At 59.5% G+C, this 56,194-nt stretch carries 59 protein-coding genes and 1 tRNA gene (1 of these 60 cut by a window edge); 24 read left to right on the top strand and 36 right to left on the bottom strand.

Annotated elements, in window-relative coordinates; translation table 11 throughout:
- Positions 1–332 carry the 3' portion of a rhodanese-like domain-containing protein gene (locus IBX59_RS03535; RefSeq protein WP_296372466.1) on the top strand. 259 nt of this gene lie to the left of the window's left edge, so 332 of the gene's 591 nt are visible here — the last part of the coding sequence; its start codon lies beyond the left edge, outside the window; it ends in the stop codon at positions 330–332.
- A gap of 58 nt (positions 333–390) precedes the next feature.
- On the opposite strand, the gene IBX59_RS03530 is transcribed toward IBX59_RS03535, so the two are convergent.
- The 4 genes from IBX59_RS03530 to IBX59_RS03515 all read right to left on the bottom strand — a co-directional run bounded on the left by IBX59_RS03530 (position 391) and on the right by IBX59_RS03515 (position 4,744).
- A complete protein-coding gene (locus IBX59_RS03530; protein ID WP_296372464.1) occupies positions 391–1,848 on the bottom strand; it encodes a nucleobase:cation symporter-2 family protein in 1,458 nt (485 codons plus the stop codon).
- A gap of 37 nt (positions 1,849–1,885) precedes the next feature.
- Positions 1,886–2,365 (bottom strand): ureidoglycolate lyase, encoded by a 480-nt coding sequence (locus IBX59_RS03525; RefSeq protein ID WP_296372462.1) that lies wholly within the window; start codon positions 2,363–2,365, stop codon positions 1,886–1,888.
- The gene (puuE, locus tag IBX59_RS03520; RefSeq protein ID WP_367119354.1) at positions 2,362–3,762 is read right to left on the bottom strand and encodes an allantoinase PuuE; all 1,401 of its coding nucleotides are present in this window, start codon (positions 3,760–3,762) and stop codon (positions 2,362–2,364) included. Before puuE ends, IBX59_RS03525 begins: the two co-directional genes overlap by 4 nt.
- A 61-nt stretch (positions 3,763–3,823) precedes the next feature.
- Positions 3,824–4,744, bottom strand: coding sequence for a LysR family transcriptional regulator (locus tag IBX59_RS03515; RefSeq protein WP_296372461.1), 921 nt, complete (start codon positions 4,742–4,744; stop codon positions 3,824–3,826).
- A 90-nt stretch (positions 4,745–4,834) separates the two neighbouring features.
- On the opposite strand from IBX59_RS03515, the gene IBX59_RS03510 reads away from it, so the two are divergent.
- Positions 4,835–6,055, top strand: coding sequence for a urate hydroxylase PuuD (locus IBX59_RS03510; protein ID WP_296372459.1), 1,221 nt, complete (start codon positions 4,835–4,837; stop codon positions 6,053–6,055).
- A gap of 91 nt (positions 6,056–6,146) precedes the next feature.
- Positions 6,147–7,769 carry an alpha-glucosidase gene (locus tag IBX59_RS03505; protein WP_296372457.1) on the top strand — a complete coding sequence of 541 codons (1,623 nt, stop codon included), beginning with the start codon at positions 6,147–6,149 and terminating at the stop codon, positions 7,767–7,769.
- A gap of 63 nt (positions 7,770–7,832) precedes the next feature.
- Here the strand turns inward: IBX59_RS03505 and rpe are convergent, their stop codons facing one another.
- The gene (gene rpe, locus IBX59_RS03500; RefSeq protein WP_296372455.1) at positions 7,833–8,513 is read right to left on the bottom strand and encodes a ribulose-phosphate 3-epimerase; all 681 of its coding nucleotides are present in this window, start codon (positions 8,511–8,513) and stop codon (positions 7,833–7,835) included.
- Between the two features lie 153 nt (positions 8,514–8,666).
- Between rpe and IBX59_RS03495 the strand changes: the two genes are divergently transcribed.
- The 3 genes from IBX59_RS03495 to IBX59_RS03485 all read left to right on the top strand — a co-directional run bounded on the left by IBX59_RS03495 (position 8,667) and on the right by IBX59_RS03485 (position 12,868).
- Positions 8,667–9,500, top strand: a complete 834-nt coding sequence (locus IBX59_RS03495) for an AraC family transcriptional regulator (protein ID WP_296372453.1) — start codon at positions 8,667–8,669, stop codon at positions 9,498–9,500.
- 61 nt (positions 9,501–9,561) lie between these two features.
- A complete protein-coding gene (deoC, locus tag IBX59_RS03490; RefSeq protein WP_296372451.1) occupies positions 9,562–10,545 on the top strand; it encodes a deoxyribose-phosphate aldolase in 984 nt (327 codons plus the stop codon).
- Positions 10,546–10,549: 4 nt separating this feature from the next.
- On the top strand, positions 10,550–12,868 hold the full coding sequence (locus IBX59_RS03485) for an aldehyde dehydrogenase family protein (RefSeq protein ID WP_296372450.1): 2,319 nt from the start codon (positions 10,550–10,552) through the stop codon (positions 12,866–12,868).
- A gap of 94 nt (positions 12,869–12,962) precedes the next feature.
- Here IBX59_RS03485 and IBX59_RS03480 read toward each other — a convergent pair whose 3' ends face one another.
- From IBX59_RS03480 to def (IBX59_RS03450), 7 genes are all read right to left on the bottom strand, one after another.
- Positions 12,963–13,628 carry a DUF1523 family protein gene (locus IBX59_RS03480; protein ID WP_296372448.1) on the bottom strand — a complete coding sequence of 222 codons (666 nt, stop codon included), beginning with the start codon at positions 13,626–13,628 and terminating at the stop codon, positions 12,963–12,965.
- A gap of 259 nt (positions 13,629–13,887) precedes the next feature.
- Entirely contained in the window at positions 13,888–14,679 is a 792-nt protein-coding gene (locus IBX59_RS03475) for a L,D-transpeptidase (protein ID WP_296372446.1), read from the bottom strand.
- A 141-nt stretch (positions 14,680–14,820) separates the two neighbouring features.
- Positions 14,821–16,026, bottom strand: coding sequence for an aminopeptidase P family protein (locus IBX59_RS03470; RefSeq protein WP_296372445.1), 1,206 nt, complete (start codon positions 16,024–16,026; stop codon positions 14,821–14,823).
- Positions 16,027–16,132: 106 nt separating this feature from the next.
- Positions 16,133–17,038, bottom strand: coding sequence for a methionyl-tRNA formyltransferase (gene fmt / locus IBX59_RS03465; protein WP_296372561.1), 906 nt, complete (start codon positions 17,036–17,038; stop codon positions 16,133–16,135).
- Positions 17,039–17,104: 66 nt separating this feature from the next.
- The gene (gene def / locus IBX59_RS03460; protein WP_296372443.1) at positions 17,105–17,602 is read right to left on the bottom strand and encodes a peptide deformylase; all 498 of its coding nucleotides are present in this window, start codon (positions 17,600–17,602) and stop codon (positions 17,105–17,107) included.
- Positions 17,599–18,054 carry a peptide deformylase gene (gene def, locus IBX59_RS03455; RefSeq protein ID WP_296372560.1) on the bottom strand — a complete coding sequence of 152 codons (456 nt, stop codon included), beginning with the start codon at positions 18,052–18,054 and terminating at the stop codon, positions 17,599–17,601. Before def (IBX59_RS03455) ends, def (IBX59_RS03460) begins: the two co-directional genes overlap by 4 nt.
- A gap of 10 nt (positions 18,055–18,064) precedes the next feature.
- Positions 18,065–18,586 (bottom strand): peptide deformylase, encoded by a 522-nt coding sequence (gene def, locus IBX59_RS03450; RefSeq protein ID WP_296372441.1) that lies wholly within the window; start codon positions 18,584–18,586, stop codon positions 18,065–18,067.
- A gap of 109 nt (positions 18,587–18,695) precedes the next feature.
- Here def (IBX59_RS03450) and IBX59_RS03445 point away from each other — a divergent pair, with 109 nt between their 5' ends.
- Complete coding sequence (locus IBX59_RS03445) at positions 18,696–19,865, top strand: MalY/PatB family protein (protein WP_296372439.1); 1,170 nt, start codon at positions 18,696–18,698, stop codon at positions 19,863–19,865.
- 14 nt (positions 19,866–19,879) lie between these two features.
- Here the strand turns inward: IBX59_RS03445 and IBX59_RS03440 are convergent, their stop codons facing one another.
- The 8 genes from IBX59_RS03440 to IBX59_RS03405 all read right to left on the bottom strand — a co-directional run bounded on the left by IBX59_RS03440 (position 19,880) and on the right by IBX59_RS03405 (position 26,981).
- The gene (locus IBX59_RS03440; RefSeq protein ID WP_296372436.1) at positions 19,880–20,227 is read right to left on the bottom strand and encodes a hypothetical protein; all 348 of its coding nucleotides are present in this window, start codon (positions 20,225–20,227) and stop codon (positions 19,880–19,882) included.
- An 83-nt stretch (positions 20,228–20,310) separates the two neighbouring features.
- Entirely contained in the window at positions 20,311–21,084 is a 774-nt protein-coding gene (cobM, locus tag IBX59_RS03435) for a precorrin-4 C(11)-methyltransferase (protein WP_296372434.1), read from the bottom strand.
- A gap of 51 nt (positions 21,085–21,135) precedes the next feature.
- Positions 21,136–22,947, bottom strand: coding sequence for a precorrin-3B C(17)-methyltransferase (cobJ, locus tag IBX59_RS03430; RefSeq protein ID WP_296372431.1), 1,812 nt, complete (start codon positions 22,945–22,947; stop codon positions 21,136–21,138).
- Complete coding sequence (gene cobI, locus IBX59_RS03425; protein WP_296372429.1) at positions 22,938–23,681, bottom strand: precorrin-2 C(20)-methyltransferase; 744 nt, start codon at positions 23,679–23,681, stop codon at positions 22,938–22,940. Before cobI ends, cobJ begins: the two co-directional genes overlap by 10 nt.
- Positions 23,678–24,880, bottom strand: coding sequence for a precorrin-6y C5,15-methyltransferase (decarboxylating) subunit CbiE (gene cbiE, locus IBX59_RS03420; RefSeq protein WP_296372426.1), 1,203 nt, complete (start codon positions 24,878–24,880; stop codon positions 23,678–23,680). Before cbiE ends, cobI begins: the two co-directional genes overlap by 4 nt.
- Entirely contained in the window at positions 24,873–25,508 is a 636-nt protein-coding gene (locus IBX59_RS03415) for a precorrin-8X methylmutase (protein WP_296372424.1), read from the bottom strand. The genes cbiE and IBX59_RS03415 overlap by 8 nt, the downstream gene beginning before the upstream one ends.
- A gap of 67 nt (positions 25,509–25,575) precedes the next feature.
- Positions 25,576–26,772, bottom strand: coding sequence for a sirohydrochlorin chelatase (locus tag IBX59_RS03410; RefSeq protein ID WP_296372422.1), 1,197 nt, complete (start codon positions 26,770–26,772; stop codon positions 25,576–25,578).
- Positions 26,769–26,981, bottom strand: coding sequence for a DUF6732 family protein (locus IBX59_RS03405; RefSeq protein WP_296372420.1), 213 nt, complete (start codon positions 26,979–26,981; stop codon positions 26,769–26,771). Before IBX59_RS03405 ends, IBX59_RS03410 begins: the two co-directional genes overlap by 4 nt.
- A 274-nt stretch (positions 26,982–27,255) precedes the next feature.
- Here IBX59_RS03405 and IBX59_RS03400 point away from each other — a divergent pair, with 274 nt between their 5' ends.
- Positions 27,256–28,098: a hypothetical protein gene (locus IBX59_RS03400; protein WP_296372418.1), complete on the top strand. Its 843-nt coding sequence runs from the start codon at positions 27,256–27,258 to the stop codon at positions 28,096–28,098.
- Positions 28,099–28,213: 115 nt separating this feature from the next.
- Complete coding sequence (locus tag IBX59_RS03395; RefSeq protein ID WP_296372417.1) at positions 28,214–29,188, top strand: glutathione S-transferase family protein; 975 nt, start codon at positions 28,214–28,216, stop codon at positions 29,186–29,188.
- Here the strand turns inward: IBX59_RS03395 and IBX59_RS03390 are convergent.
- Positions 29,145–29,543, bottom strand: coding sequence for a response regulator (locus IBX59_RS03390; protein ID WP_296372415.1), 399 nt, complete (start codon positions 29,541–29,543; stop codon positions 29,145–29,147). The genes IBX59_RS03395 and IBX59_RS03390 overlap by 44 nt on opposite strands.
- Positions 29,544–29,740: 197 nt before the next feature.
- Here IBX59_RS03390 and IBX59_RS03385 point away from each other — a divergent pair, with 197 nt between their 5' ends.
- The 6 genes from IBX59_RS03385 to IBX59_RS03360 are packed head-to-tail and all read left to right on the top strand — an operon-like array spanning position 29,741 to position 34,164.
- The gene (locus IBX59_RS03385) at positions 29,741–30,115 is read left to right on the top strand and encodes a DUF1636 domain-containing protein (RefSeq protein ID WP_296372413.1); all 375 of its coding nucleotides are present in this window, start codon (positions 29,741–29,743) and stop codon (positions 30,113–30,115) included.
- Positions 30,112–31,047, top strand: coding sequence for a threonine-phosphate decarboxylase (locus tag IBX59_RS03380; protein WP_296372411.1), 936 nt, complete (start codon positions 30,112–30,114; stop codon positions 31,045–31,047). The genes IBX59_RS03385 and IBX59_RS03380 overlap by 4 nt, the downstream gene beginning before the upstream one ends.
- Positions 31,044–31,946 carry an adenosylcobinamide-phosphate synthase CbiB gene (gene cbiB / locus IBX59_RS03375; RefSeq protein ID WP_296372409.1) on the top strand — a complete coding sequence of 301 codons (903 nt, stop codon included), beginning with the start codon at positions 31,044–31,046 and terminating at the stop codon, positions 31,944–31,946. The genes IBX59_RS03380 and cbiB overlap by 4 nt, the downstream gene beginning before the upstream one ends.
- 36 nt (positions 31,947–31,982) lie before the next feature.
- The gene (locus tag IBX59_RS03370; RefSeq protein ID WP_296372406.1) at positions 31,983–32,348 is read left to right on the top strand and encodes a hypothetical protein; all 366 of its coding nucleotides are present in this window, start codon (positions 31,983–31,985) and stop codon (positions 32,346–32,348) included.
- Entirely contained in the window at positions 32,341–32,940 is a 600-nt protein-coding gene (locus IBX59_RS03365; RefSeq protein WP_296372404.1) for a VTT domain-containing protein, read from the top strand. The genes IBX59_RS03370 and IBX59_RS03365 overlap by 8 nt, the downstream gene beginning before the upstream one ends.
- Before the next feature lie 60 nt (positions 32,941–33,000).
- On the top strand, positions 33,001–34,164 hold the full coding sequence (locus tag IBX59_RS03360) for a lytic murein transglycosylase (protein ID WP_296372402.1): 1,164 nt from the start codon (positions 33,001–33,003) through the stop codon (positions 34,162–34,164).
- A 131-nt stretch (positions 34,165–34,295) separates the two neighbouring features.
- On the opposite strand, the gene IBX59_RS03355 is transcribed toward IBX59_RS03360, so the two are convergent.
- The 5 genes from IBX59_RS03355 to IBX59_RS03335 all read right to left on the bottom strand — a co-directional run bounded on the left by IBX59_RS03355 (position 34,296) and on the right by IBX59_RS03335 (position 39,128).
- A complete protein-coding gene (locus IBX59_RS03355; RefSeq protein ID WP_296372557.1) occupies positions 34,296–34,802 on the bottom strand; it encodes a CarD family transcriptional regulator in 507 nt (168 codons plus the stop codon).
- Between the two features lie 214 nt (positions 34,803–35,016).
- Positions 35,017–35,352: a ferredoxin FdxA gene (gene fdxA, locus IBX59_RS03350; protein ID WP_296372400.1), complete on the bottom strand. Its 336-nt coding sequence runs from the start codon at positions 35,350–35,352 to the stop codon at positions 35,017–35,019.
- Between the two features lie 49 nt (positions 35,353–35,401).
- On the bottom strand, positions 35,402–35,788 hold the full coding sequence (locus IBX59_RS03345) for an RNA-binding S4 domain-containing protein (RefSeq protein ID WP_296372399.1): 387 nt from the start codon (positions 35,786–35,788) through the stop codon (positions 35,402–35,404).
- Positions 35,785–38,541 carry a helicase-related protein gene (locus IBX59_RS03340; protein WP_296372398.1) on the bottom strand — a complete coding sequence of 919 codons (2,757 nt, stop codon included), beginning with the start codon at positions 38,539–38,541 and terminating at the stop codon, positions 35,785–35,787. The genes IBX59_RS03345 and IBX59_RS03340 overlap by 4 nt, the downstream gene beginning before the upstream one ends.
- A 26-nt stretch (positions 38,542–38,567) precedes the next feature.
- Complete coding sequence (locus tag IBX59_RS03335) at positions 38,568–39,128, bottom strand: tetratricopeptide repeat protein (RefSeq protein WP_296372396.1); 561 nt, start codon at positions 39,126–39,128, stop codon at positions 38,568–38,570.
- Between the two features lie 72 nt (positions 39,129–39,200).
- Here IBX59_RS03335 and IBX59_RS03330 point away from each other — a divergent pair, with 72 nt between their 5' ends.
- The 5 genes from IBX59_RS03330 (at position 39,201) to IBX59_RS03310 (ending at position 45,003) form a co-directional block, all read left to right on the top strand.
- A complete protein-coding gene (locus IBX59_RS03330) occupies positions 39,201–39,491 on the top strand; it encodes an SCP2 sterol-binding domain-containing protein (RefSeq protein WP_296372394.1) in 291 nt (96 codons plus the stop codon).
- A 3-nt stretch (positions 39,492–39,494) separates the two neighbouring features.
- Entirely contained in the window at positions 39,495–40,430 is a 936-nt protein-coding gene (locus IBX59_RS03325) for an alpha/beta hydrolase (protein WP_296372392.1), read from the top strand.
- A gap of 58 nt (positions 40,431–40,488) precedes the next feature.
- Positions 40,489–41,502 (top strand): ligase-associated DNA damage response exonuclease, encoded by a 1,014-nt coding sequence (locus IBX59_RS03320; RefSeq protein WP_296372390.1) that lies wholly within the window; start codon positions 40,489–40,491, stop codon positions 41,500–41,502.
- Positions 41,499–43,088, top strand: a complete 1,590-nt coding sequence (locus IBX59_RS03315) for an ATP-dependent DNA ligase (protein WP_296372388.1) — start codon at positions 41,499–41,501, stop codon at positions 43,086–43,088. Before IBX59_RS03320 ends, IBX59_RS03315 begins: the two co-directional genes overlap by 4 nt.
- Positions 43,089–43,182: 94 nt before the next feature.
- Positions 43,183–45,003, top strand: coding sequence for a M3 family oligoendopeptidase (locus IBX59_RS03310; RefSeq protein WP_296372385.1), 1,821 nt, complete (start codon positions 43,183–43,185; stop codon positions 45,001–45,003).
- A gap of 18 nt (positions 45,004–45,021) precedes the next feature.
- On the opposite strand, the gene IBX59_RS03305 is transcribed toward IBX59_RS03310, so the two are convergent.
- From IBX59_RS03305 to IBX59_RS03290, 4 genes are all read right to left on the bottom strand, one after another.
- Complete coding sequence (locus IBX59_RS03305; protein ID WP_296372384.1) at positions 45,022–46,014, bottom strand: Gfo/Idh/MocA family oxidoreductase; 993 nt, start codon at positions 46,012–46,014, stop codon at positions 45,022–45,024.
- Between the two features lie 128 nt (positions 46,015–46,142).
- On the bottom strand, positions 46,143–47,039 hold the full coding sequence (gene rpoH, locus IBX59_RS03300; RefSeq protein WP_296372382.1) for an RNA polymerase sigma factor RpoH: 897 nt from the start codon (positions 47,037–47,039) through the stop codon (positions 46,143–46,145).
- A gap of 163 nt (positions 47,040–47,202) precedes the next feature.
- Positions 47,203–48,231, bottom strand: a complete 1,029-nt coding sequence (locus tag IBX59_RS03295; RefSeq protein ID WP_296372379.1) for an RluA family pseudouridine synthase — start codon at positions 48,229–48,231, stop codon at positions 47,203–47,205.
- A 77-nt stretch (positions 48,232–48,308) separates the two neighbouring features.
- Positions 48,309–48,385, bottom strand: a tRNA-His gene (locus tag IBX59_RS03290).
- Between the two features lie 127 nt (positions 48,386–48,512).
- Here IBX59_RS03290 and IBX59_RS03285 point away from each other — a divergent pair.
- Positions 48,513–48,704, top strand: a complete 192-nt coding sequence (locus tag IBX59_RS03285; protein WP_296372377.1) for a DUF6324 family protein — start codon at positions 48,513–48,515, stop codon at positions 48,702–48,704.
- Here the strand turns inward: IBX59_RS03285 and IBX59_RS03280 are convergent.
- Positions 48,691–49,149, bottom strand: a complete 459-nt coding sequence (locus tag IBX59_RS03280; protein WP_296372375.1) for an MmcB family DNA repair protein — start codon at positions 49,147–49,149, stop codon at positions 48,691–48,693. The genes IBX59_RS03285 and IBX59_RS03280 overlap by 14 nt on opposite strands.
- A 195-nt stretch (positions 49,150–49,344) precedes the next feature.
- Between IBX59_RS03280 and IBX59_RS03275 the strand changes: the two genes are divergently transcribed.
- Positions 49,345–49,491 carry a hypothetical protein gene (locus IBX59_RS03275; RefSeq protein ID WP_296372373.1) on the top strand — a complete coding sequence of 49 codons (147 nt, stop codon included), beginning with the start codon at positions 49,345–49,347 and terminating at the stop codon, positions 49,489–49,491.
- Positions 49,492–49,742: 251 nt separating this feature from the next.
- Here IBX59_RS03275 and IBX59_RS03270 read toward each other — a convergent pair whose 3' ends face one another.
- The 5 genes from IBX59_RS03270 to IBX59_RS03250 all read right to left on the bottom strand — a co-directional run bounded on the left by IBX59_RS03270 (position 49,743) and on the right by IBX59_RS03250 (position 52,883).
- A complete protein-coding gene (locus IBX59_RS03270; protein WP_296372371.1) occupies positions 49,743–50,045 on the bottom strand; it encodes a hypothetical protein in 303 nt (100 codons plus the stop codon).
- 38 nt (positions 50,046–50,083) lie between these two features.
- Complete coding sequence (gene nusB / locus IBX59_RS03265) at positions 50,084–50,551, bottom strand: transcription antitermination factor NusB (protein WP_296372370.1); 468 nt, start codon at positions 50,549–50,551, stop codon at positions 50,084–50,086.
- Positions 50,548–51,087: a 6,7-dimethyl-8-ribityllumazine synthase gene (locus IBX59_RS03260; protein ID WP_296372369.1), complete on the bottom strand. Its 540-nt coding sequence runs from the start codon at positions 51,085–51,087 to the stop codon at positions 50,548–50,550. The genes nusB and IBX59_RS03260 overlap by 4 nt, the downstream gene beginning before the upstream one ends.
- Entirely contained in the window at positions 51,087–52,217 is a 1,131-nt protein-coding gene (gene ribB / locus IBX59_RS03255) for a 3,4-dihydroxy-2-butanone-4-phosphate synthase (RefSeq protein ID WP_296372366.1), read from the bottom strand. The genes IBX59_RS03260 and ribB overlap by 1 nt, the downstream gene beginning before the upstream one ends.
- Positions 52,218–52,286: 69 nt before the next feature.
- On the bottom strand, positions 52,287–52,883 hold the full coding sequence (locus IBX59_RS03250; protein ID WP_296372364.1) for a riboflavin synthase: 597 nt from the start codon (positions 52,881–52,883) through the stop codon (positions 52,287–52,289).
- A 136-nt stretch (positions 52,884–53,019) separates the two neighbouring features.
- On the opposite strand from IBX59_RS03250, the gene IBX59_RS03245 reads away from it, so the two are divergent.
- Both IBX59_RS03245 and IBX59_RS03240 read left to right on the top strand, forming a co-directional pair.
- Complete coding sequence (locus tag IBX59_RS03245) at positions 53,020–54,306, top strand: capsular biosynthesis protein (RefSeq protein WP_296372362.1); 1,287 nt, start codon at positions 53,020–53,022, stop codon at positions 54,304–54,306.
- Positions 54,303–56,194, top strand: a 1,892-nt coding sequence (locus tag IBX59_RS03240) for a capsular polysaccharide biosynthesis protein (protein WP_296372360.1), incomplete at its 3' end; no start/stop codon positions are given. The genes IBX59_RS03245 and IBX59_RS03240, both read left to right, overlap by 4 nt.

The raw sequence follows: 56,194 nt of genomic DNA, 5'->3' as shown, positions 1-56,194 counted from the left end.
TCGAAATGCTGCAAGACCCCGACGCGATAGTTTTGGACAGCCGCACACCGGATTGGTTTGCTGGCGGCACGATTCCCGGATCGGTGAACATCCCCTATACCTTTATTCTGGATAAACTGGCCCAACTGGGCTGCGAGGCTGATTTCGACGGCTGGGATTGCACCGATGCGAAAGAGGTCGCGCTGTTCTGCAACGGCATCTGGTGCGGCCAGTCACCCACCGCGATCCGCAACATGATCGGCGCAGGGTACCCGGCCGAACGCATTTCCTATTATCGTGGGGGCATACAGGTATGGCGGGTGCTGGGCCTGACAGTCACGGACCCTTCATAACAAAAAATGCTGGCCGCAAGACGGCCAGCATTCATTCCGATCAGTGGCGGATCACCTGTTACTTGCGGCTGGCATGCCCGCCCGAGATTTCGCCCGCACCGTCGATATCCTCTGGCAGGATCAGGTTCAGGATGATCGCAATCACCGCCGCAGGCAAAATACCCGACGCCGCCAGCACCCGCAGCCCGTCGGGCAAAAATTGCAGCGCGTTTGGCGCATCCGGCGCAAGGTTCAGCACCTCAAGTTGCAGGCCCAGACCAATTGACAGGGCAATCGCAAAGATCACCATGTTCCGCTTATTCCATGTCACATCAGACAGCATCGACACACCCGCCGCGACAACCATGCCGAACATCACGATCACACCGCCGCCCAGCACCTCGATCGGCATGGCGCGCACGATTCCGCCAACCTTTGGGATCAACCCGCACAGGATCAGGAAAATCGCGCCGATGGTCACCACATGGCGGCTCATCACGCCGGTCATGGCGATCAACCCGACGTTCTGGCTGAACGAGGTATTGGGCAGACCGCCAAAGATCCCGCCAATCGCTGTGCCGAAACCGTCCGCATAGGTCGCGCCCTGAATCTCCTTGTCGGTCGCCTCGCGGCCCGCGCCGCCCTTGGTAATTCCCGACACGTCGCCTACGGTTTCAACTGCAGAAACAAATGCCATCAGACAAAAACCAACCAATGCCGCAAACGTAAATTCGAACCCGTATTTAAACGGCGTCGGCACCATGAACCATGCCGCGTTGTTCCATTGCTGGGCGACAAAAGCCGTGGTTTGCACCGGCGTTTCCCAAAAAATCGGCGTAATGAACAGCGCATAGAAATAGCCCACGATGATCCCGACCAGCACAGCCGACACCGACAGCATCCCATGCGTAAAGAATTTAAGCCCCAGCGTGACAAAGACCACGACCAAGGCGGCAGACCAGTTCATCCAAGACCCGTATTCGGGGTTGTTGAACGTCTTGGCAGGCACCCCGCCAGCGGCATATTCAATGCCCACCTTAACCAGCGCCAGACCAATCATCGTGACCACCAAGCCGGTGACCAGCGGCGGCAGCGCAAAGCGGATCTTGCCAATTACCGTGCCCAGCAGGGCGTGAAAAATTCCGCCCAACAGAACGCCTGTCAACAGCGCGCCCATCGCCTCTGGCCCCTTGCCGGCGACCAACGGGATCATGATTGGGATAAAGGCAAATGACGTGCCCTGCACAATCGGCAGGCGCGCGCCAACAGGCCCCATGCCGATGGTCTGGAACAGGGTGGCGATACCGGCAAACAACATCGACATCTGGATCAGATAGGTCATGTCGGGAAAGCCCAGCGCGCCCTGATCCGACCCGAAACCGAAACCGGCCGCCCCTGCGATGATGATCGCAGGTGTCACGTTGGATACGAACATCGCCAGCACATGCTGAATGCCCAAGGGGACCGCGCGAACGACCCCCGGAAAATAATTCGGATCACGAAGCTGCTCCGGCGTGCCAATGCTGGCGTTACTCATGGTCTTGTCCCCTGTTGTTGTGCCGGTCTTTTGCCGGTCAGTCGTCGTTAATCACCCTGTAGGGTGTGTCGAAATGATGTTCCTGCAGGTTCGGTCCTTCGCCAATCCGGTCAATTACGGCGAACAGCCCCGGCCCTGACAGCGGCGTCAGCACACCGTGCCAGACGCCGCGGTGGAAATTGATCGCCTCGCCCGGTGCGGTGATAAACGCCTGCGGGCGCAGATCGTCGTCAGCAACCACCACCAGAAACGGCTCCATGCTCATCGGGATAAACGCCTGCGATCCTTCAGGATGCCGTTCGACCATATCCAGCAGGTAAGGCAGGCGCCGCAATTCCGACCGGAACAGGCTGATGCCCACACGCCCGTCGCCCACATCGACCTTGGCGCGGTCATGAAACCGGCCACACAGCCCTGCATTAATGATCTTGTCAGGGTCGCCCGCGCAGTTCAGCACATCGCCAAAGGGCGCAAAGGCCTGCGCGGTCAGGGGCGATATGCGGATGTCGCGGGTCATCTTGGCAACATGTCTTTCAGGCGGTGCAGCGCGATGCGTTCGACCTGATGGCAGGCTTCGGCAAACTCTGAATTCCGGTCATTCTGTAACCGCGCAGCAAAGGCCGCCTTGATCGACGCCTTGTCATGGTCACGCACGGCAATGATGAAAGGAAAGCCGAATTTTTCCGTATATGCCGCATTCTGCGCCGCAAATTCTGCGCGTTCTGCATCGGTCAAAGCGTCCAGACCGGCGCTTGCCTGCTCTGCCGTGCTTTCCGCTGTCAGCCGTTTCGCCGCCGCCAGCTTGCCCGCCAGATCGGGGTGGGCGGTCAGAACGCCCAGCCGCTCTGGCTCTGACGCGGACCGGAACATGCGGCACAGCGCATTGTGCATCCCCACGGCGGTGTCATGCGCAGGGCCCAGTTCCAGCCCATGTGCGCGGTCGGCAATCCAAGCGGAATGTTCAAACACCCCGCCATAGGCCGCGACAAAGGCGTCATGATCCATCTCCGACGGGCGATCAAACCGCTGATGCGGATGCATTGCCGCCCAATGATCGGCAATCTGTTCACGGGTCGCGAACCACACACCGTCATGCCCTTGCGCGTATTCAATGAACTGGCGAAGCGCCTCGACCCGGCCGGGACGGCCGATCAGACGGCAATGCAGGCCGATCGACATCATCCGCCCGCCTTCGCGATACAGCGCGTCGAAACTGGCCCTCAGGTAGTCGAAAAACTGGCCCCCCGCGTTGAACCCCTGCGGCGTGGCAAAACGCATATCGTTGGCATCCAGCGTATAAGGCACGATCAGCTGGTCGTGACAGCCAAATTCGGACCAATAGGGCAGATCATCGGCATAGGTATCTGCGACATAGGCAAACTGGCCGGTTTCAGCTGCCAGCCGCACGGTATTCACCGAACAACGCCCCGTATACCAGCCGCGCGGGGGCGCGCCCACGACCTCGGCATGCAGGCGAATCGCCTCTGCCATATGGGCGCGTTCCAGATCCTCGGGCGCGTCTTTGTATTCGATCCATTTCAGACCATGGCTGGCGATTTCCCAATCCGCATCTTTCATCGCGGCCACCTGTTCGGGCGACCGTGCCAGCGCTGTGGCCACGCCGTAAACCGTGACCGGCAGTTCAGACATCAGACGATGCAAGCGCCAGAAACCCGCACGCGCCCCGTATTCGTAGATGCTTTCCATGTTCCAGTGCCGCTGGCCGGGCCATGCGGCGGCCCCCACGATTTCGGACAGAAACGCCTCTGACGCGGCATCGCCGTGCAGGATGTTATTTTCGCCGCCTTCTTCGTAGTTCAACACGATCTGCACGGCGATCCGCGCGCCACCGGGCCAAGCCGGATCAGGCGGGGTGGCACCGTGGCCAATCATGTCACGCGGATATCTTTGCACGAGGGTGTCTCCTGTTTGTTACAAAGCTATTGCAAAACAATCGCCGTGTTTTTCAAATAAATCACGAAGCACTTTCGGCAGATCGCACGGCATCATTGATCCGGGCGATCATGAACTCCATGAACAACCGCGTCTTGGGGTCCTGATGCCGCCTATGCGTGTAAAGACAGGCCATTTGCACGGGCGTCGGCGGGGTTGCAGCCGCCACGACGATCAGCGCGCCGGATGCCAGATGCTCTGCCACTTCGAAAAGTGGTTTCATCGCCACGCCCTGCCCTGCCAGCGCCCAATCGGTCAGCACGTCGCCATCGTCGCTTTCCAGTCTGCCCGTCACACGAAACCGCTGCGGGCCATCGGGGGTGTGCAACAACCACTGGAATTCCTGCGCACCGGGAAACCGCAGGTTCAGGCATTCATGCTTGTCGCGCACCAGTGCCGCCCCATCCATAGGATGCCCGCGCCGCACCAGATAATCAGGTGCGGCGACCAGCACGCGCGCCACATCAGCGATCTTGCGGATCCGCAGGTTGCTGTCGGCAGGCTGGCCAAGGTGAAACGCCACATCCAACCCTTCGGCGGTCAGATCCACGTTGCGATCTGTCAGCCGCAGGCGCACGTCGATCAGCGGATATTTCGCCGCAAAATCAGGTACATGCGGTGCGATTAATCGCCGCCCCACGCCCAAGGGGGCGGCGACATGCAACTGCCCCTTGGGGTTTTCGGTCAGGTCCATCACCTGCGCCTCGGCATAGGCGACGGAATCCAGCACGCTGCACGCCCCGCCATAAAACGCCTTGCCCTGCGCCGTGGGTGTCAGGCTGCGGGTCGTGCGCTGGAACAGACGGACCGACAAATGATCCTCAAGCTGGGAAATCCGCGCTGATGTGACCGCAGGCGAAATCCGCAGATCACGGCCTGCCGCAGACATTGACCCCAACTCGTAAACGCGCACAAAGGTTTTGATGTTATCAAGATAAGACATTGTTCCGCTTTTTTTGAGAGAGCTTGGCAATATCAGGGAATACAAGGCAACACTGTCGCTGGCTAGACTGTTCGGCAAAGGGGGACCGACATGCATGATATCGCAATTTTATGGGACTGGCTGGCCTTTGCGGTGCGCTGGCTGCATGTGATCACGGCGATCGCATGGATCGGGTCATCGTTCTATTTCATCGCACTTGATCTGTCGCTGAACCGCCACATCGACGGGCCTGCCGATGGCGAGGAATGGCAGGTTCATGGCGGTGGCTTTTATCATATCCAGAAATATCTGGTGGCGCCTGCGGCGATGCCCGAACACCTGACTTGGTTCAAATGGGAAAGCTATTGGACATGGCTGTCCGGTGCGGCCATGCTTGCCATCGTGTATTGGGCCGGGGCGGAATTGTATCTGATCGACCCGGCCAAAGCGGATCTGGCGATCTGGCAGGGTATCCTGATCTCGGCGGCATCATTAACCGTGGGCTGGATCATCTATGACCAGCTGTGCAAATCGCCGCTTGGCAACCAGCCGACCACGCTGATGCTGCTTTTGTTCATCCTGCTGGTGGCGATGTCTTGGGGCTATAACCAGGTTTTCACAGGCCGCGCCGCCCTGCTGCACCTTGGGGCGTTCACCGCCACGATCATGACGGCCAATGTGTTTTTCATCATCATGCCGAACCAGCGCATCGTGGTGGCCGACCTCAAGGCCGGACGCACGCCCGACCCGAAATACGGGAAAATCGCCAAACTGCGGTCAACGCATAATAACTACCTTACGCTGCCGGTCATTTTCCTGATGCTGTCCAACCACTACCCGCTGGCCTTCGGCACGCAATACGCGTGGATCATTGCCGCACTGGTGTTCCTGATGGGGGTTACGATCCGGCACTACTTCAACTCCATGCACGCCCGCAAAGGTAAACCAACCTGGACATGGGCGATTACCGTCATCCTGTTCATCGTGATCGCATGGCTGTCCACCGTGCCGGGCCATGACACATACGAGGAAGCCGAGGCCCGCGTGCTGACCCCCTATGAACAACGTTTCGCCAGCGCAAACGGGTTCGAAGATGCACACCAGATCGTGACCGGGCGCTGCTCTATGTGCCACGCCCGCGAACCCGTTTGGGACGGGATGCACCGGGCCCCCAAGGGCGTATTTCTGGAAACCGAAAGTGACGTGGCCAAATACGCCCGGCAAATCTACCTGCAAGCAGGGATCAGCCACGCCATGCCCCCCGCCAATATTACCGACATCCCGCCCGAGGACCGTGCAAAAATTGCCGCTTGGTATCGCGCCGGATCGTAGGATGGGTGATTTCACCCATCTTCCCCTTGGGTTCCCCCTTCCATCCACCGCCCCATTTGTTAGCGTCAACAAAACCCAAGGGAGCCGCAGGATGCGCGAATGGTGGCGTGACGCCGTAATCTACCAGATTTACCCCCGGTCGTTTCAGGACGACAACGGCGACGGCATCGGCGACCTGAAAGGGATCACACGGCGGTTGGATCATGTGGCATCGCTGGGCGTGGATTGCATCTGGCTGTCACCGATCTTTCCCTCTCCGCAAAAGGACATGGGCTATGACGTGTCTGATTACACCGATATCGACCCGCTGTTCGGCACGCTGGATGATTTCGACGCCCTGATCGCGCGGGCGCACGAACTGGGGTTGAAAGTCATTACCGATCAGGTGCTGTCGCACACATCCGACCAGCACCCGTGGTTCACACAATCCCGGCTAAGCCGCGACAACGCCAAATCGGACTGGTATGTCTGGGCCGATCCCTTGCCCGATGGATCCCCCCCCACCAACTGGCACAGCCATTTCGGCGGGCCGGCATGGGAATTCGACCCCCAGCGCGGGCAATATTACCTGCACCATTTTCTGGCCAGCCAGCCCGACCTGAATTTCCATAACCCCGATGTTGTGAATGCAATCCTCGACACCTGCAAATTCTGGCTTGATCGCGGGCTGGACGGGTTTCGGCTGGATACCGTGAACTATTATTTCCACGATCAGAAACTGCGGTCGAACCCGCCTGCACAAACGCGGCCACAGGTCATGGCGACCGATCTTTATGGGATGCAGGAAAATCTTTATAATAAAACGCGTCCTGAAAACCTTGGCTTTCTGGAAAAGCTGCGCGCGCTGACCGACCGCTATGACAACATCATGATGGTCGGCGAAGTGGGCGAAATGGGCGGCAAATCCATCCGCATCATGGGCGACTACACCGCCGGAACCAACCGGCTGCATATGGCCTACAGCTTTGCCATGCTTGGGCCGGATTACAGCCCCGACCATTTTCGCAGTTGCATCGAAGGATTCCAGCAAGGCGCGCCCGACGGGCACCCGAAATGGTCGTTTTCGAACCATGACGTGCCCCGCCATGTCAGCCGCTGGGCCGACCACGCGGTATCGGATGACCATATGGCGCGCCTGTCCTGCGCGATGCTGATGGCCTTTGAAGGCACGATCGGCATCTATCAGGGCGAGGAACTGGGCCAGATCGAAACCGAACTCACCTATGACGAACTGACCGACCCGCCCGCGCTGCGGTTCTGGCCTGCGGTCAAGGGGCGTGACGGCTGCCGCACCCCGATGGTCTGGGAAAGGGATGCATCCCATGCAGGTTTCAGCATCGGCACGCCGTGGCTGCCCGTGAAAGCCCCGCAAATCATGCGCGCCGTCGATACGCTGGATGCTGCGGAACACAGCATCCTGCATTTCTATCGCAAGGTAATTGCCTTTCGCAAAGCCAGCGCGGCGCTGACGCGCGGCAAGACACGGTTCATCGACCTGCCTGACCCGCTGCTGGCCTTTACACGCACCGCTGAAACGCAAACCCTGACCTGCATTTTCAACCTGTCCAAGGACGATCAGCGCATCCATCTTGACGACACGGCCACATTAACCGGCCCGCAGAACGCCACACTGACGGGGCAAGACCTCCACTTGCCGGGTAACGGCTTTGCCTATCTTGAACATACCGGCCCCTTGTCTCTTTTGACAGACTGACGCCCCCAAAACCCGCGTTTTCCGCGCATGAATATCCGCTGGGGGGCAGCCCCCTATTACAGCTCAGCCTGCTGCCGCGTCACGAATTGCGCGGATATTCGCGCCATATGGGGCTGGATCACTGACGGACCCGCCGCGAAAGACAGCCGATCCGGCCACCAGCACATCCGCGCCCGCAGCCGCGACCATCGGCGCAGTCACAGGATCTACACCGCCGTCAATTTCAATATGGATGGGGCGGTCGCCAATCATGCTGCGCAAGGTGCGCACCTTGCCGGTCATGTCGATAAACTTTTGCCCGCCAAAACCGGGATTCACCGTCATCACGCAGACCAGATCAACCATATCCAGCAATTCTTCAACTGCACCGGCAGGGGTGCCGGGGTTCAGCGCGACACCGGCCTTGGCCCCAACGGCGCGGATCGCCTGCAAGGTCCGGTGAATATGCGGTCCCGCCTCGACATGGGCGGTGATGATATCGGCACCGGCCTGCGCAAAGGCATCGATAAAGGGATCGACGGGCGAAATCATCAGATGCACATCCATCACGCCCTTGATATGGGGCCGGATCGCCGCGCACATCGCCGGACCAAAGGTGATGTTGGGCACGAAATGCCCGTCCATCACATCCACGTGCACCCAGTCAGCGCCCTGCGCCTCGATTGCTGCGCATTCCGCGCCAAAATTGGCGAAATCAGCCGACAGGATCGACGGCGCAATCTTGATGGAACGATCAAAGGACATGAGCACACCTCTTGCTTGTTTGCCTGCGCTTTAACGCGCTGGCGGGCTATTGTCACGCGGCAACAGGCTGTCGCTGCGGACCCGACGCGATCAAATTTCATCCGGCATGACGAAAAATGCTGCGATGCAGAAAATTCTGTGGTATTTTGACTTATGGGCAAAACACTTTTTCACCACGACATCCTGCAAAACGGCGCGCAGGTCCATCTGACCCGCGCCACACTGACGCCCGCGCGGCCCAAGGCGCTGCACGATCACGACTTTTACGAGCTTTTCTGGGTGCAGAACGGCAAGGTTCAGCATCATTTGCCCAACGGCAGCACAACACTGGACGAAGGCAGCGTCATTTTCCTGCGACCCGGGCAAGCCCACGCCGTGCAAGGGCGCGGCGAACAGGCGTTGATCGTGTCGCTGTGTATTCATCCACAGATCGTCACATCACTGGCCCAGCGACACCCCGCCCTTGCCGGGCGTCTATTCTGGAAAGACGGCCCACCGGCGCAACACCACCGCGATATTCGGCAGTTGGCTGCGCTGAACCACGCGGCTGTCCTGCTGGAACGCAGTCAGCGTAACACCCTTGCGCTTGAAGCTTTCCTGCTGCCGCTTTGCGCCGATCTGACCGCGCAAAACTTTCCCCCCGACATGCCTGCATGGCTGGCCGCAGCCTGCACCGCGGCACATGATCCTGCCGTGTTCCGTGATGGGGCTGCCGGATTGGTCGCGTTGACCGGCAAGGCACACCCACATGTCAGCCGGAGCATGCGCAAATATCTGGCGCAAACGCCATCCGACTACATCAACCAGATCCGCATGGATCACGCCGCCCGCGCCCTGACCACCGATGCCGACCCGGTTGCGCAGATTGCGGCAGAGTGTGGCATTCCGAACATGTCGCATTTTCACAAACTGTTCCGCGCCGCCCACAGCCTGACACCGCTGCAATACCGGCAGAAATTCCAGCGCCAGATCGTGCAGCCGACCTGACGGCATCGCTTGCCAATGCAAGCGCAAAATGGCAATTTGCCCCTAACCGCAGGAGGCTGCCTTGCAGACAACGCTTTCCCCCACGCAATTGCCGCAAGTGCAAGACCCGCGCAACAACGGCACGCCGCTTGATCTTGATTGGATCATGGCAGTGCAGGCCAACACATCCGCCATCGAACGGCGCGCAGCGACCCTGCCGGGGCGGCGCAGCGTGAAGAAAGACCATCAGGCGGCGTGGCTGTGCAAGGCCATCAGCCTGATCGACCTGACCACCCTGTCCGGTGACGACAGCGCCGGGCGTGTGCGCCGCCTGTGCGCCAAGGCCCGTCAACCCGTGCGTGCCGATCTGCTGGCGGCATTGGGGATGCAAGGGCTAACCACGGGGGCCGTCTGCGTTTATCACGACATGGTTGCCACCGCTGTGGATGCGCTGGCAGGTTCCGGTATTCCCGTTGCGGCTGTTTCTACCGGCTTTCCTGCTGGCCTGTCGCCGTTTCATTTGCGCATTGCCGAAATCGGCGAAAGCGTCAAAGCGGGTGCGCAGGAAATCGACATCGTGATCAGCCGCCGCCACGTGCTGACAGGCAACTGGCAGGCGCTTTATGGTGAAATGCGTGATATGCGCGCCGCCTGCGGCGATGCCCACGTCAAAGCGATCCTTGCAACAGGCGAACTGGGCACGCTGCGCAATGTGGCGCGGGCAAGTCTCGTCTGCATGATGGCGGGGGCAGATTTCATCAAGACATCGACCGGCAAGGAACCCGTCAACGCCACCCTGCCCGTGACCCTGACAATGATCCGCGCGATCCGCGACTATCACGACCGGACCGGCATACGCGTCGGCTACAAACCCGCAGGCGGGATCAGCAAAGCCAAAGATGCGCTGGTTTACTTGTCGATGATCAAGGACGAACTGGGCGACCGCTGGCTGCATCCTGATCTTTTGCGTTTCGGCGCGTCGTCGCTGCTGGGCGACATCGAACGGCAACTCGAACACCATGTCACAGGCGCCTATTCCGCTCAGTGGCGGCACCCGATTGGATAATCCCATGACCATCAAGGAAATATTCGACACCATGGAATACGGCCCCGCCCGCGAAAGCAGCGCCGAGGCGCTGCAATGGCTGTCCGATCATGGCGGGATTGCAGGCCATTATATCAACGGCAAATGGGGCGTGGTGCGCGACGATTTCGCCACCAACAACCCGGCGACGGGTGAAAAACTGGCTGGTGTCACCAATGGCACCGCTGACGAAGTCGCCCAGGCTGTGAAAGCTGCGCGCAAGGCACAACCCGCCTGGTCCAAATCCGGCCATAAACGCGCCCGTGTTTTATATGCCATCGCGCGGCTGATGCAGAAACATGCGCGCCTTCTGGCGGTGATGGAAACGCTCGACAATGGCAAACCGATCCGCGAATCCCGCGACATCGACGTGCCGTTGGCGATCCGGCACTTTTACTTTCACGCAGGCATGGCGCAGTTGATGAAAGACGCACTGCCCGACCGCGAAGCCTTGGGGGTTTGCGGCCAGATCATCCCGTGGAACTTCCCCCTGCTGATGCTGGCATGGAAAATCGCGCCCGCCTTGGCCATGGGCAACACTGTCGTGCTGAAACCCGCCGAATACACCCCACTGACCGCGATGGTCTTTGCCGATATCTGCACACAGGCCGGCGTGCCCCCCGGCGTTATCAACATCGTCACCGGCGACGGCGAAACCGGCGCGGCACTGGTCACTGCGGATGTGGACAAAATCGCCTTTACCGGATCAACCGAGGTCGGGCGCAAGATCCGCGAAGCGACCGCAGGGTCCGGCAAGGCGCTATCGCTCGAACTGGGGGGCAAATCCCCCTATATCGTGTGCGACGACGCCGACATTGACTCGGCGGTCGAGGGCCTTGTCGATGCGATCTGGTTCAATCAGGGTCAGGTCTGTTGCGCGGGTTCGCGACTACTGGTGCAAGAAGGCATCAGCGATCGGTTCTACACCAAGCTGAGGGCGCGAATGGACGGGTTGCGCATCGGTGACCCGCTGGACAAATGCATCGACATGGGCGCCATCGTGGACCCGATCCAATTGGCGCAGATCACGAAGATGGTCAGCGACAACACCGAAGGCAACATCTATCAGACCAAGGCACCCGAAGGCTGCTTTTACCCCCCCACGCTGATCACCGGCCTATCGCCCGCATCGCATCTGATGCAGGAAGAAATCTTTGGCCCCGTGCTGGCCGCCACAACCTTTCGCACCCCTGCAGAGGCGGTCGAAATCGCCAACAACAGCCGTTACGGGCTGGCCGCATCTGTCTGGTCGGAAAACATCAACCTTGCGCTGGATATCGCGCCGAAACTGGCGGCTGGGATCGTCTGGATCAACGGCACCAACATGATGGACGCCGCCGCCGGTTTCGGTGGCGTGCGCGAAAGCGGCTTTGGCCGCGAAGGCGGCTGGGAAGGGCTGACAGGCTATACCCGACCCAAAGGCACAGCCAAGGCTCTCAAGAAAATCGCCGCTTTCAGCACAGATGACGGGCACCCCGCCGACCCGCTGGACCGCACTGCAAAACTCTATATCGGCGGCAAACAGGCGCGGCCCGATGGTGGCTATTCCACCCCGGTCTTTACCCCCAAGGGCAAGCTCTTGGGCCATGTATCAGCGGCCAACCGCAAGGATATCCGCAATGCAGTCGAAGCCTGCAATGCCGCCAAGGGCTGGTCGAAAACCACCGGCCATCTGCGCGCACAGATTCTGTATTACATCGCAGAAAACCTGTCTGCGCGAGAAGATGAATTTGCCAAACGCATCAACACGATGACCGGCGGAAAATCCGGCGCCGATGAGGTTGAAACCTGCATCCGCACCCTGTTCACCTATGCCGCCTGGGCCGACAAATACGACGGGCAGGTCCATGGCGTGCCAATCCGGGGTGTCGCCCTCGCGATGAAGGAACCCGTCGGCACGATCGGCGTATTTTGCGATGAAGCCGCACCATTGGCAGGGCTGATCAACGCCATGGCCCCGGCCATCGCCATGGGCAACCGCTGTATCCTGATTGCCAGCGAACCCTTCCCCTTGGCAGCGACAGATTTCATCCAGGTGCTGGAAACATCCGACGTGCCCGGCGGCGTGGTCAACATCCTGACTGGTAACCACATGGAACTGGCCGCGCCATTGGCCAGCCACATGGATATTGATGCGGTCTGGTCATTTTCTTCCAGCGATATTTCCTCGGCTATCGAAATGGCAAGCGCAGGCAACCTCAAACGCACATGGGTGAACAACGGTATGGCTGTAACACCAGACACCCAGGCCTATCTGTCCGCCGCAACCGAAGTAAAAAACATCTGGATCCCTTACGGCGCCTAAGCTTCTTCCGCGTATTAATCTTCTGAGTGGGGGAAAAGGGGCGGGGCAAAACCCCCACCCGATCAGATCAGCGCCACAATGCGCCTTTGGCGCATTATTTCCGCCAACTCTCAATCCACCGCGCCAACCGGCCCTTGCGCGCGGCAATTCCGGCCTGTGCTTCATCCAGTTGGTGGCCTGCACTGTCCAGCATCGGGTCAACCGTGCCTTCGCGAAATTGGCGCCACATCCGGCGCAGGAACACGATGGCGATCATCAAAAAGATGAAGAACCCTATATTGAACCAAGGGATGATCGTCACATCGGGCCCTGACACAGTGCGCAAACTGACCGCATTGGGATAAATGCTGGCCCAGCGAATACGCCAGCCGTAATGGGTGATTACTGCCCAGTCTTCGCCACGGGCGATGTTTGCGGCTTCGGCCTGCAAGTCGGAACTGTCGAATTTGAAATACGGCGGCCAGATCCAACCGGTATCCTCGTTGCGGTAGACCATCACGGCCGTGCTGTCGCGCGGCACAAAACCCAAAAGAAACGTCTTGCGCTTGTTGGTATTGATCAACCGCAAATCACGTGTTGGCTGCTGGGCACCCCCGCTATCGCCCTGCGCATAAAACAATCTGTTGTAGGGGCTGAAATCAGTGCGTATCACCTCAGTCGAGGTGACTTGCACCACATCATGCTGCGGTAAAACATAGTGAAAGAACGCACCGACAATCAACGCAGCCGTAACGCGGACAATGATTTTAAAACGACGCATAACTGACCCTCAATTCATCTTGATCAACAAAGATATAGGGCAAAACAACCCGGATTGACATGAAATACGCCGCTCGAACGATCAGGCAGACACCGTCACATGATCAACGATATCGACATCGTATCATTCTTGCGACGACGTTTCATTTCCCCATTCGTGCGTGTAATGCACCGGTCAACAGCAATACAGCGGGAAAACGCGTTAAACGAAACAAGGGCGTGGTTGAGATTTTACACATCCGCGCCCCTTTGTTGTCAGTCTAAGCCTCATCAATAGTCGGTCCACTGTCATTGGCAACAGCCTCCGGGCCTAACAAATCCTCGGCGGGGATGATCATGGGGGGCAATTCGACCCCGCGTTCATAGTTTTCTGGATCAACACGCAGCGATTCCTCGGGCGATCGGATCAACACCTGCATCGGAACGTCAATCTGATCATACAGGTGAATCACATCCTGGTTGAACATGCGAATACATCCCGCAGAGCCGGAATTTCCGATCGATCCCAGATCATTGGTGCCATGGATCCGGTAATAGGTGTCACGGTTGCCCCGATACAGATACAGCGCCCGCGCGCCCAATGGGCTGCGCAAACCACCGGGTACGCCAGCACGAAAAGGTTCGTAAACCTCCGGTTCGGTGCGCAACATGTTCTGGGTGGGTGTCCAGCCGGGCCATTCACGTTTCAGCCTGATCGTCGCCGTCCCACGGATAGATTTGCCTGCGCGCCCCACGCCAACAGGGTATCGGGTCGCAGTGCCATCAGCGCGAACATGATACAGAAACTTTGCGTAAGGATCGACGTCAATCGAATTTGGCGGCGCCTCACCATTATAAATTCCCGACATGCGGCGATTGACGCCGCGCAAATACCGCGACGGAATACCGGGCAGATTATAGCCCGCGTCGGTTATCGGCCCGTAACCTTCAACGAAACCTTGCGGCAAAGGCGTCGGCGGCAATGTCGCAGGCTCCGGGCGCGCGCAAGCCGCCGCAGTCCCAAGCATCATCGCTCCAAAAGCGCGCCGTGTCATCTGTGTGGCCATTGTCATTCAAACCCCAATTTATCGAATCTTGTCTTAACACCCTGTTGGGGATTGGTGAAACCCGCACCGGCGGGTTCCCGCACAGACGTGACAAAACGTGACAATCAGGCCGATAAACCCGCGAAAAGTCAGGTTCCCCGGTGCGCATTACCCCACAACGTTGAAATCCGGACCGTAAGGATAGCGGGTGACATCCTCGTTCCCCTCTGCGGTGATGAACAGGATATCGTGTTCGCGGTATCCACCCGCCCCCGGCTGCGCCTCGGGAATGGTCAGCATCGGCTCCATGCTGATCACCATGCCGGGTTCAAGCACCGTGTCGATATCTTCTCGCAGCTCCAGCCCCGCCTCGCGGCCATAGTAATGCGACAGAACCCCAAAGGAATGGCCATAGCCAAAGGTGCGGTATTGCAGCAGATCACGCGCCTCGAAAAACGCGTTGATCTTTGCAGTGACATCAGAACACTTTGCCCCCGGCACCAGCAAGGACATACCGTATTCATGGGCAGCGACGTTTGCTTCCCAGATCGCGCGCGATGCATTATCCACCGCGCCCACGAACAAAGTGCGTTCCAAGGCTGTGTAATAGCCGCTGATCATCGGGAATGCGTTCAGCGACAGGATATCGCCGTGTTCAAGCACCCGCGACGTGACCGGGTTATGCGCCCCATCGGTGTTGATACCGGATTGGAACCAGACCCAAGTATCGCGATATTCGGCACCGGGAAAGCGTTTCGCAATTTCCAGCTCCATCGCATCACGGCCCGCCATGGCCACGTCAATTTCGCGCACGCCGGGCTTGATGGCGTCGCGCATGGCGTAGCCACCCACATCGGCCACCGCCGCACCGGCGCGGATCAGGTCCAGTTCGGCTGGCGATTTATGCATCCGCTGCGTCATGGTCTGCGCTGCAACATCCACCAACCGGGCCGGTTGCAAATCGTCACGCAGGGCCATGCGGGTGGCAACGGTCATGTGATCGGATTCGTAACCAATCACCTTGCCCAGCCCCGTCACCGACCGGATCGCGCGCCAGTAATTGCCGCGCTGCCAGTCGGTATAGGTTATATTGTCGCCATGCGACCGGCGCCAAGGCTGGGCAGCATCAATGCCCGCCGAAATCGTCACGCTTTCGGTCGGTGTCACCACAAGCCCGTAAGGGCGACCAAAACTGCAATAAAGGAAACCCGCATAATAGGCGATATTATGCATCGAGGTGAAAACGACAGCCTCGATCCCCTTGTCGGCCATAATCGCCCGCAGGCCAGCCAGACGCGCATCATATTCCGACGCGGCAAAGGGCAAAACCTTGTCACCCTGATGAAAACGATAGAATTGCAGACGTGCAGTCATGTCAGACCCTTTTGAAAAAGGTCCCGGCGTTCAGGACATGGAAAACAGGGAAATGCGCGACGACGCCATCGCCACAGCGCGATCCTATCTATGACTGCGCGGCGGATCAATCACCATCCAGCATCGACGGCAAGTTCAGGCCGCGCAATGCCTCGGACGCTTCCATCGGCCTTTTGCCCGCGCGCTGCACCTGCGTGATTTCAACAGCGCCATTCCCACTGGCGATGGTAAAGCCACCCAGCACCTGACCCGGCGCACCGGCCCCATCCACCAAACGCGACCGCAGCAGCTTCACACGCTCACCCGCGACAACGCACCACGCACCGGGAAAGGGCGACAGCCCCCGGATCAGCCGGTCCACCTGCATCGCCGGTTGTGTCCAGTTAACCCGCGCCTCGGCCTTGTCTATTTTGGCGGCATAGGTCACGCCATCATCAGGCTGCGGTTGCGGCATCAGGTCAGACAACCGATCCAGCGCCACAACCACCAGACGGGCGCCCATGGCCGACAACCGGTCATGCAGATCGCCGGTCGTCTCTTCGGGGCCAATATCCGTCGCTTCGCGCAACAGCACAGCCCCAGTATCCAGACCGGCCTCCATCTGCATGATGCAAACGCCGGTCTGCGTATCCCCCGCCATCACCGCGCGATGGATCGGCGCGGCCCCCCGCCAACGCGGCAACAGTGACGCATGAATATTCAGACAGCCGTGTTGCGGCGCATCCAGCACCGCCTGCGGCAAGATCAACCCATAGGCCACAACCACCGCCACATCCGCCCTCAGCCCCGCAAAATCCGCCTGCGCTTCGGCCCCTTTCAACGACACCGGGCAGCGCACCGGCAGACCCAGCGCTTCGGCACGCAGCTGAACGGGGCTCGGGCGGTCCTTCTTGCCGCGCCCAGCGGGCCGGGGCGGCTGGCAATAAACCGCCACAACCTCGTGCCCTGCGGCCACCAGCGCATCCAGCACCGGCACCGAAAAATCTGGCGTTCCCATAAAGACCAGCCGCATCATCAAAGCTCCCCTGCTTCATCTTGGCCAAAAAACTCCCCCCGGAGGGCCGGCCAATCCCACGCTCTAACGGTGCAGTTTGCGTGCCTTCTTGATCAGCATATCGCGCTTGACCCGCCCCAGCCTGTCAAAAAACATCCGCCCCGCCAGATGGTCGATCTGATGCTGCACCGACGTGGCCCAAAGCCCGACAAAATCCCGTTCCTCTGTCACGCCACCGGCGTTCAGAAACCGCACCGTCACCGCGCGCGGGCGGCTGACCCTGGCCCAGACACCGGCTAGATTGGGCGACCCTTCCTCATGATCGCGCAACATGGCACTGGCGTGAAGGACAACAGGGTTCGCCATGCGCACCGCCTGCCCCCGCGCCTCGGATGCATCGACAACAGCCAACGCCAAGCCAATCCCCAGTTGCGGTGCGGCCAGACCAACGCCCGGCATCGTGTCCATCGCAATGATCATCTCATCCCAGATCGCGCGGATGTCATCAGTCACGGCATCCACAGGCGCTGCGAGGGTGCGCAGCACCGGATGCGGCCACATCACATAGGGACGATGCGTCATATTTCAGTCCCGCTTTCGGTGATCAGAATACCGTTCAAATGGTCCAATTCGTGACAGACACAAACCGCACCAACCCCATGAAACCGGGCAGTCTGCCGAAGCCCGGCAAGGCTGGTCCAGCCCAGATCAACCCAGACCGAGCGCATGACATCGAACGTGCGGCCCGGGATCGACAGGCACGCCTCGGGGCCGCAATGCTGCTCTGGGGCGGTGGCAATAATTTCAGGGTTCACGAATGCCATGGGGCTCGGCGCGGCCTCTTTCCAGTCGGTGTCGGTCACGAACACGCGCAGCGACACACCAACCTGCGGTGCTGCCAACCCGCGCCCCTTGCTGTCATACATCGTTGCGAACAAATCAGTGACCAGTACATCCAGGTCAGCACCAAACTGCAAAACCGGTGCCGCGATACCGCGAAGCACAGGATCCCCGTCAAAGCATAGGGTGCGCACCGGCACGGGTTCAGGCCCGCGCCATTTCGCGTTTCAGCTTTTGCATCTTACGGGTGATCATCTGGCGTCGCAGCGGTTTCAGATAATCGATGAACAGCCTGCCATCCAGATGGTCAATCTCGTGCTGCACGCAAGTTGCCCACAACCCGTCAAAGCGTTCGCGACGGGTTTTACCGGCCAGGTCCATCCACGCCACTTCAACCTCGGCAGGGCGTTCGACCTCGGCGTATTGTTCGGGGATCGACAGGCAGCCTTCTTCATAGACATTGCGCTCCTCTGACGTCCACAAAACCTGCGGGTTGATCAACACTATCGGGTCGGGGGTCGCATCCTCGCCCTTTTCGCAATCCATCACGATCAGACGGTTCATCACCGCCACCTGCGGTGCCGCCAGCCCGATACCGGGCGCATCATACATGGTTTCCAGCATGTCATCGGCCAGACGGCGCAGATCTTCCGTGACCGACGCCACGGGATCGGCCACCTTTTTCAGCCGGGGATCAGGATGGATCAGGATGTTCTTCAAAGCCATGACGGGTCATTTAGTCGGTCGCGGCGCGTATCGCAAGATCACGGCGAAATTCGCCTTGCACCTGCCCGCGCATCGTCCCACCTTGGCACCGACAATAACGGAGAGCCCCATGACATTCGACACCACCCCGGATCGCCGCAACACCCACTGTGTAAAATGGGACGGGATGGAAAAAACCTATGGCGTCAGCCCCGATGACGGGATCGCCATGTGGGTCGCCGATATGGAATTCCGCGCACCCGATTGCATCCAAGACGCGGTGCAACAGATGCACGATCATGGGGTTTACGGCTATTTTGGCGATGAAGGCGCCTATTTGAACGCGATTAAATGGTGGATGAACATCCGCCATGGCTGGCAGATTGATCCGTCCTGGATTTTTACCACACACGGGCTGGTCAACGGCACAGCGATATGTGTGGACAGCTTCACCAAGCCCGGCGACGGGGTGGTGTTGTTCACGCCTGTCTATCACGCCTTTGCGCGCGTGATCAAAGCTGCCGGACGACAGGTGGTGGAATGTGAGCTGGTCAACAATGCCGGCCGCTACGAGATGGATTTCACCACCTACGATGCCCAGATGACCGGCAACGAACGGATGTTGATCCTGTGTTCACCACATAACCCGGGCGGGCGCGTCTGGACCCACGCCGAACTGCAGGCGGTTGCGGGTTTTGCCAAACGCCACGACCTGATCCTTGTGTCCGACGAAATTCACCACGACCTGACAATGCCTGGCTACACGCATATCCCAATGGCGAATATCGACGGCGTGACCGACCGGTTGGTGATGATGACGGCAACCACCAAAACCTTCAACATCGCAGGCAGCCACGTCGGCAATGTGATTATCGCAGACCCCGACCTGCGGGCGCGATTCGCAGCGCGGATGGCGGCCTTGGGTATTTCGCCTAACAGCTTTGGCCTGCATATGGCCACCGCCGCCTATTCCCCCGAAGGCGCCGACTGGGTGGATGAACTGCGCGCCTATCTTGAAGAAAACCGCAAGATCTTTGACGCAGGTGTAAATGCCATCCCCGGCGTCACCGCGATGCCACTGGAATCCACCTATCTTGCCTGGGTCAATTTCGCGAACACAGGGATGAGCCGCGACGAATTCACCCGCCGGGTCGAACAGGTCGCAAAAATTGCCGCCAACCACGGATCGACCTTCGGCAAGGGCGGCGACAACTTTCTGCGCTTCAACCTTGGCGCATCACGGGCACAGATTTCTGACGCCGTGACCAGGTTGCAAAAGGCATTCGCGGATCTGCAATAGCTGTCAGGCGCAAATCATCCTTCGATCAAACCGGCCGGGGCAAAATCCGGCCGCACGAAATCTGCGGCGGGCCGGTCCGCGACGGGCGTCAACCACTTGAATTCAAACACCCGTTCGTCCCCGTCATCCACCGAAGACATGACCAGACACTGATACAGATGCTTTGGCCCGTCATATATATCGACATGCCCGCGCAAACGATCCGACCCTACAATATCAAGGGCAAAGCCCCCATCCCAGAACCGCCGGATGCGGTGCACATCGTCGCCATCATGCACAGACAGACGGTCCTTGCGTTTCAGCGCGGCCTTGCGCGCATCCTCTAAACCTTGTCGCACCGCTGCTGGTAAAAATTCATACATCGTAAACACCCCCACATTGGGCCAAAGATGAACCGATTTATGTAAATTTCAAGTAACCAAACCCGCCCCAGCGCAGCAAAACCTTATAAATCAGCCTTCACACGTGGCCGTAACACATGCGGCTTGGACGCATCATAAAGCGCTGAATCAGGAAATCCGTGCGAATCAGCTAGCGCCGGCCCCACCATGATCAACGCAGTGCGGGTAATCTTGGCCACACGCACCTTTTCGCGCACGTCCGTCAATGTGCCGCGAATAATCATCTGATCGGGCCAGCCCACACGATAGACCACCGCCACCGGACAATCAGCCCCATAAAACGGCACCAACTGGCGTTCGATCTCGCGCAGCGCGCGGATACCCAGATGAATCGCCAGCGTCGCCCCCGTGCGCGCAAAATTCTCCAGCGTCTCACCCGCAGGCATCCCCGTCGATTTCATCGACATCCGCGTCAGAATGATCGACTGCGCCACCTCGGGCACCGTCAGTTCCGTGCCCAGCGCCGCCGCCGCCGCCGCATAGGCCGGCACGCCGGGAATGATCTGATACGCAATGCCATCCGCCTTCAACCGCCGGATCTGTTCGGCAATCGCCCCATAAAGCGACGGATCCCCCGAATGCACCCGCGCTACATCCTGCCCCTTGGCATGGGCGGCGACGATAACACCATGCGTCGCGTCCAGCGTCATCGGGGCCGTGTCCATGACCAAAGCATCATCCGGCGAACAGGCCACCACCGCTTCTGGCACCAGCGACCCGGCATAAAGACAAACCGGGCAGGCCCCGATCAGCCGCGCCGCCTTCAGCGTCAGCAATTCCGGGTCACCCGGCCCCGCGCCAATAAAATAAACCGTCATTGTCCGCTCCCCTGCTTCATCTTGGCCAAAAAACTCCCCCCGGAGGGTCGCTCAGCCAACAGCCAGATCCCCATCAATCTTGCGCGCATAGCCCCGCGGCGTATACATCCGCGGCCCGGTGCCCAGCTGCGCCAGCCGCGAATGCGACGACCCGACCAGCACCACAGTCAGCATATCCACCTCATCCACCTGCAAATCTGCTAAACGGCGATAGCGGATATGTTCCTCTGGCCGCCCCAGCGAACTGGCCAACATCACAGGCGTATCCGCCGGACGGTGCTGCAACAGGATATCCCGCGCCTCTGCCAACAGTGTCCGCCGCCGCATCGACACGGGGTTGTAGAACGCGATAACAAAATCCCCTGCCGCCGCCGCCCGCAGACGCATTACAATATCGTCACGCGGGGTCAGCAAGTCCGAAAGGGAAATCGCACAGAAATCATGGCCCAATGGCGCGCCCGCCCGTGCCGCCGCCGCCTGCAAGGCGCTGACCCCTGGCGAACAGACAACCTCGACCCGACGCGCCGCAGCGGACACGCCCATCTGATCCGGCCCCCGATCCAGCAGTTCGAACACCAACGCGCCCATCGCGTAAATCCCCGCGTCCCCCGAACAGACAAGGGCAACGTTGCGCCCCTTACCCGCCTGTTCCAAGGCATAGCGGCAACGGTCCTCTTCCCCGCCCAATGGGAAATCCGACCGGTCCTTGCCCACGGCCAGCGGCCCCAGCAAATCAATATACAACCCGTATCCCACCAGTTCGTCCGCCGCGGCCACCAGCCGCGACACCTCTGGCGTGCGCCAGGCCGCCTGACCTGGTCCAATGCCCACAACCGACAGTCGCCCGCGCGCGCGCCCCCGCATGTCGATCAAAGGTTCAGGCGTCACCGCCAACGCACAGGTCGCATTGACCGTCTTGCGCTTGGTCAGCAGAAATTCCCCGTCCGGCCCCGCCTGCGCCAATGCAGCTGCTTCTGATACGCCGTGCGCGCCCACTTCGGCAAAAACCACATCGGAAGGATTGGCCAAACGTGGCGTTTCCGCCTCCAGCTCTTCTGCATCGAACAACCGCAAAGGCACAGCCAAAGCAGACGCCAGATCAATGATCGCAGGCTCATCCGCTTTCAGCGTGATCGTATTCACCGAATGCACCGCCTCTGGCGCGATGCCCGCCGCATCCAGCGTATCCTGCACCAACCCTGCCAATTCAGCGGGCGCACAGTTACGGGCACACCCCACACCCAGCGCCACCCGCTGCGGGGCAAACTGCAAATGCGCGCCCCCCAGATCATCCAGACGATCCATCGTCGCCGACACACGCACCGCATCGCCCTTGGGTAAATCGGCCAGCCAAGGCGCATCACCGCGCACATCGGCACCACCGCCCGACAACAGCGCCGCCATCGCACCCTTGGCATCGGCGCGGTTAACCAGCCGCCAGCCGATAGGTGGTTCATCCAGCGCCACCCCCAGCGCCACATCGCCAGCCGTGGTCACAGCAGCCACCGCCCCCAGCGCCTGCGATATCTGCGCTGCAAGCCGGTTCGCCCCACGATGCCCCCCCAAAAGCGGCACCACCACAGCCCCGTCATCCGATACCGCGATCACCGGCGGCTCTGTCGTCTTGTCAGCCAGCAAAGGTGCCACAGCCCGAATAAGGATACCCGCCGCGCAAACACCGATGATCGGCACGCCAGCCGCAAACAGATCACGAACATGATCCAGCGCATCGGGAAAACAGGCATCCGCCTGATCGATCCGCCCTTCACGACCATGCACCTGCGCACCCAACAGCGCCGCCACCCGATGCGCCACGGGCTCACCAGACCGCGACAGGGCCAATACAACAGGTTTCACAGCCATGGATCAGCCCCTTTGGTCAGTAGAATCATTGAAAAATACGGGGCCTTTTCCGGCGCTTCCGCCAGCGGCAACACAACCTCGTCGGGCAAGGTCGCGCGTTCAACATAAACCGCCTGCGCCGTCAGGCCCAGCGCGTCAATCACGGCACGAACCTTGGACAAATGTCGCCCAACTTTCATGATGACAACGCTTTCCGCGCCATCAATCCGCGCGCGCAATTCAGCTTCGGGCAAGGGGCCGGGCAACACGGTCAGGCGTTCATTGCGCGCGGCCAGCGGCATGCCGGCACGCGCCGCACAGGCCGTGACAGATGTCACCCCCGGCACCACCTCGACCCGGTATTTCTCTGACAGGCGCGCAAACAGATACATGAAAGACCCGTAAAAGAACGGATCACCCTCGCACAGGCACACAACATCCTTGCCCTGATCCAAGGCCGCCGCAATTGTCGCAGCGCCCGTATCATAGGCCGCTTGCGCCGGGGCGCGTTCAACGGTCATAGGCACATCCATCACGATTTCCTGCACCTCTGGCGCAATCAGATCAGCCGCAATCGCGCGGGCAAAGCTCGCCCCGCCAGCAAGTGTCGGATAGGCGATCACCGCGGCCCCTTCAATCAAACGCGCCGCGCGCAAGGTCATCAGGTCCGGCGCACCCGGACCCAGACCAACACCATAAAGCACCCCTGCTTCATCTTGGCCAGAAAACTCCCCCCGGAGGGTCCGACGGCTCATCTTTTCACAAGGCTCCATTGGGTGACCGGCATCATCGGCCGCCAACCGGTCAGGCGGCCCACAGGTTCGGCGCGATGCACCGAAAGTTTCACCAAATCACCACCGTAGGTCTTGTGAAGGGCGATCAGTTCCGCCTCGCTTTCCAATGTCACTGCGTTCGCAACCAAACGCCCTAAGGGCCGCAAGGCAGACCACGCCGCCACGAACGTCGCACGGCTCAGGCCACCGCCAATGAAAATCGCATCCGGCGAATCCAACCCCGTCAGCGCACCGGGCACCATCCCGTCAATCAATTCCAGTTTCGGCACCCCCAGCGCCAGGGCATTGGCCGCCGCCATCGCACGGCGGTCGGCGCGGGGCTCAATCCCGACGGCACGGGCATAGCGGGCCGCGCGCATCCATTCGATGGCCACCGAACCGCAGCCACAGCCAATATCCCACAAAAGCGCGCCGCGCATCGGCATCAGCTTGGCCACCGTCACGGCGCGGACCTCTTGCTTGGTCATCGTGCCATCGGACTGGAACAGACCATCCGCCAGCCCCGGCACGCGCGGCACCAAGGCCGCATCGGGGGCCGCGACACATTCCACGGCAAGCGTGTTGAACGCGGGCACCACCTGATCCCAGCTGTCCGCCAGGCCATCAAACCGCGCCTCGTCCTTGCCGCCCATCGCGGCCAGCACGGTCATCCGCGATTGCCCGAAACCGCGTTCCGTCAAAAAACGCGCGATCTGGGCGGGCGTTTCCGCCCCGGTCGTCAGGATCAGTAGCCGCACATCGGGCTGGATAAAGGCGATCATCTGCTCGACCGGGCGGCCATGCACCGTTAACGTTTCCACATCCGGCAGCGACCAGCCCATGCGTGCGGCAGCCAGTTGGAACGCCGAAAGCTGCGGATGGTAAATGATCTGGGCAGGGTCGATCGCCCGGCCAATCCGCGCGCCAATCGAAAACCACAGCGGATCACCCGTGGCCAGCACGACAACCCGCCGCCCGCGCAGCCCCTTGATCGTGTCAATCAGCGCATCAAAAGGATGCGGCCATGCCAAACGTTCCGCCGTCAGGTTTTCGGCAAGCATGTGATGCCGCTCGCCGCCGATGATAACCTCTGCTGCTGCAACAACGGCGCGGGTGGCGGGAAGCAGCCCGTCCATCCCGTCCTCGCCGATCCCGACGATATGCAACCAAGGTTCAGACATCTTCGGGCAACCCCGCAGCCAGCGCATTGACAGCAGCCGAAGCCATGGCAGACCCGCCACGCCGCCCGCGCAGGGCAACAAAATCGCAACCGCGCGGATCGCGTGCCAGTTCCGCCTTGCTTTCGGCAGCGCCCACAAACCCCACCGGGAAACCAAGGATAACCGCAGGCTTTGGCCAGCCAGCGTCAAGCAATTCAAGCAGGTGGAACAATGCTGTTGGGGCATTGCCAATGGCCACAACGGCGCCTGCGATCCGATCGCGCCACAGTTCCACCGCTGCCGCTGATCGTGTATTCCCGATCTGGCGGGCAAGTTCCGGCACGGTGGGGTCGTTCAACGTGACCACGACATCATTACCGGATGGCAGATAGCGCCGGATGATCCCCGCGCCAACCATTTCGCAATCGCACAGGATCGGCGCGCCGGATTGCAACGCCTTGTGACCCGCCACCACGAGACCGGGTGAAACCGCCAGACGATCCGCGATTTCAACCATCCCGCTGGCGTGGATCAGCCGCGTCATCAACGGATGCAGATCGGGGGCGAACCGATCCAGACGCGCCTCTGCCCTGACTGTCGCAAAGCTCTGGGCATAGATGCTGCGAGGGTCTTTTTCGTAGGGTCGCAAATGCGGGCCTTTCGGTGGGTGGCCAGCGGCGGAGCCTCCGGCGGGAGTTTTTTTGCCAAGATGAAGATCAGGAGACTTTGGTCTTGCGCGCGCTTTCGGGGCCATGCGGGTGCTTGGCGTGCGGATAGGGTGCATGGTGATGGTGGTCATGATCATGGTCGTGATGGTGGTGGTGGTGGTGATCATGCTGATCCTGTGCTGCCAGACGGCACATGCCGGTGCAGAATGTATCGCACAGCGCGCAATCGGCCACGTTTGACCCCGGCGCATTGGCGCCCTGCCCTTCGACGTGGTGATGGTGACTTTCCTGCACGGCGCCGACTTCGGCCTCGAACCCCAGCACCTGCACGCGGTATTTACACAAGACACAGGTGGGCGGCGGCACGACACCAAAGGCGGGGTGAGCGCGATCCTCGGCGCTGATGCGCCGGGTTTCGCCCGCATCCAGCGCCAGCACCTGCGCGCGATAGCCGCAAATGCCGCAGTTGGGCGGCGGCGTTTCGCTGTCTTGTTCCATGATCCGTTCGGCGAAGGTTTCCAGCACCTTGGGGTGATCGCCCAGATAACCGGCCTTGATAAAATCGATATCGGGGTATTGGGCGGCCACCTGATCGGTAAAGCCGTAAATCCGGTCGATCAGGATGCCCGAAAACAGGAAATACGGGAACACGATCACGCGCTTGTAGGGCAGGCGCGCCACATGTTGCAAACATGGTTCAACCAGCGGGAAGGTCACGCCGGAATAGCCCACCTCGCACCAGCCGAACCCCATGCCTTCCTGAATCATCCGCGCGATTTTGGCGACGTTGCCATTGGCGTCGGGGTCTGATGCGCCGCGTCCGATCACGACAAGGCAGGTTTCTGCCAGCGGCAGCTTGCCTAGTTTGGTGTTGGCGCGGTCCACGGCCTCTTGCACGCGCCCGGCGGCGGCGGCGATCATCTTGGGGTCCACGCCCAGTTCGCGGCCATAGCTGACGGTCAGCCCGTGTTTGGCGGCGTAGGTGTTGAGCACGGTGGGGATATCGTTTTTCGCGTGCATCGCCGCAAAGAGCATCCCCGGCACCGCCAGCACGCGTTCACAGCCTGCCGCACGCAGTTTGTCCAGCCCGTCGCGGATCACCGGGTTGGCAAATTCCAGATAGCCGTATTCGGTTTGCCAGTCATCGGGCAGATAGGCGGGCAGTTTGTCCGCCAGCGTTGCAAATTCATCCACCGCAGACTGGCTGCGCGACCCGTGGCCGCAAATCATGACGCCCGTTTTCATGCTGTTTCCTCTTCCAACTCTTCCTCTGGCGCGGGCGTATCTTTGGGTTTTTTTCCCTTCAAAGCCCCCCAGATCGCAGCCAGACCGGCAAGCCCGATGGCGGCCCCCGCCACCCAATGATCATGCCCCGCCACATCGGCCCAATGACCGGGATGCGCCGCAGCGGCAGAGCCTGCAACGCTCAGGAATAGGGAAAAAAATATGCGCATCGGATCCTCCGTTTCACATCATGACCAGAGGCCCGGGTGCCCCGGGTTTCGACGACGTGGTGTTTTGGTCCCCGTTGTGGGTCAACCGCCGCACTGCCAACCGTTCTGGCCCTGCATGGGCTTCGTCACGTCCGTCTATAAAGCGGTGCGCTGAACAGGGCAAACCCATAAGCGACACATCAGCGACAAACCCGCAGTCAGAACAGCCAGATTGTCTCTGCGCCTTCTTTCGTGCCACAAGGCCTGATCAACACAACAGGAGTGCGGCAACCCGATGGGCCGGTATCTGATTTTGATGGTCTGGGGCGACAAATATGGTGACGCCGACTGCAACCGCCTTATCCGCGACGCTTATGCCAATTCAAGCAGTATCAGGGGCGTCATTGTCTTGTCGGATCGCCTGAACCGTGTGATTGATTCGCGCGCGACCCTGCATCCGATTGTTGCCGACTTCGACACACCTGCGTTTAAATCCGGCGGGCTGCCGGTCAAGATTTCGATGTTCGACATTGACGTACTGCCCGAGGGTGCGCCGTGTGTCTATGTCGATCTGGACAGCGCGATCATTGGCGATTTGGGCAAGCTCGCCGCATTGACACGCAGCGGGCCGATCTGGACGCTGGGGACTTTTCGGGCGCGGTTCAATCTGTGGGCACGGATCAAATGGCGGCTGACAAGAGGCCGGTCTTATGGTGCTGGAAACTCATCTGCCATTGCCTTTCGTAACCGTTTTCCCGGCAACCCGACGCAGAAGTTTCGCGGCCACGCACCAATATTCGGTAACCACAATGATGCAGCCCGCCAGAACGATGACCGCTTTATCGGGTGGTCCTGTCAGGACTTGATCCGCCCGATCCCCACCGATCTGGCAGTCCGGTTCAGGATGGAGTTTCTGGCGCCGACCCTAGCACTGAACCGGGTCAAGGCCCGGGCCCGACGCAAGCGCCGCCAGCATCTGGTGCTGGTGACATTTGACGGCGATCTGACGAAACCGGAAACAATCTGTGCCCTGCGCGACAATGAAATCATTGTCGATCATCACGGGCGGCGCGGGCATTGGAATGATACGGAAATCAGCGGGCTGCGCGCGCGGCTATACGCGGGCTTGCAGGACTGACGCCAAAACGCTGCGCCCAGATATGTGCGAATACGCACGGTCAACTCGCATAAGCGCATGTTACGTTCTTTGGTGTAGTGCTTTATCTTTGCTTCAAGCAGAATGGAGATATGCAATGGGCCAACTTGTTGACGGCGTCTGGAACGACACATGGTATGACACAAAAAAATCGGGGGGCAAATTTGTCCGCTCTACCGCGAAATTCCGCAACTGGGTCACCGCTGACGGGTCCGCTGGTGCATCAGGTGAAGGCGGGTTCAAGGCTGAATCAGGGCGCTATCATCTTTATGTCTCTTACGCTTGCCCTTGGGCCCATCGGACCCTGATTTTTCGGGCCATCAAAGGATTGACGGATCAGATCAGCGTGTCAGCCGTGCATCCTGACATGTTGTCAGACGGCTGGACGTTTGAAACCGATGACAAAGGGGCCACGGGCGATACGCTGTTCAGGGTGCCGTTCTTGCGGGATATCTATCTGCGTGCCGATCCCAAAATCTCGGGGCGGGTGACGGTGCCTATTTTGTGGGACAAGCAAACCGACAGCATCGTATCAAACGAATCGTCGGAAATCATCCGGATGTTCAATTCCGCGTTCGACGGCATCACCGGCAATACCGATGATTACTGGCCCAAAGACCTGCGCGATGCCATCGCGCCGGTGAATGACCGGATTTATGACACAGTGAATAACGGCGTCTACAAGTCAGGCTTTGCCACCACACAATCCGCCTATGAAGATGCCGTTTATCCGTTGTTCGAAACACTTGATTGGTTGGAAGACCGGCTGGGCCAGAACCGCTATCTGATGGGTGACAAAATAACCGAAGCCGACTGGCGGCTTTGGACAACACTGATCCGTTTCGATCAGGTGTATCACCTGCATTTCAAATGTAACCGCAAGCGGATTGCAGATTATCCCAACCTGATGGGGTTCACGCGCGAGTTGTATCAATGGCCCGGTGTTGCGGAGACAGTGAACATGGATCACATCGTCCGGCATTACCATTACAGCCACGATACGATCAATCCGCACCGGATCATCCCGATCAATCCGCAGATCGACCTGTCTGCGCCGCACGGTCGTGGCTAGTGCTGCCGTAATGTTGCACGATCGCCGCCAGATCATTTGGCGGCGTCGCGCTTTTGAGAAAGGCGCGTGCGTTGGAACAGTGCTGAAAGATTGAACCGTCAGAAAAGAATGTCGTATCGGTGACAAAGATAATATTGGCCTGCGGCTGGCGAAATTCTGCCATATCGGCCACGGCTATGGCGCTGCCCTGGCTCAGGACAATATCCAGAACGATGACATCGAACGCCATTTTTTCAAGACAAACGAGCGCCTCTGCGCCGGTCAGCGCATGTATGACATGTGCCCCCAAGCGTTCAAGGTGCCGCATCCACAGCCCCCCCAGATTTTGCTTGCTCTGAACGATCAGCACGCGCATGGAATTTTCCTTGTCAGGTAAATATATCAGCAAAAAAATTCATTTTAAATTTTCTGTTGCGACTACACGTCCGCCGAAATTCTTAATGAAAGGTTAATGCGACCCTCATGACTGCGCTAAAGGACAGGTTAACCCGTGCGGTCTTGTGAAACCGGCGATAATTCGCTTGATATACGACAAAAACAACGGACATAAAAATGACAACTTGGATCACGGTCTGCGACACCTGCAAGCGCGAAGGGTGGGAAACTGGCAACATGGGCACCACCGATGGCGAAACGCTTGCCGCATTGATCGAGACAGAAGCGGCAGGGCTGGTTCGGGTCAAAACCCGCCGGGTGTCCTGCCTGATGGGCTGCACCGGCGCCTGCAATGTTGCCATTCAAGGCCCCGGCAAGCTGAATTACACATTGGGGGCATTTTCTCCGACTGCTGAAGCCGCGGCAGGCATTGTTGCTTACGCCAAGGCCCACGCAGAAAGCGACACTGGCCGTGTGCCCTATCGGGACTGGCCCGACACGATCAAAGGCCACTTTGTCACCCGCCACCCACCCTTGCCAGACAACGCATGACCGATCAACGTGACCACGGCGGGGGGCTCGACGCAGCTATCAGGCAATATGGCGGCAGCAGGGATGATTGGCTGGACCTGTCCACCGGGATCAATCCTGTGCCGTATCCCCTGCCCCGGCTGACCGCTGATTCGTGGACAGCCTTGCCCGACCGGGCCGCGTTCGACAGGCTTTATGCCTTGGCGCGCAACTTTTGGCGGGTGCCGCAGGCGGCAGGGATCATCGGCGGCACCGGTGCATCCGCAATAATTGCCGCCTTGCCACGGGTGCTTGAAACGTCACACGTGGCCATCCCCGGCCCCACATATAACGAACACAGTGCAGCCTTTCTGGCCGCTGGCTGGCCCGTCCGTGACGGCGCGGCGGATGTGAGGGTCGCCGTGCATCCCAACAACCCTGACGGGCGGGTCTGGCAGGCCGAAGATCTGAACAGCCCGATCACCATCATCGACGAAAGCTTTTGCGACGTAATGCCAGAGGCATCGCTGATCCACCTGGCCGCCCGCCCCGGCACTGTGGTGCTTAAAAGCTTTGGCAAATTCTGGGGGCTTGCAGGTCTGCGGCTGGGTTTTGCAATTGGAGACCCTGCCATCATCGACAGGTTGACCGATCTTTTGGGGCCGTGGCAAATATCTGGCCCCGCGCTGGCCATCGGCGCCGAGGCGCTGGCCGATCCGCAATGGGCCGACGACACCCGCGCGCGGCTGAAAATGGACGCTGCCCGACTGGATGCGCTGTTGGAAAGCAAAGGCGCCGCACTGTTGGGCGGCACCACGCTGTTCCGGCTGTATCAGGTGCAAGATGCAAAAGCCGCGCAACACCATCTGGCACAGCACCATATCTGGTCGCGCGTCTTTCCTTATGCAAGCGACTGGCTGCGCCTTGGGCTGCCCGCACCTGACCGCTGGGGCCAGCTTGAGGATGCGCTGTGACGCTGATCCTTGGCATGATCTTGGATGCGCTTTTGGGCGAACCCCGCTGGCTGTGGTCTCGTATCCCGCACCCCGCAGTGCTGATGGGGCGGCTGATCGGTTGGTGCGACGCCCGGTTCAACAAGGGCGCGCAGCGGCAAAACGGCGTGCTGAGCATGGCAGCACTGGTGATCAGCGCAGGCGCGCTGGGGTTGATTTTGCAATCGCTGCCCACAAAACTGATCGACATCATCATCCTTGCCATCCTGCTGGCGCAGAAATCGCTGGTGCAGCATGTGCAGGCCGTGGGCGATGCGCTGCGGCTGTCGCTGGGCGACGGGCGAAGGGCAGTGGCGATGATCGTGGGACGCGATACGCAAACCATGGACAGGCCCGCTGTTGCACGGTCCGCCATCGAAAGTGCGGCCGAAAACCTTTCAGACGGGGTGATCGCACCAATCTTCTGGTTCGCGGTTGCCGGGCTGCCGGGGCTGCTGATCTACAAGATCACCAATACCGCCGACAGCATGATCGGCTATCGCACACCGCGGCATGAAAAATTCGGATGGGCCGCAGCACGGTTCGACGACCTGTTAAACCTGATCCCTGCCCGCCTGACCGCCCTGCTGATCTGGGCCGTTACCACCCGCCCCGCCCCGCGCAAGATCATCCAAGATGCCCCCCTGCACCGCTCTGTCAACGCAGGCTGGCCCGAGGCCGCGATGGCCCACGGCCTGAACATCGCGCTTAGCGGGCCGCGCCGCTATGATGGTGAACTGCGTGATTATCCTTTCGTGAACGATGCAGGCGCACATGATCTGACCCCCGATGATATAGACCGGGCCGTCAGCGCCTTGTGGAAAACATGGAGCGGCGTGCTTTTGTTATCCGTCTTGCTAGCCATCGGCACAGAGCTCTGATTTGATCGGACATAGGATCAATCGCAGGAACCGCCCATGAAACGCCCCAAACCCGCCCGCATGGCCCAGTATCGGAAAATCATGCGCCGGGGGTTCAAATCGCTGCTTGTGCTGGCGCTGATCGGCATGGTTTTCTTTGGTGTCCGGCTGGGCATGATGGCAGGCATCTGGCACAGACCGGCAACGCGGCAGGATCCGATCGCTGGCTGGATGACGCCGCGCTATGTCTCACGCACCTGGCAGGTGCCGCCAGAAATCGTGGCCGCGGCGCTGGACATAGACGGCAGCGGGCGCAGGGTGACGCTGGCCGAACTGGCCGCGGAACAAGGCACCGACCTGGATACGCTGATCCAGAACCTGACAGCGGCCGTCATCACCTATCAGGCAATGCAAAATGACTGATGTTTTTTTTGCCCTTGTCGCAACATGGGGCCTGATCATTATTGGGCTATCGGCTTATTTTTCCTGCCTTGCGGTGCCTGTGCCAACATTTGCGGCAATGCTGGCTGGCGGTGCCTTTGCGGCGGCGGGCGATCTGGTGTTGTGGCAGGTGATAGCCGTGGCCTATCTTGCGGCGGTCGCGGGCGACCAGACGGGGTTTCATCTAGGGCGCATGGGGGGGCGGTGGCTTCATGCGCGGCTGGCAACGCGGCCCAACCGCGCGGCGCTTTTCGCGCGCGCTGAAACTGTGGTGGATCGTTGGGGCGGCCTTGGCGTTTTCTTCAGCACATGGGCGGCGGCCCCGCTTGGCCCTTGGGTGAATTTCGCCGCCGGTGCCGCACGGCTGAACCGCTGGCGTTTCACCCTGTGGGATACTGCGGGCGAGGCGATCTGGGTCGGCGGTTACGTCAGCCTGGGCTATTTTTTCGGCAGCAATCTTGATACTTTGGCCGATCTGGTCGCGAACTGGGGCGGTTTTGCTACAGCGGCCTGTGTTGCACTGGCGGCGGGCATCGGCCTGTTTCGCCTTGGGCGTCACCGCAAGCGCCCCTAACCAGCCCTTGCACTCCACATTGGCACTGTTACGCTTTCAACACCTCAATCGGAGCCCGCCATGCGCCTAGCCCTTGCCATGATCCTTTTGGCCAGCACGGCCAACGCCCAAACCTGCGGCGGCCCGGTCAACAATTTCATCGCCGGTGTCAAAGCCGAAGCACAGGCCATGGGGCTGCCCGCCGCAACAACGGACCGTTTCTTTCAAGGCGCCCGCATCGACGATGCGGTTTTGCGCGCCGACCGGTCCCAAGGTGTGTTTCAAAAGGATTTTATCAGCTTTTCGCGCGCGCTGATCAGTCAAAACAGGATCAACAACGGCGCGGTTTACGGCACGCGTTACAACCGGACCTTTGATACCATCAAAACGCGCTTTGGCATCCCCCGCGGTGTTCTGCTGGCGTTTTGGGCATTCGAAACGGATTTTGGCCAGGTGCAGGGCAGTTTCAACACCCGCGATGCGCTGCTGACGCTGGCGCATGACTGCCGCAGACCCGGCCTGTTCCGCCCGCAACTGATTGCGGCGATCGAACTCTACCGACGCGGCGGGATGGATCCAGCCACCACGACGGGGGCATGGGCCGGTGAAATCGGTCAACTGCAAAAACTGCCGCGCGAAATCATCACCCAGGGGCTGGATGGCGATGGCGACGGCATTGTCGATCTGAAAAACTCCGCCCCCGATGCCTTGATGACCGGCGCCAATGTGCTGGCCTCATTGGGCTGGCGTCCGAATGAACCCTGGATGCAGGAAATCATTCTGCCCGCTAATCTGGACTGGTCCAAAACCGGCATGAACCACAAGGCATCGGTGCGCGACTGGGCGAATGCCGGTGTGCGGGCACGCCAAGGGTCGCTTGGCCCCGCCAACCTGCCCGCCTCTGTTCTGCTGCCAATGGGCCGGAATGGTCCGGCCTTTCTGACCTATCCCAACTTTGACGTCTATTTCGACTGGAACAAAAGTTTCGTCTACGTCACCACCGCCGCCTATTTCGCCACCCGACTGGAGGGTGCGCCCGTCTACAACGCAGGCAACCCCAGCGCGCCGCTGACGGGACCACAAATGCAGCAACTGCAACAAAAACTGACAGCACGCGGGCATGATGTTGGCGGCATCGACGGTATTCTGGGGGCCATGACACGTGCCGCTGTGCAGGCCGAACAGTCCCGTCTGGGGCTACCCGCCGACGCATGGCCGACCCTTGAATTGCTCAACCGGCTATAGGCAAGCCGCGCATCTTCCGAGCAAAGATACCCCCGCCGGAGGCAAACGAATTTCGGTCACAAAATTCCAATACTCACACAAAAACCGCGCACGTCAGGGCGCGGTTTTTTCATTTTCATACCCCAAAAGGATCAGGCTGCGCGACCGACGAGCACCGAATCAATCTCTGCCGCAGCAGCATGTTCATCATGCCCTGCAACAGCAGCGAATTCGCGTGTCAAACGCTCCAGCGCCGCTTCATAAAGCTGGCGCTCGGAATAGCTTTGCTCGCGCTGGTCGTCCTGGCGATGCAGGTCGCGCACAACCTCTGCAATCGCGATCAAATCGCCAGAATTGATCTTTTGTTCGTATTCCTGCGCCCGGCGCGACCACATGGCTTTTTTCACCTTGGCTTTGCCGCGCAGTGTTTTCATCGCGTGGGACACCACATCAGGTGTCGCCAGCGCGCGCATGCCTACGTCGGTTGCCTTATGCGTCGGCACACGCAGGGTCATCTTGTCTTTCTCAAAGGCGATGACAAAAAGTTCCAGTTCGAAACCGGCAACTTCCTGCTTTTCAATCGACACGATCTTGCCAACCCCGTGGGCGGGATAGACAACAAAATCGTTGGGGCTGAATTCGTTTTTCTTCTTGGTCATGATCGTCCTTTCATCATGCACCATCAGATCAGCCGACAGAAAAAACGCCGGTGACATATCAAGTCTCCGCCGGATTGTGTCGCGCATTGAGATGGATCAATTAGTTAGCTGCATTTGCGTGTTTATACCACAAAAATGCGCCTTTCGGAAGCGCCATGTAACAAGACAGTGAAAAGCCTGTTTATCATGGCTTTAGACCACATTTTAACGCGAATCAGCCGCCTTCTCCGGGGGTTTCAGAAAAAAGCTCTAGCTTGCCTTCCTTGCCGTCCATTTCTTCGGCAGTGGGCAATGGGTCTTTCTTGGTGATGATCACAGGCCACATTTCGGAATACTTACGGTTGAATTCAACCCATTTTTCCATGTCCGGTTCAGTATCGGGGCGGATGGCATCAGCTGGGCATTCCGGTTCACATACACCACAGTCGATGCATTCATCAGGGTGGATCACCAGCATGTTTTCGCCTTCATAAAAACAATCCACGGGGCAAACCTCGACGCAGTCGGTGTATTTGCAGGCGATACAATTATCGTTAACGATGTATGTCATGATGGCATCCACATTTTTCTCACGCGTCTAGCTAGAATAGACGCCCGCGTCATTCAAGCGCGAATGGGTCGTCGGCGGCACGGTGCGTCATCATATCCCGGCGATCCTTCTTTGTCGGACGTCCTTTCCTGTCGCCACCGGGATTATAAGAACGGCGTTCCACCACGGGCGACAAGTCTTCGTAAAGCAACTGCGCCTCGGGGGCGGGGCCCCGCCTGTCACCACAGGCAAGGATTCGCACCACTTTGGTTTCCTGTGCCTGCACAAAGGTCAAAACATCACCGGGCCCAACCGCGCGCGCCGGCTTGCTGACTGGGGTGGCATCAACCCGCACCTTGCCAGCACTCACAACCCCTGCGGCCAAGCTGCGCGACTTGAAAAACCGCGCCTGCCAAAGCCATTTGTCCAACCGGATCGTGGGGCGGGGGTCGCTCAACCCTTGTTGAACCCGGCCAGTGCGGCAGCAAAGGGGTTATCAGGGTCGATCTGCTTTTCGCGCTTGGGTTTGGCTGCAAACGTCTGCGGCCTGCCGCCATCCCCCTGCGGTTTGCCGCGTCCTGTGGGCTTGCCTGCCGGTTTGGATTTGCCGCGGGGCCGTTCCGACTGCACGCGATTTGGCCGTGCCTGCCGCGCGGCCCAGGTGAAGGTGTAGAATGTCTCCATCTCGACTGCTGCGCCAACTTTGGGGTCGCCGGGCAGTTCTTGCGGCGGTTCGGCGGGCGTTTCAACCATTCGATCACCTGATGATTCGACAGGCGCTTCAACAGGCTGTTCTTGAGATGTCTGTGTTGGCACCTCTGGCGTGCGACTTGCCTTGACCTTTTCGCGCTCGCCTTTTTCAGCATTGTAACCCAGACCTGTCATCAGGTCCGCAAACTGGTCCAGCGTCATGCCGGTAATGGACAACATGTCGGCATTGGCTTCAAATCCACCCCGGCTGTCCTTGTCGCGCAGCATGTCGGCCAGACGTTCCAGCATATCAATCCTGATGGCGCGTTCGCCTGCGGCACGATAGCCTGCCATCGCATAATAACCGGGGATCGCATCCTTGGCCGCAGGCACAGTCACCAGACCTGGCGGCGGGCTTTCGGGAAATTCAGACAGGTTCTTGACCAACGACCACACCACCAAGCGCAGACGTGTCGGCGCCGGCTTCAGCAACAGCGGCAGAAACACAGTGAACTGCCCAAAGCGCACACCATGTTTGCGCAGTGCACTGCGCGCATCCTGATCCAGCGCCTTGACCTCGTCGGCGACTTCACTCCGGGGAATGATGCCAAAACCTTCGGCCATCCGGTAGGCAAAACCCTTTGCAGCACCCGTCAGGGTTTCGTCGTTTTTCAGTGAGAGCAGCGGCTCAAACGCGCTGGCTATTTTACGGTCAATGAAATGTTGCAGGCGCCGCTGCACCTTGGCAATCACATCCGGGCCGGCTTCTTCGTCAACAAAGGCTGTCACTTGTGGCTTGAAGGGATCAGCGCCCGCCACCAATTTGCCAACAGCCTGATCGCCCCACATCAAACCACCCTGTTCGGTGAAATCAATCTCGGGGTCGGGAGCGTTGTAAAAACGGTCTGCCAGCAGGTGAAACTGCGGCACCAAGGCGGCGACTGACGCCTGGCGCAGCGTCTTGGCCTCGTCCGGGCTGCCCGCCTTGTCCATGCGGAACCGGAACCCTTCCAACCGTCCGACGAATTCGCCTTCTACGGTTACTTCACCTTTTTCGTTCACGTCAGCCAAAAGGCTCTCCTTCTGTTTGAGCCGGCGAAGCAGGATACTGGTCCGCCGGTCCACAAATCTTTGCGTTAACGCGCCATGCAGCGCGTCTGATAAGCGGTCTTCTACAGCGCGGGTTTCGTCGCGCCAATGATATTCGTCAATCAACCATCCCTTGCGTTGCGCAACATATGTCCAGGTGCGAATATAGGCCAGCCGCTTTGACAGCGTATCAATGTCGCCATCGGTGCGGTCAATCCGCCGCACCTGCAATCCGAACCAATTGGCAGAGACATGCCCAAATTGGTGAAGATCGTTGTAAATTTGCGTCAGCAAGCCGACATGTTCGCCTTGGCTGATCCCGCGAAAATCGGGGATTCGGCAGACATCCCACAACAGTTTGACCGATGGGCCATCGGTGGCCCGCGCGGCAACTTCGGCATCGGCTGACAGCGCCTTGAGAGAGGCAAGGTCGTCGCTTTCGCGCACCCGTGACAACCATTGGTCCTGCGTCTGTTCCTCAAGCGTGGCAATCAGGCGTTTGACCGACCCGAATTGCAACCGTGCATTGCGCCACTGCAATTTTGACACCGGCTGAAACTGGTGGTCGCTAATTGCCTGTGCCACGGCATCGTCTAGCGGCGGGGCCTCGCCTGTGACACCAAAAGTGCCGTTTTCCTTGTAACGCCCCGCGCGTCCTGCGATCTGCGCCAGTTCCTGCGGTTCCAGATGCCGCATCCGGCGGCCATCGAATTTGGTCAGCGACGAAAAGGCGACGTGCGAAATATCAAGGTTCAACCCCATCCCGATGGCATCAGTCGCGACCAGATAATCCACATCGCCGTTCTGATACATTTCTACCTGCGCATTGCGGGTGCGGGGCGACAGTGCGCCCATCACCACAGCTGCCCCGCCCTTGGTGCGGCGCAGCAATTCAGCGATGGCATAGACGTTTTCCACCGAAAACCCCACGATCGCAGACCGCGCGGGCATGCGGCTGATCTTTCTCGAACCTGTATAGCTCAGCTCTGACATGCGTGCGCGGTGCATGAACTGCACGCCCGGCACCAAGGCGGCAATCGCGCCGCGCATGGTTTCAGCCCCCAGAAACAGGGTTTCGTGCAGGCCACGGGCATTCAACAAACGATCCGTGAACACATGCCCGCGTTCAGGATCGGCACAAAGCTGGGTTTCATCGACCGCCAGAAAATCGCATCCCATCCCCTCGGGCATCGCCTCGACGGTGCAGACCCAATAGGCGGCGCGTGGTGGCACGATCCGTTCCTCGCCCGTCACCAGCGCGACAACCCCGGGACCGCGCACAGCCACAATCCGGTCGTAAACCTCGCGGGCCAGCAGGCGCAGCGGCAGGCCTATGACCCCCGTGCGATAGGACAGCATCCGCTCGATTGCATAGTGTGTCTTGCCCGTGTTTGTCGGGCCCAGAACAGCCGTGATCCGTGACGGTATCATTTTTTTCCCCGCGACGGGGCCAGGGGTTAAAGCGCCTGACCTTCCATCTGCAATTGCAGATCTGCGATTTCTGCCTGTATGTCGGCCGATTGCGGATTGATTTCAAGGATCATCTGATAAAGCGTCATCGCATCGCCGGGGCGATCCTGTTCTCGCATGATCGTGGCCAGGCCGCGCATCGCCTCGAAATGGCGCGGGTTCAGCGTCAGGACAGTTTGCAGATCGTCCATCGCCGGGCCAATCAGCCCCAGCGCATAATAGGCCGATGCCCTGCCGTAATAGCCTCCGGCGAAATCAGGCGCATGATCGATCAGCGCTGAAAAATGTTCTGCCGCAACGTCGGGCGTTCCCTCTTGCATGGCGTCCTTGCCACGGCGCAGCAACAGGTCCATCGCAGGTGATCCGCTTTTTTCCCAAGCCGCGAAAATCTTGTCCTGCACGCGCGCGTAAGTTCCGGCATCAGCCTGCCCCAATTCCTGATAAAGTTCATCAAGTGGCTTGTCTTGCGCGCCGACGGGTAGGGAAAACCCTACTGCGAAAAAAAGTGCCGTAACGATACGGTTGAAGCGTTGTCTCTGCGTTCTCATGTTGCAAATGTAGCCGAGTTCGCGGCCAGCACCAGTGGTTTGCCGCCATTTCACAAACAAGAGGACAAAAATATGAGCCAAGTCATAACCGAAGCCGTCGCCGCGCTGAATGCCAAAATGAACGGCGCAGGCTTTGATGGTACCGCAAAATTCGTCATCGAAGGCGAAGGGTCTATTATCATCAACGCCGATGGCGCGCGCGCCGGTGAAGAAGATGCCGATGTGTCGCTGACCGCGAGCACCGAAACCTTCAAGGCGATTTTGGATGGCGAAATGAACCCCACAACCGCCTTCATGACTGGCAAGCTTAGCGTGGATGGCGATATGGGCCAAGCCATGAAACTGTCTGGTGTACTGTCTTAAGCGATGGAAAATGCACCTTTTTTCGATGATATTTCAATCGGCCTGACGGGCGGTGCGGCGCATTGGGTCACCACATCCGACAGCCTGCGCATTCGCGTGGGCCATTGGCCGCTGGCCGCTGCGAAAGGCACGGTGATCGTCTTTCCCGGACGGACAGAGTTCATCGAAAAATACACGGGTGCGGCACAGGCTTTCCAAGAGCGCGGTTATGCCAGCGTCGCGATAGACTGGCGCGGACAAGGGTTGGCCGACCGGATGACCGCGAACCGTGACATCGGCCATGTGGGGCGGTTTGCGGATTATCAAAATGACGTGTCCGCCGCGATGCAACAGGTCGCGGCGCTGAATTTGCCGCGCCCGTGGTTTTTGGTGGCGCATTCCATGGGCGGCTGCATCGGTTTGCGGTCGCTGCTTGACGGGTTGGCCGTTAATGCAGTGATGTTTTCAGCCCCGATGTGGGGTATCCAGATGGCGGGTGCCGTGCGCCCCTTTGCCTGGGGGTTGTCAGAAATCTCGCGCTACCTGCGGTTTGACCACAGGCTGTCCCCCGGCCAAAGCACCGAATCGTTTCTGCTGCGCGACAGCTTTGAAACAAACCCCCTGACCAATGATGTCACAATGTTCGAAGCGATGCGCACGCAACTGCGCAAAAGGCCCGAGCTTGGCCTGGGCGGGCCATCACTTCGCTGGCTGAACATGGCCCTGCATGAAATGCACCAGCTGCATCATCGCCCTGCCCCAAACATGCCGTGTCTGACCTATCTGGGCGGAAGGGAAACCATCATAGACCCCGACCGAATCCGCCAGCGCATGGCGGGCTGGCCAGGTGGCGACCTGCGCTTTATCCCCGAAGGCCGGCACGAAATGATGATGGACAGCCCGAGCCTGCGCGCCGCAGTGTTCGACGCGACAGTCGCGCATTTCGACGCCCACAGGTAAGCGCAACCTGTCACACCAAAGGCGTGACGCCAGCCCAGCGCGCGCTATAGTTCCATTCATGACAGATATTCTGACCTTCACAGACCGGGGCATCTATTGCCCTGCCGGCGGTTTTTATATCGACCCGTGGCGGCCCGTGGATCGCGCGCTGATCACCCATGCCCACAGCGACCATGCCCGCCCCGGTATGGGCGCATATCTGGCAACCACCGGCACCGCCCCGGTGATGCGGCACCGGCTGGGCGATATCCGGCTGGACACGATCCGCTTTGGCGAGCCCCGCCAGATCGGCGGCGCGCGCGTGTCGTTCCACCCCGCCGGTCATGTGCCGGGGTCTGCGCAAATCCGGGTTGAGGTGGCGGGCCAGGTCTGGGTCGCATCGGGTGATTACAAGACGGTGCCTGACGGGCTGTCCGAACCGTTCGAGCCCATCCGTTGCCACGCCTTTATCACCGAATGCACCTTTGGCCTGCCGGTTTTCAAATGGACACCGCAGGATGTGCTGGCGCGCCAGATCAACGATTGGTGGGCGGCCAATGCCGCCGCAGGGCGCACATCAATCCTTGGGGCCTACGCGCTGGGCAAGGCGCAGCGCGTGCTGGCAGCGGTTGACCCCGCGATTGGCCCGATCCTGACCCATGGCGCGATTGAAAACACCAACGAAGTCCTGCGTGCCCAAGGCATCACCCTGCCCGACACGATCCGCGTGACCCGCGACACCGTGCCCAAGGATCAGCCCGGCGCGCTGGTGCTGGCCACGCCCAGCGCGCTTGGCACCACATGGGCACAGCGTTTTGGCCCGGCATCGACCGCCTTTGCCAGCGGCTGGATGGCGCTGCGCGGCGTGCGGCGCAGGCGTGCGGCAGACCGGGGGTTCATCGTGTCCGACCATGCCGATTGGGACGGGCTGAACGATGCGATCCGCGCCACTGGTGCGACCAGGGTGTTCACCACCCACGGGTATACCAACAGTTTCCAGCGCTGGCTGACCGATCAGGGCTATGACGCCCATGTCGTCAGCACCGATTATCAGGGCGAAACCCTTGATCTGGTCGCAGAGGACGCCGCGTGAAAGATTTTGCAACGCTGTTCAGCCGCATTGATGAAACGACGAAAACATCCGTTAAGACAGCCGCATTGGCCGAATACTTCCGCACGGCGCCAGACACTGACCGCATGTGGACCATCGCGCTGTTCACAGGCCGCCGCCCCAAGCGCTCCATCACCGCAACGCGCCTGCGCGCCTGGGCGGCAGAGGTGGCCGCCCTGCCCGACTGGCTGTTCGAGGAAAGTTACGGCGTCGTCGGCGATCTGGCCGAAACCATCGCGCTGGTGCTGCCCGACCCACAAGACACCAGCGACGCAAGCCTGACCCATTGGATCACCTATATCCGCGACCTGTCCATGCTGGACGATCACGCCCGCAAGGCAGGCATCCTGCGGGCATGGAACAGCCTGCCTGCGACCGAGCGGTTTTTGTTCACCAAGCTACTGACGGGTGGTTTTCGCATCGGGGTCAGCGCGAAACTGATCGTGCGCGCCCTTGCGCAGGCCACCGGACAGCCGGAACCGGAACTGACCCATAAACTGATGGGCAACTGGACACCCGACACCACGACATGGGACAGGCTGATCGTGGCCGATGACCCCGGCGCCGACCTGTCACGTCCCTATCCGTTCTATCTGGCCTATCAACTGGATGGATTCGACGATCTGGGCGATCCCGCCGATTGGACCGCGGAACGCAAATGGGACGGGATAAGGGGCCAGTTGATCATCCGCGGCGGTGCACATCATCTGTGGTCGCGCGGCGAAGAACTGATGACAGACCGTTTCCCCGAACTGGCGCAATTGCGCGATTATCTGCCCGACGGCACGGTGATCGACGGGGAAATCCTCGCCTTTGCCGATGAACGCCCCCTGCCCTTCAACGCGCTGCAAAAACGAATCGGGCGCAAATCGGTGCCGAAAAAGCTGCTGACCGAGGCGCCGGCGATCCTGATGGCCTATGATCTGCTGGAACACGGCGGTGCGGATATCCGCGATCAACCGCTGGCGCTGCGGCGCGCGCATCTGGAAACGCTGACAACACAGGCCCCAGCGACTGCACCGATCCGCCTGTCGTCCGTTTTACCCTTTGCGACATGGGATGATCTGTCAGCCGCGCGCGACCAGTCACGTGACCTGAACGCCGAAGGTCTGATGCTGAAAAGGCGCGACAGCCCCTATCTGGCGGGGCGCAAGCGTGGCGACTGGTGGAAATGGAAAATCGACCCGCTGACCGTTGACGCGGTGATGATCTATGCCCAGGCTGGTCACGGACGGCGGGCAAACCTGTTTACAGATTACACATTCGCAGTGCGCGACGGCGACGATCTGGTGCCCTTCACCAAGGCTTATTCCGGGCTGACCGACGCCGAGTTTCGCGAAGTCACCGCCTGGGTCCGCAAGAACACGTTGCAAAAATTCGGCCCCGTCCGGCAGGTGCCGCCTGTGCATGTGTTCGAAATCGCATTCGAAGGCATCCAACCCAGCCCGCGCCACAAATCCGGCCTTGCCCTGCGGTTTCCCCGCATGCTGCGCTGGCGGCGCGACAAACCGGTGGCCGAAGCCAATACGCTGGGTGACCTGCGTGCGATGCTGGACAACTACGGGTAAGATGGGTGATATCACCCATCCTACGGGTGTGGGGCCTTTCCACCGCGCCACAGCACACCTATGTCAAGCGAAACACACAGTCAGAGGTTCACACATGCCATTTCCAAAGCCCGTCTTCGATGCCAACACAAGCGGGGGCAAAGACCTTGGCAATCTGCCCGAATGGGACCTGACCGACCTTTACACCAGCCCCGACGCGCCCGAACTGGCCCGCGATATGGCATGGCTGGAAACCGAATGCGCGGATTTCGCCAAATCCTACGAGGGTAAGCTGGCCAGCCTTGATGCGGCGGGCCTGCTGCGCGCTGTGCAGCGGTATGAACAGATCGACGTGATCGCGGGGCGGATCATGTCGTTTGCTGGTTTGCGCTATTACCAGATCACAACAGACAGTGACCGCGCCAAATTCATGGCCGATTGTCAAGACAAGATCACCAAATACACGACGCCATTGGTGTTCTACGGGCTGGAATTCAACCGGTTGGACGATGACCACCTTGCCGGGCTTTTGACGGACAACGCCGATCTGGCGCGCTATAAACCCGTATTCGACCGGATGCGCGCGATGAAACCCCATCAGCTGTCGGACGAGCTGGAAAAATTCCTGCACGACCAATCCACCGTGGGGGCCGCCGCGTGGAACCGGCTGTTTGATGAAACCATGGCGGGACTGGAATTCGATGTGAATGGCGAAACGCTCAGCCTTGAATCCACACTGAACCTGTTGACAGAACAGGACCGCGCCACGCGCGAGGCCGCAACACATGCGCTGACGGCCGTTTTTCAGGACAAGATCAAGCTGTTCGCGCGTGTCCACAACACACTGGCCAAGGAAAAGGAAATTGAAGACCGCTGGCGCAATATGCCCACGCCGCAAACCGGGCGGCACCTGGCCAACCATGTTGAACCCGAGGTGGTCGCGGCACTGCGCGACGCCGTTGTCGCCGCCTATCCACGCCTGTCGCACCGCTATTACGCGCTCAAGGCGAAATGGCTGGGGCTTGATCGGATGCAGGTCTGGGACCGCAACGCGCCGCTGCCGATGGAAATCACCCGCACAGTTGGCTGGGACGAGGCGCAAGACACTGTGCTGACCGCCTATGCAGAATTTGATCCGAAAATGGCGGATATCGCCAAGCCATTCTTTACCGACGGCTGGATCGACGCAGGCGTGAAACCGGGCAAGGCACCGGGCGCATTCGCCCACCCCACGGTCACGCCGGTGCATCCGTATGTGATGCTGAACTATCTGGGCAAACCGCGCGATGTGATGACGCTGGCGCATGAACTGGGCCACGGCGTGCATCAGGTGCTGGCTGCGGAACAGGGCGAATTGCTGTCATCCACACCGCTGACATTGGCGGAAACGGCATCGGTGTTCGGGGAAATGCTGACATTCCGCAAATTGCTGAATAACGCCAAGACGCAAGAGGAACGCAAAGTTCTGCTGGCCGGCAAGGTCGAGGATATGATCAACACTGTCGTCCGCCAGATCGCATTTTACGATTTCGAATGCAAACTGCATGCCGCACGGGCCGAGGGCGAGTTGACACCAGATGACATCAACGCGCTGTGGATGTCAGTGCAGGCGGAATCGCTGGGCGAAGTGTTCGATTTCGTCCCCGGTTACGAAACCTTCTGGGCCTATATCCCGCATTTCGTGCATTCACCGTTCTACGTCTATGCCTATGCATTCGGCGACGGGTTGGTGAACGCGCTATATGCCGTCTACGAAGAAGGCGATCCCGATTTCCGCGCCAAATATTTTGACATGCTGCGCGCAGGCGGGTCCAAACACCACAAGGAACTGCTGGCCCCCTTCGGGCTTGACGCCTCTGACCCGAAATTCTGGGATAAGGGGCTGTCGATGATCGAAGGGTTCATCGACGAACTGGAAGCCATGGAAGAAGGCTAAGCCTACCACCCGGCGCAATCACGATCCGGTTGCGCCGGGCGCTGCCCCACCGGCGGCAAACACCATATCCATCATCACTTGCGTGCCGTGCGAAAATTCCAGTGGGCAGGCGTAATCTGCCCCGTCGCGCACCGATGTGCAGAAATTTTCGACCTGCAAGACATAGTGATTGGCGGCAGGCCAGCGTTCGGTAACCACCGTGCGCGCGCCGGTGTCCAGCGTCAGCTCGGCCACATCAAACAGGTTTGCATTGAACGGGCAGGTCAAGCGTAACACCCCGCTGTCCCCATGAAAGGTGATCTGCTGGCGCGGCTGCATCCGCATGGAAACCAGCGCGGAATAGCTGAAATCGGGGAAATCCGCCGCAACCCGCGCGATCACATCAACCCCGTTTTCATAGGTCAGATTGGCATAAGGCACCGCAACAGGTTCCTGCCCCGACACAAACCGCGCCGCGCCAAATGTATAAACACCAATATCCGGCAGCCCCCCGCCCCCGGTTTCGGGCCGGTTACGGATGTTCCCGACAGCGCCCGCATTATTATAGGTAAAGGTGGCATCCACATGGCGAAGACGGCCAATGGCCCCCGCCTGCACCAGTTCACGCGCCCGGATGAACTGCGGATGATGCACAATCATGAAAGCCTCGGCCGCCAATAACCCTGCCTTGTCGCGCGCCGCGATCAACGTCTCAAACTGGCCCGCCTGCAGCGCGATCGGCTTTTCACACAGCACATGTTTGCCCGCCTCAAGCGCCTTGATCGTCCATTCCACATGCAAATGGTTGGGCAGTGGGATATAAACCGCATCAATGTCCGGGTCGGCCAAAAGCGCGTCATAACTGTCATGCAGCCGCATCCTTGGCGCAAAATCCAGAAAACCCTGCGCTTTGGCCTGATCAGATGTCGCAAGGGCCACCAATTCCGCGCCCCTTGCAGCATGAATGGCGGGTGCCATGTGATTCTTGGCAAAATGCGCAGCGCCCAAAACGCCCCATCGGATCGGTGTCATGTCATGCTCCCTTTCGGCAGCATGTTAGCGCCACCACCGCAGAAAGGGAAAGATCCCTTGCTTCTTTGTCGAAAAAATCCCCGCCAGAGGCTCTGACGGGGATGATCATTCCGGCGATGCGCGGCGGTTCAGGCCGTTTCCAGCATGCCCTTTTCTTTTGCAAGGTCCCGCATCTTCTTTTGCAGTTTTTCAAAGGCGCGCACCTCGATCTGTCTGATCCTTTCGCGGCTTACCTTGTATTGCGTGCTCAGATCTTCCAGCGTGACCGTATCCTCGGCCAGACGCCGCTGCACCAGAATATCCTTTTCACGATCATTCAGAACCGCCATCGCCTCTGTCAACAGCGCCCGCCGCGCATCAAGTTCGTCATGTTCTTCGTAATCGGCGGCGGTGTTGGCGCTTTCGTCTTCCAGCCAGTCCTGCCACTGCATGGAACCTTCACCGTCCGACCCCACCTGAGCGTTCAATGACGAATCACCCCCGGAAAGCCGCCGGTTCATCGAGATGACTTCGTCTTCTGTCACGCCCAGGTCGTTTGCAATCCGCGTCACGTTCTCAGGGCGCAGGTCTCCGTCCTCCAGCGCTCCAATGCGCGATTTTGCCTTGCGCAGGTTGAAAAACAGCTTTTTCTGCGCACTCGTCGTGCCCAATTTCACCAGTGACCACGACCGCAGGATATATTCCTGAATTGACGCACGGATCCACCACATCGCATAGGTCGCCAGACGGAACCCTTTTTCCGGGTCGAACCGTTTCACGGCTTGCATCAGCCCGACATTTGCTTCGGAAATGACTTCTGCTTGCGGCAAGCCATAGCCGCGATAGCCCATGGCGATCTTTGCAGCCAACCGCAGGTGCGATGTGACCATCTTGTGCGCGGCTTCGGTATCCTCGTGGTCAACCCACCGCTTGGCCAGCATGTATTCTTCCTCGGGTTCCAACATCGGGAACTTGCGAATTTCCTGCATATAGCGGTTCAAGCCACCTTCCGGTGTCGGTGCGGGGAGATTTCTTTCAATGCTCACTGTCGTTGCCCTCCATTATGTTTAAAGGCTTAACATAGATATGGTCACAAAAGTATAGCCTTTCAAGCGGCAGACGTTTGCGTGTTGTGAGACTATTGTGACGCTATCACCCCCGTAACACGAGGCACTTTTTCGTGCGCTCACGCACGTGAGATATCATATTTCAGCTTGTTCCGCCGAGATTGCGCAGTAAATCACACATATCGACGGGCATCTCTGAGGCGAACTGCAAAGATGTACCCGTTACCGGATGCACAAACCCAAGCGTTGCCGCATGCAAGGCCTGGCGACCAAATTCTGCCGCTGCCGTTGTGCCGGCTTCGCCCACGGCCTTGGGCGACAACTTTCGTCGCCCCCCATAGACCGGATCACCGATCAACCCATGCCCGCAATGCGCCATATGCACACGAATCTGGTGCGTGCGGCCCGTTTCAAGCCAACATTCGATCAGGGCCGCACAGGGCGGCGCACCCAGTGGCTGCAGAATACGGCTGCGCGTCACGGCATGACGACCGGCGGTAAATGAAACCGCCTGACGCTGACGATCTGTCCTGTGTCGCCCCAACAAGGTCTGCACCTTCAGGATATTACCTGCTTCGAAAGACGCCCCCTTGATCCCGCGCAATCGCGGATCGTTTGCGTCAGGCACACCATAACATATCGCCAGATATCGCCGTTCGACCGTATGCGCGGCGAATTGGTCTGCCAAGGCGTGATGCGCCCGATCTGTTTTCGCGGCCACCAACAAACCTGATGTGTCCTTGTCGATCCGATGCACAATGCCGGGCCGTTTCATACCACCCACACCTGACAGCGTATCGCCACAATGATGGATAAGCGCGTTCACAAGCGTGCCACCCGGCGTGCCAGGGGCCGGATGCACAACCATGCCTGCCGGTTTGTTCACAACGATCAGGTCGTCGTCCTCAAACACAATATCAAGCCGTATATCTTCGCTTTCGATGTGGCTTTCTGCGGCGTCGGCGACAGCAACACAGATGGCGGCCCCTTCGGCGATGCGAAACCGGGGATCGGTGACGACGACATCATCGACCGTGACGGCCCCTTCGGCGATCAGACGGGCCAACCGTGACCGGCTTAACGCGGCCTCTGCCGGAACATCGCGCGCCAAGGCCTTGTCCAGACGCGCCGGCGGATTGGGTCCGATGGAAAATTCAACGGCAAAGGTCATGGGATACGGTCCTGTTTCATCGTCTGGCCCGATACGCACCCGCGCAGACAATTGCAAATTTATTGAAATTTGGCTGATGGTACCACCTCCTGGTCTCGAACCAGGGACCTCTTGATCCACAATCAAGCGCTCTAACCAACTGAGCTAAGGCGGCACAGGAGGGGATTTAGCCGCCCCGCCGGACGATTGCAAGACCCCATCAGCCGATTGCCAACCGTCCAAGCCTTGCACACCGGCCTATGCTCGGGCTAGGAAAACACCAACGGATCACGGGGGCCATCATGGGTATCAACAGCGAACGCGACATCGAAGCAAACATGCAGATCGGGCCAACCGACCTTGGGATGGTGCGCATCTTTATCGAAGCAAACGGCGTTGAGGTGCCGATGGATTTCGAACCGGAAGAGGCTGACGAAATCGCAGATGAAATCAAGGCCGCCGCCATGGCCGCGCGCGCGATCAAAAAACGCTGACAAAACCCGGATCGCGGGCCGCCTGTGCCCGCATGGCGGCGTGGCGGGCAAACTTCTGAATCACAGCTTTGCGCCGGGCCGGCGCAAGCCGCGATTCTGGTCCGATCCGCATGATTTCCGCATCATAGCCGTCGGCAAGGATCAGACCCGTGTCAACAGGCAACAAATCTGTCGGAAATTCGCTGTCAACCGCCCAGAAAAACCGGTCACACCAGTCCAGATAACCCCGCCATTTCTGATCGGTCATATAATCCGCCCGGCTTGATTTACATTCCACGATCCAAACCTCGCCTTTTGGACCAAGCGCCATGACATCGACCCGCAAACCTGCCACGGGCACCAGTTCCACGACGCTGACAAAATCGTGGCTGCGCAAATGGCGGCTGACTCCACGTGCCAGCAATTGACCCGGCATCATGGGCTGAACAAGATAATCTGTAACCATGACTTAAATATGAACAAAACAGAAACATCGTCAAGCAACAAGACAAAGTGCGCGACGAATGCGCAGCATTCTTTCACCAACGTGAACCAATTAAGACGGAACCGCCGGCAAATTGTTCAGTATAACCATGCAGAGGCCATTATTTCGTCTGTTTTTTCATCGAACACTTAAGCAAGTTTAACAAGGATGGCTTCTATGACCCTTTTTGCCAGTATCACGTTTTTTCAGGTTTGCATGGCACTTTTGACCGTTGGCGTGGCTGAACGGGCGCTGCTTGCCTTTGGGCCGATCGGGATGGTCGGACCAAAGGGCTGGCTGCTGCGTGGCGACGTAGAAGAATAAACTTTTCCAAACCCTTGCTCTGGCGCGTGCGGATGCCTAGTTCTCTAGACGACGGGTTTCTGCGCTTCTCGTAGTTACAAGGTACAAATCCAGTGGCCTTAAGCAAATCCGAGGGAGCTGGCTCTGTTCAGGCTCTGGTCTGATTACCTGGTGCCCACCTGTAAAAACAGGTCCTCGGGGTTAGTTGCCTTTACGGTCGCCGTGGTTCCCGTCACTTTTCAACATGAAAATCCACCCCGGCGCACCGCCAGTCAGCGATGAGCCTGCACCCGCACAGCAACGGGCACGCCGGCGCCGCGGTTATCGTCGTCATCGTTTTTATCAGTGTTCAGCATCACCATGATGGCAAATTGCACGCTGCCGAAAACAGTTCCATGAAAGAACCACAGCAAAAAAACAGCCATCAGGGCGATATCGGATCCCCCGATCAGGCTTGCAAGGTGCCCGACATCAAACCAAAGGATCAATCCGACGAACACAGCCGACAGTGCAAAACCTATTGCGCAATGACGCAAATAAAGCCGAATCAAATTAGGTTCAGGTTTTTCGATCATGACCGTTGATACGATCAGTGTCCCGACTGTGAAATAGGCTAAAACGCCTCAGGCCGCGCCTCGCGCGCCATATGGTCCAGAACGGCGTTGACGAACTTGGGTTCCTTGTCGTCATGGGCGAAAGCCTCGGCCACGGCGACAAATTCGCTGATCACCACCTTGGGCGGGGTCTGTTTGTCGGTCAATTCGGCACCTGCGGCCCGAAACAGCGCACGCCACGTCGGGTCGATCCGTGCAATGGGCCACTTGGCGACCAAGGCACGGTCGGTCATTTGATCGATCATCGCCTGATGATCAACGGCCTTTTCCATTAGCAAACGAAAGGTCACAACATCACCTTCGGCCATTTCGCGATCTTCAAAAATCTCACCGAACCGGTGGTTTTCGAATTCGGTTATCACTGCATCAACGGTCTGGTTGGATGCTTCCATCTGAAACAGCGCCTGCACGGCATAGAACCGGGCGGCGGATTTCATCTTGCGGCGTTGGTTGTTTGAAATTGTCATGCTTTTTTCGCGTTGCCCGCATCACCGGCCAACAGAATTTCCCGTGTAAAACCGACACCCTTGTCAGCGTTGCCCCACTTACGGGCCAGCGCGATCAGGTGCAAGGCCGCAGCGGCCGCACCGCCGCCTTTGTTCATCTGGTCAGGGTCTGCACGCACGACAGCCTGTTCATAATTCTCAACCGTCAGGATGCCGTTGCCAATACACAGCCCTTGCAGCCCCAGAAGCTGGATCGCGCGGGAACTGTCATTGCAGACTGTATCGTAATGCGTCGTTTCCCCCCGGATCACACAGCCAAGCGCGACATAGCCGTCAAAATTGCTCATCCGTTCAGCGATGCCGATCGCGGTGGGGATTTCCAGCGCGCCAGGCACATGCACCATGTCCCATGTCGCACCCGCCTTTTCGATTTCCGCCTGCGCGCCTGCGACCTGATGATCGGATATATCCTTGTAATAAGGCGAGGCCACGATCAGCAGTTTCACCGGCTTGTCGAATTCCGGCAGCGGCAGAATATGGTGCGACGGTCCGGCCATTATCCGATCTCCGAGATTTTGCGCGTGCCGACGATTTGCAGGCCGTAGGCGTCAAGCCCCACGACCTTGGGGCGGGGTGAATTGGTGAGCAGTTCGATTTCGTGCAGCCCGAGCGACGACAGGATCTGCGCGCCCAACCCATATTGCCGCAGGGTTTGCGGCGATGATTCCTCGGCCGCGTCCAATTGCATATGCACATCCCGCAACAGCACCAGCGCGCCGCGCCCTTCGGCGGCGATCAGCTCCATCGCGTCGCCGAATTCGTTGCGTCGCCCTTTTGGGCCGGCCCCGACCACATCCAGCATGGGATCAAGTGCATGCATCCGCACCAGAACAGGTTCGGGTGTGGTGATATCGCCCTTGATCAGCGCGATATGTTCAGCCCCTTGGGTTTCATCGGTGTAAATCCGCATTTCCCATGCGCCGCCGAATTCCGACTCAATCGTGCTGGTTTCGCGGACGCGGACCAGATTGTCGTGGCGCCGCCTGTAGGCGATCAGGTCGCTGATCGTGCCAATCTTCAACCCGTGCAGTTGCGCAAAGGCAATCAGATCCGGCAGGCGGGCCATTTCGCCATCTTCCTTCATGATCTCGCAGATCACGCCAGCGGGGTTCAGCCCGGCAAGGCGGGCAATATCCACTGCTGCCTCTGTATGCCCTGCGCGCACCAGCACGCCGCCGTCGCGCGCGCGCAACGGGAACACATGGCCGGGGGTGGCAATATCAACCGCGCCTTTGGACGCATCAATCGCCGTGGCCACGGTCAAGGCACGGTCGGCGGCGGAAATGCCAGTGCTGACACCTTCGCGGGCTTCAATGCTGACGGTGAACGCCGTTTCGTGACGCGATGAATTATGCGACGCCATCAGCGGCAGCCCCAGCGCATCAATCCGCGCGCCCGTCAACGACAGGCAAATCAGCCCGCGCCCGTGTTTGGCCATAAAGTTGATGGCATCGGGCGTGGCCATCTGCGCGGGGATCACCAGATCGCCTTCGTTTTCGCGGTCTTCGTGATCGACAAGAATGAACATCCGCCCGTTGCGCGCATCGGCGATGATATCTTCGATTTTGCTGACAGCGTCAGACCAGTCCAGCTCGACCGGCCCAGGTGTTTCGAATGTCTGGTTCATGGCAGTCCCCGATGATTTGTTGCAAGCCAGATAGCCCAGCGCCCGCACTTTGGAAAGGGCGGGCGCGCATCAGCCATAGTCGCGCAGGCGGGCAACATAGCGGGCCATCGTGTCGATTTCCAGATTGATCAGGTCGCCCACTGCTGTGTCCCCCCATGTCGTCGCCGTTTTGGTATGCGGGATGAAATTGATCCCGAAATCGCGCCCGACCACTTCGTTCACCGTCAGCGACGTGCCGTTCAGCGCCACTGACCCCTTGGGTGCGATGAATTTTGCAAATTCTTCAGGCGCGCGAAAGGTCACGCGGGTGCTGTCGCCTTCGTCTTTCATGACAATCACTTCCGCCACGCCATCCACATGGCCCGACACGATATGCCCTCCCAGTTCATCTCCGACCTTAAGCGCACGTTCAAGGTTCAACCGTTTGCCAACGGCCCAGCCACCCACATTGGTGGCCCCGACGGTTTCAGCGGAAATTTCCACATCAAACCAGTTTTGCGGATCTCGCCCCAGCGCAATGACCGTCAGACACACCCCGTCACAGGCGATCGAAGCGCCGATGTCGATCCCCGCCACGTCATAACCTGTTCCGATCCGCGCACGCAGATCACCACGTTTTTCCAGTTCCAGCACCCGGCCGATATCGGTGACAATTCCTGTGAACATGTGTGCCCCCTTTGCTTTGGTTTTGACCTAACGTCTTGGCCCTGCACCGGCAAGGCGACATTCTTGCAGTTCTGTCGTAATCAGGCCAAACAGGACCATTAACTCTTTGCGCATGAGTATCGGCAATATAATCTTTATGACCTCTGCCACGCACCGCCATTTTTTATTCCTTCAGGGGCCACATGGGCCATTCCTGCGCCAGTTGGGGCGCATGTTGCGTGCCACCGGCGCAACGGTCTGGCGCGTGGGGTTCAATGCTGGTGATGCAGCGTTCTGGGGGCATGATCAGGGATTTATTCCTTTCAACGCCCCCCCCGCAGAATGGCCCGCAACCCTTGACGCACTGCTGCGCAGCCGCAATATCACCGATATTGTCTTATATGGTGACACCCGCCCGATCCACGCAGAAGCGGTCAAACAGGCCCGCACCGCAGGGGTGCGTGTGCATGTCTTTGAAGAAGGTTACATGCGCCCCTATTGGGTGACCTACGAAAGGGGCGGCAGTAACGGGCATTCGCGCCTGATGCATCTGTCAATTACCGACATGGCTGCACGGCTGGCCCAAGCCGACAACGACATGCCCACGCCACCGGCGCATTGGGGCGACATGCGGCAGCATATTTTCTATGGTGCGCTGTATCATTGGTTCGTCATGTTCCGAAATCAGCGCTATCCCCATTTCCAGCGGCACCGCGCCCTGCCCATCCGGCAAGAAGCGCGGCTTTACACGAAACGCTTCCTGCGCATGCCATTTCAGGCGATCGCGCGCCGTTGGGCTTCTTGGCGGATCAAGGCGGGCGGATACCCCTATCACATCGCGCTGCTGCAACTGGAACACGATTCAAGTTTCCAAGCGCATTCGCCTTTTTCCAGCATGGCCGATTTTATTGACATCGTGATCAGCGGTTTTGCGCGCGGGGCACCGCGCCATCACCATCTGGTGTTCAAAGGTCATCCGCTTGATAATGGGTCTCTGCCCCTGCGCCGCGTTATCGCCCGAACGGCACAGACGCATGGTATCGCCGATCGCGTCCACTATCTGCACGGCGGGAAACTTGCGCAGATACTGGGCGATGCGCGCAGTGCAGTGACCGTCAATTCCACAGCCGGGCAACAAGTCTTGTGGCGCGGAATCCCGTTAAAAACATTCGGCACCGCCGTTTATGACAAACCGGGGCTCGTCTCTGATCAGTCATTGCCTGCGTTTTTCGCCAGCCCCGCCCGCCCGGATATGACAGCTTATCGCATCTATCGGCGGTTCCTTCTGGATACCAGCCAAGTTCCAGGCGGGTTCTATTCCGCGCGCGGGCGGCGGCAGCTGTTGCGCCATCTTGTCGATAGGATGTTGGCGGATGCTGACCCCTATGACGCGCTATGCGATCTGCCCCCGGCGGACAAACCGATGCTGCGAGCTGTGCCTTGAGTGTTCACAAGCGGCAAAAACTGTTTGTCTATAATGGCGGGTTTCTGACACAAGGGCGCGTGCGCCGGATACTTGATCTTGCCGGGTTTGACATCAGGCTCGGTGCGCCGGGGCCAGATGATCTGGTGGGTGTCTGGGGACACAGCCCAACTGCCCCGCGCGGTGAAGCCGTGGCAGACCGCCGGCAGACGTCCGTGGTGCGGATCGAAGACAGCTTTTTACGCTCGGTGCGGCCAGGACGCGATGGCGATCCGCCAATCGGGTTGAACATCGACCGGCGCGGCGTCCATTTCGACCCGGCAGCGCCGTCTGACCTTGAAATGATTCTGACCCAAGACCCATTGGATGACACTACCCTGCTCGATCGTGCCCGCAGGGGAATAGCCGCCATCTCTGCAGTGCATTTGTCAAAATACAACGCCTTTGACCCAAAAGTAGCAGCACCGGACCCCGGTTATGTGCTGGTGATCGACCAAACCCGCAAGGATGCGTCCATCCGCGCCAGCGGGGCCGATGCCAATACCTTTCGCGAAATGCTGTTTTTTGCGCAAACCGAACATCCCGGCGCGCGCATTGTTATCAAAACCCACCCCGAAACGGTCGCGGGGCACCGCACCGGCTATTTCACATCCGACGACGTGACAGACCGGATCAGCCTGTGCGATGCGCCATTGTCGCCCCGGGTTTTGTGCGAAGGGGCGATTGCCGTCTATACTGTCAGTTCGCAAATGGGGTTCGAGGCGATTTTAGCAGGGCATAAACCCGTCGTCTTCGGCCAACCATTCTATATCGGCTGGGGGCTGACTGATGACCGTAAGCCACTGCAACGCCGCCAACGGACCCTGACACGTGCGCAACTGTTTGCGGGGGCCATGATCCTTTATCCGACATGGTATGACCCGTTTCACGACCGGTTGTGCAGCTTCGAAGAAGCCGCAGCAACGCTGGCGACCTTTGCCCGCGCATGGCGCGACGACGAACAGGGCTGGATTGCTGCCGATATGCGTTTATGGAAACACGCGCCGCTGCAACGGTTTTTTGGCGGGCCAAAGCGGGTCATCTTTGCACAGGGAAATCAAGCAAAAGCCAAGGCCGAAAAGACAGGGCGCCGCCTGATGCGCTGGGGCAGCCGCGGCGGGACCGATGCGGTTTTGGTCGAAGACGGTTTTTTACGCTCGCGCGGGTTGGGTGCAAACCTGATTGCGCCGCTCAGCCTCGTGCTGGACCAGTCGGGCATTTATTATGATGCGACCCGCCCCAGCGATCTGGAAAACCAGATCAACGCCAGCGCCGATCTGGATATCGGCGCGCGCGCCCGCGCCACTGATTTGATCACCCGCATCACTGATGCGCGATTGTCAAAATACAATCTGCGCAATGCCACCGCCTTGCCGTCGCTGCCCAAGGGACGGCGCATTCTTGTCCCAGGTCAGGTTGAAGACGACGCCGCAATCCGGCTGGGACGCGCAACGGTGACCACAAACCGCGCCTTGCTGGAAGCAGCCCGACAGGCCAATCCTGCCGCCGTCATTATCTACAAACCACACCCGGATGTCGAAGCGGGCCTGCGCCCCGGCGCCATACCCGATGCCCAAGATACCGCCGATGTGGTTTTGACCAATACCGACCCGATCGCCGCCATTGACGCGGTAGACGCGGTTTGGACCATCACCTCGCTTTTGGGGTTCGAGGCGCTTTTGCGTGGCAAGTCCGTCACCTGTCTGGGCATGCCGTTTTATGCCGGTTGGGGGCTGACCGACGATCGCGCCATGCCGATCACGCGGCGGCGTGCCACGATTGATCTGGTGGCGCTGGTCCATGCCGCTTTGATCGCCTACCCCCGCTATTATGACCCCGTCACCGGCCTGCCCTGCCCGGTCGAGGTGAT

It is taken from the genome of Yoonia sp., assembly GCF_014859355.1.
In the GTDB taxonomy this organism is placed as follows: Bacteria; Pseudomonadota; Alphaproteobacteria; order Rhodobacterales; family Rhodobacteraceae; genus Yoonia.
Note: the sequence above shows the minus strand (reverse complement) of the source record. Positions and strands in the feature narration are given on the sequence as shown.

Excerpts from the sequence above, each read along its gene's own strand:
- IBX59_RS03495 (WP_296372453.1), top strand. The coding sequence starts at position 8,667 with ATGGGCAAAACACTTTTTCACCACGACATCCTGCAAAACGGCGCGCAG.
- IBX59_RS03295 (WP_296372379.1), bottom strand. The coding sequence starts at position 48,231 with ATGACCTTTGCCGTTGAATTTTCCATCGGACCCAATCCGCCGGCGCGT.
- IBX59_RS03515 (WP_296372461.1), bottom strand. The coding sequence starts at position 4,744 with ATGTCTTATCTTGATAACATCAAAACCTTTGTGCGCGTTTACGAGTTG.
- IBX59_RS03275 (WP_296372373.1), top strand. The coding sequence starts at position 49,345 with ATGACCCTTTTTGCCAGTATCACGTTTTTTCAGGTTTGCATGGCACTT.
- IBX59_RS03250 (WP_296372364.1), bottom strand. The coding sequence starts at position 52,883 with ATGTTCACAGGAATTGTCACCGATATCGGCCGGGTGCTGGAACTGGAA.
- IBX59_RS03470 (WP_296372445.1), bottom strand. The coding sequence starts at position 16,026 with ATGACTGCACGTCTGCAATTCTATCGTTTTCATCAGGGTGACAAGGTT.
- IBX59_RS03285 (WP_296372377.1), top strand. The coding sequence starts at position 48,513 with ATGGGTATCAACAGCGAACGCGACATCGAAGCAAACATGCAGATCGGG.
- IBX59_RS03395 (WP_296372417.1), top strand. The coding sequence starts at position 28,214 with ATGGGCCAACTTGTTGACGGCGTCTGGAACGACACATGGTATGACACA.
- IBX59_RS03475 (WP_296372446.1), bottom strand. The coding sequence starts at position 14,679 with ATGACAATGGCCACACAGATGACACGGCGCGCTTTTGGAGCGATGATG.
- IBX59_RS03305 (WP_296372384.1), bottom strand. The coding sequence starts at position 46,014 with ATGACACCGATCCGATGGGGCGTTTTGGGCGCTGCGCATTTTGCCAAG.
- ribB (WP_296372366.1), bottom strand. The coding sequence starts at position 52,217 with ATGAACCAGACATTCGAAACACCTGGGCCGGTCGAGCTGGACTGGTCT.
- IBX59_RS03355 (WP_296372557.1), bottom strand. The coding sequence starts at position 34,802 with ATGACCAAGAAGAAAAACGAATTCAGCCCCAACGATTTTGTTGTCTAT.
- def (WP_296372443.1), bottom strand. The coding sequence starts at position 17,602 with ATGACGCATCGTCCCTATGTGATGTGGCCGCATCCGGTGCTGCGCACC.
- rpe (WP_296372455.1), bottom strand. The coding sequence starts at position 8,513 with ATGTCCTTTGATCGTTCCATCAAGATTGCGCCGTCGATCCTGTCGGCT.
- IBX59_RS03525 (WP_296372462.1), bottom strand. The coding sequence starts at position 2,365 with ATGACCCGCGACATCCGCATATCGCCCCTGACCGCGCAGGCCTTTGCG.
- IBX59_RS03485 (WP_296372450.1), top strand. The coding sequence starts at position 10,550 with ATGACCATCAAGGAAATATTCGACACCATGGAATACGGCCCCGCCCGC.
- IBX59_RS03310 (WP_296372385.1), top strand. The coding sequence starts at position 43,183 with ATGCCATTTCCAAAGCCCGTCTTCGATGCCAACACAAGCGGGGGCAAA.
- IBX59_RS03405 (WP_296372420.1), bottom strand. The coding sequence starts at position 26,981 with ATGCGCATATTTTTTTCCCTATTCCTGAGCGTTGCAGGCTCTGCCGCT.
- cobJ (WP_296372431.1), bottom strand. The coding sequence starts at position 22,947 with ATGGCTGTGAAACCTGTTGTATTGGCCCTGTCGCGGTCTGGTGAGCCC.
- IBX59_RS03280 (WP_296372375.1), bottom strand. The coding sequence starts at position 49,149 with ATGGTTACAGATTATCTTGTTCAGCCCATGATGCCGGGTCAATTGCTG.
- IBX59_RS03360 (WP_296372402.1), top strand. The coding sequence starts at position 33,001 with ATGCGCCTAGCCCTTGCCATGATCCTTTTGGCCAGCACGGCCAACGCC.
- IBX59_RS03440 (WP_296372436.1), bottom strand. The coding sequence starts at position 20,227 with ATGTATGAATTTTTACCAGCAGCGGTGCGACAAGGTTTAGAGGATGCG.
- fdxA (WP_296372400.1), bottom strand. The coding sequence starts at position 35,352 with ATGACATACATCGTTAACGATAATTGTATCGCCTGCAAATACACCGAC.
- IBX59_RS03390 (WP_296372415.1), bottom strand. The coding sequence starts at position 29,543 with ATGCGCGTGCTGATCGTTCAGAGCAAGCAAAATCTGGGGGGGCTGTGG.
- IBX59_RS03245 (WP_296372362.1), top strand. The coding sequence starts at position 53,020 with ATGACCTCTGCCACGCACCGCCATTTTTTATTCCTTCAGGGGCCACAT.
- IBX59_RS03385 (WP_296372413.1), top strand. The coding sequence starts at position 29,741 with ATGACAACTTGGATCACGGTCTGCGACACCTGCAAGCGCGAAGGGTGG.
- IBX59_RS03480 (WP_296372448.1), bottom strand. The coding sequence starts at position 13,628 with ATGCGTCGTTTTAAAATCATTGTCCGCGTTACGGCTGCGTTGATTGTC.
- cobM (WP_296372434.1), bottom strand. The coding sequence starts at position 21,084 with ATGACGGTTTATTTTATTGGCGCGGGGCCGGGTGACCCGGAATTGCTG.
- def (WP_296372441.1), bottom strand. The coding sequence starts at position 18,586 with ATGGCTTTGAAGAACATCCTGATCCATCCTGATCCCCGGCTGAAAAAG.
- IBX59_RS03380 (WP_296372411.1), top strand. The coding sequence starts at position 30,112 with ATGACCGATCAACGTGACCACGGCGGGGGGCTCGACGCAGCTATCAGG.
- IBX59_RS03365 (WP_296372404.1), top strand. The coding sequence starts at position 32,341 with ATGACTGATGTTTTTTTTGCCCTTGTCGCAACATGGGGCCTGATCATT.
- IBX59_RS03400 (WP_296372418.1), top strand. The coding sequence starts at position 27,256 with ATGGGCCGGTATCTGATTTTGATGGTCTGGGGCGACAAATATGGTGAC.
- nusB (WP_296372370.1), bottom strand. The coding sequence starts at position 50,551 with ATGACAATTTCAAACAACCAACGCCGCAAGATGAAATCCGCCGCCCGG.
- cobI (WP_296372429.1), bottom strand. The coding sequence starts at position 23,681 with ATGAGCCGTCGGACCCTCCGGGGGGAGTTTTCTGGCCAAGATGAAGCA.
- IBX59_RS03320 (WP_296372390.1), top strand. The coding sequence starts at position 40,489 with ATGACAGATATTCTGACCTTCACAGACCGGGGCATCTATTGCCCTGCC.
- cbiE (WP_296372426.1), bottom strand. The coding sequence starts at position 24,880 with ATGTCTGAACCTTGGTTGCATATCGTCGGGATCGGCGAGGACGGGATG.
- IBX59_RS03270 (WP_296372371.1), bottom strand. The coding sequence starts at position 50,045 with ATGATCGAAAAACCTGAACCTAATTTGATTCGGCTTTATTTGCGTCAT.
- IBX59_RS03530 (WP_296372464.1), bottom strand. The coding sequence starts at position 1,848 with ATGAGTAACGCCAGCATTGGCACGCCGGAGCAGCTTCGTGATCCGAAT.
- IBX59_RS03510 (WP_296372459.1), top strand. The coding sequence starts at position 4,835 with ATGCATGATATCGCAATTTTATGGGACTGGCTGGCCTTTGCGGTGCGC.
- fmt (WP_296372561.1), bottom strand. The coding sequence starts at position 17,038 with ATGCGGCTGGTCTTTATGGGAACGCCAGATTTTTCGGTGCCGGTGCTG.
- IBX59_RS03325 (WP_296372392.1), top strand. The coding sequence starts at position 39,495 with ATGGAAAATGCACCTTTTTTCGATGATATTTCAATCGGCCTGACGGGC.
- IBX59_RS03335 (WP_296372396.1), bottom strand. The coding sequence starts at position 39,128 with ATGAGAACGCAGAGACAACGCTTCAACCGTATCGTTACGGCACTTTTT.
- IBX59_RS03260 (WP_296372369.1), bottom strand. The coding sequence starts at position 51,087 with ATGGCCGGACCGTCGCACCATATTCTGCCGCTGCCGGAATTCGACAAG.
- IBX59_RS03370 (WP_296372406.1), top strand. The coding sequence starts at position 31,983 with ATGAAACGCCCCAAACCCGCCCGCATGGCCCAGTATCGGAAAATCATG.
- IBX59_RS03505 (WP_296372457.1), top strand. The coding sequence starts at position 6,147 with ATGCGCGAATGGTGGCGTGACGCCGTAATCTACCAGATTTACCCCCGG.
- IBX59_RS03445 (WP_296372439.1), top strand. The coding sequence starts at position 18,696 with ATGACATTCGACACCACCCCGGATCGCCGCAACACCCACTGTGTAAAA.
- IBX59_RS03330 (WP_296372394.1), top strand. The coding sequence starts at position 39,201 with ATGAGCCAAGTCATAACCGAAGCCGTCGCCGCGCTGAATGCCAAAATG.
- IBX59_RS03410 (WP_296372422.1), bottom strand. The coding sequence starts at position 26,772 with ATGAAAACGGGCGTCATGATTTGCGGCCACGGGTCGCGCAGCCAGTCT.
- IBX59_RS03340 (WP_296372398.1), bottom strand. The coding sequence starts at position 38,541 with ATGATACCGTCACGGATCACGGCTGTTCTGGGCCCGACAAACACGGGC.